Origin of the sequence: Halomonas marinisediminis (assembly GCF_004347715.1) — a bacterium.
Classification (GTDB): Bacteria; Pseudomonadota; Gammaproteobacteria; order Pseudomonadales; family Halomonadaceae; genus Halomonas; species Halomonas icarae.
In genome coordinates, this window is sequence record NZ_SLTR01000007.1 from 111826 (window position 1) to 152560 (window position 40735).

At 64.9% G+C, this 40735-nt stretch carries 37 protein-coding genes (1 of these 37 cut by a window edge); 22 read left to right on the forward strand and 15 right to left on the reverse strand.

Annotated elements, in window-relative coordinates:
- From E0702_RS07380 to lpxC, 4 genes are all read left to right on the forward strand, one after another.
- A protein-coding gene (locus E0702_RS07380) for a cell division protein FtsQ/DivIB (protein ID WP_132042378.1) crosses the window boundary here: on the forward strand, positions 1 to 631 show its 3' portion. The gene continues 95 nt to the left of window position 1, outside the view; 631 of the gene's 726 nt are visible here — the last part of the coding sequence; its start codon lies off the left edge, out of view; it ends in the stop codon at positions 629 to 631.
- 194 nt (positions 632 to 825) lie between these two features.
- Positions 826 to 2115 (forward strand): cell division protein FtsA, encoded by a 1290-nt coding sequence (gene ftsA / locus E0702_RS07385; protein WP_132042380.1) that lies wholly within the window; start codon positions 826 to 828, stop codon positions 2113 to 2115.
- A 35-nt stretch (positions 2116 to 2150) separates the two neighbouring features.
- Positions 2151 to 3326, forward strand: coding sequence for a cell division protein FtsZ (gene ftsZ, locus E0702_RS07390; RefSeq protein ID WP_132042382.1), 1176 nt, complete (start codon positions 2151 to 2153; stop codon positions 3324 to 3326).
- A 113-nt stretch (positions 3327 to 3439) separates the two neighbouring features.
- Positions 3440 to 4351: a UDP-3-O-acyl-N-acetylglucosamine deacetylase gene (lpxC, locus tag E0702_RS07395; protein WP_132042384.1), complete on the forward strand. Its 912-nt coding sequence runs from the start codon at positions 3440 to 3442 to the stop codon at positions 4349 to 4351.
- A gap of 158 nt (positions 4352 to 4509) precedes the next feature.
- On the opposite strand, the gene E0702_RS07400 is transcribed toward lpxC, so the two are convergent.
- The gene (locus tag E0702_RS07400) at positions 4510 to 4971 is read right to left on the reverse strand and encodes a DUF721 domain-containing protein (protein WP_132042386.1); all 462 of its coding nucleotides are present in this window, start codon (positions 4969 to 4971) and stop codon (positions 4510 to 4512) included.
- Between the two features lie 97 nt (positions 4972 to 5068).
- Here E0702_RS07400 and E0702_RS07405 point away from each other — a divergent pair, with 97 nt between their 5' ends.
- From E0702_RS07405 to E0702_RS07420, 4 genes are all read left to right on the forward strand, one after another.
- Positions 5069 to 5440 carry a hypothetical protein gene (locus tag E0702_RS07405; RefSeq protein ID WP_132042388.1) on the forward strand — a complete coding sequence of 124 codons (372 nt, stop codon included), beginning with the start codon at positions 5069 to 5071 and terminating at the stop codon, positions 5438 to 5440.
- A gap of 57 nt (positions 5441 to 5497) precedes the next feature.
- A complete protein-coding gene (secA, locus tag E0702_RS07410; protein ID WP_132042390.1) occupies positions 5498 to 8230 on the forward strand; it encodes a preprotein translocase subunit SecA in 2733 nt (910 codons plus the stop codon).
- 36 nt (positions 8231 to 8266) lie between these two features.
- Positions 8267 to 9484: a bifunctional glutamate N-acetyltransferase/amino-acid acetyltransferase ArgJ gene (gene argJ, locus E0702_RS07415; RefSeq protein WP_132042392.1), complete on the forward strand. Its 1218-nt coding sequence runs from the start codon at positions 8267 to 8269 to the stop codon at positions 9482 to 9484.
- An 88-nt stretch (positions 9485 to 9572) separates the two neighbouring features.
- Positions 9573 to 10520, forward strand: coding sequence for a Nudix family hydrolase (locus E0702_RS07420; RefSeq protein ID WP_132042458.1), 948 nt, complete (start codon positions 9573 to 9575; stop codon positions 10518 to 10520).
- Positions 10521 to 10599: 79 nt separating this feature from the next.
- Here the strand turns inward: E0702_RS07420 and E0702_RS07425 are convergent, their stop codons facing one another.
- The 5 genes from E0702_RS07425 to cfa all read right to left on the reverse strand — a co-directional run bounded on the left by E0702_RS07425 (position 10600) and on the right by cfa (position 17191).
- The gene (locus tag E0702_RS07425) at positions 10600 to 12120 is read right to left on the reverse strand and encodes an NCS2 family permease (protein ID WP_132042394.1); all 1521 of its coding nucleotides are present in this window, start codon (positions 12118 to 12120) and stop codon (positions 10600 to 10602) included.
- Positions 12121 to 12337: 217 nt separating this feature from the next.
- Positions 12338 to 13525, reverse strand: coding sequence for an amino acid aminotransferase (locus tag E0702_RS07430; RefSeq protein ID WP_132042396.1), 1188 nt, complete (start codon positions 13523 to 13525; stop codon positions 12338 to 12340).
- The gene (locus tag E0702_RS07435; RefSeq protein WP_132042398.1) at positions 13526 to 13864 is read right to left on the reverse strand and encodes a 4a-hydroxytetrahydrobiopterin dehydratase; all 339 of its coding nucleotides are present in this window, start codon (positions 13862 to 13864) and stop codon (positions 13526 to 13528) included.
- A gap of 58 nt (positions 13865 to 13922) precedes the next feature.
- A complete protein-coding gene (locus tag E0702_RS07440; RefSeq protein ID WP_132042400.1) occupies positions 13923 to 15896 on the reverse strand; it encodes a RecQ family ATP-dependent DNA helicase in 1974 nt (657 codons plus the stop codon).
- 143 nt (positions 15897 to 16039) lie between these two features.
- On the reverse strand, positions 16040 to 17191 hold the full coding sequence (gene cfa, locus E0702_RS07445; protein ID WP_132042402.1) for a cyclopropane fatty acyl phospholipid synthase: 1152 nt from the start codon (positions 17189 to 17191) through the stop codon (positions 16040 to 16042).
- Positions 17192 to 17327: 136 nt separating this feature from the next.
- On the opposite strand from cfa, the gene E0702_RS07450 reads away from it, so the two are divergent.
- Positions 17328 to 18785 (forward strand): sodium-dependent transporter, encoded by a 1458-nt coding sequence (locus E0702_RS07450; protein WP_132042404.1) that lies wholly within the window; start codon positions 17328 to 17330, stop codon positions 18783 to 18785.
- Between the two features lie 146 nt (positions 18786 to 18931).
- A complete protein-coding gene (gene cobA, locus E0702_RS07455; protein ID WP_132042406.1) occupies positions 18932 to 19759 on the forward strand; it encodes a uroporphyrinogen-III C-methyltransferase in 828 nt (275 codons plus the stop codon).
- A 23-nt stretch (positions 19760 to 19782) separates the two neighbouring features.
- Here the strand turns inward: cobA and E0702_RS07460 are convergent, their stop codons facing one another.
- The 4 genes from E0702_RS07460 to E0702_RS07475 are packed head-to-tail and all read right to left on the reverse strand — an operon-like array spanning position 19783 to position 23532.
- Positions 19783 to 20889 (reverse strand): ABC transporter substrate-binding protein, encoded by a 1107-nt coding sequence (locus E0702_RS07460; RefSeq protein WP_240721692.1) that lies wholly within the window; start codon positions 20887 to 20889, stop codon positions 19783 to 19785.
- Complete coding sequence (locus E0702_RS07465) at positions 20886 to 22259, reverse strand: sensor histidine kinase (RefSeq protein WP_132042408.1); 1374 nt, start codon at positions 22257 to 22259, stop codon at positions 20886 to 20888. The genes E0702_RS07460 and E0702_RS07465 overlap by 4 nt, the downstream gene beginning before the upstream one ends.
- Complete coding sequence (locus tag E0702_RS07470; RefSeq protein WP_132042410.1) at positions 22256 to 22921, reverse strand: response regulator transcription factor; 666 nt, start codon at positions 22919 to 22921, stop codon at positions 22256 to 22258. The genes E0702_RS07465 and E0702_RS07470 overlap by 4 nt, the downstream gene beginning before the upstream one ends.
- Positions 22918 to 23532, reverse strand: coding sequence for a helix-turn-helix domain-containing protein (locus tag E0702_RS07475; RefSeq protein ID WP_132042412.1), 615 nt, complete (start codon positions 23530 to 23532; stop codon positions 22918 to 22920). Before E0702_RS07475 ends, E0702_RS07470 begins: the two co-directional genes overlap by 4 nt.
- 250 nt (positions 23533 to 23782) lie before the next feature.
- Between E0702_RS07475 and E0702_RS07480 the strand changes: the two genes are divergently transcribed.
- The 4 genes from E0702_RS07480 (at position 23783) to E0702_RS07495 (ending at position 28353) form a co-directional block, all read left to right on the forward strand.
- Positions 23783 to 24769 carry a Bug family tripartite tricarboxylate transporter substrate binding protein gene (locus tag E0702_RS07480; protein ID WP_132042414.1) on the forward strand — a complete coding sequence of 329 codons (987 nt, stop codon included), beginning with the start codon at positions 23783 to 23785 and terminating at the stop codon, positions 24767 to 24769.
- A gap of 5 nt (positions 24770 to 24774) precedes the next feature.
- Positions 24775 to 25221: a tripartite tricarboxylate transporter TctB family protein gene (locus E0702_RS07485; protein WP_202597156.1), complete on the forward strand. Its 447-nt coding sequence runs from the start codon at positions 24775 to 24777 to the stop codon at positions 25219 to 25221.
- Positions 25221 to 26750 (forward strand): tripartite tricarboxylate transporter permease, encoded by a 1530-nt coding sequence (locus tag E0702_RS07490; protein WP_132042462.1) that lies wholly within the window; start codon positions 25221 to 25223, stop codon positions 26748 to 26750. Before E0702_RS07485 ends, E0702_RS07490 begins: the two co-directional genes overlap by 1 nt.
- A gap of 175 nt (positions 26751 to 26925) precedes the next feature.
- A complete protein-coding gene (locus E0702_RS07495; protein ID WP_132042418.1) occupies positions 26926 to 28353 on the forward strand; it encodes a phospholipase D family protein in 1428 nt (475 codons plus the stop codon).
- Positions 28354 to 28383: 30 nt separating this feature from the next.
- Here E0702_RS07495 and E0702_RS07500 read toward each other — a convergent pair whose 3' ends face one another.
- On the reverse strand, positions 28384 to 29310 hold the full coding sequence (locus tag E0702_RS07500; protein WP_132042420.1) for a YihY/virulence factor BrkB family protein: 927 nt from the start codon (positions 29308 to 29310) through the stop codon (positions 28384 to 28386).
- Positions 29311 to 29513: 203 nt separating this feature from the next.
- Between E0702_RS07500 and E0702_RS07505 the strand changes: the two genes are divergently transcribed.
- The 5 genes from E0702_RS07505 (at position 29514) to dcd (ending at position 34061) form a co-directional block, all read left to right on the forward strand.
- The gene (locus tag E0702_RS07505) at positions 29514 to 30188 is read left to right on the forward strand and encodes a spermidine synthase (protein WP_132042422.1); all 675 of its coding nucleotides are present in this window, start codon (positions 29514 to 29516) and stop codon (positions 30186 to 30188) included.
- Positions 30189 to 30275: 87 nt separating this feature from the next.
- Positions 30276 to 31007, forward strand: coding sequence for an RNA pseudouridine synthase (locus E0702_RS07510; protein ID WP_132042424.1), 732 nt, complete (start codon positions 30276 to 30278; stop codon positions 31005 to 31007).
- Between the two features lie 147 nt (positions 31008 to 31154).
- Entirely contained in the window at positions 31155 to 32432 is a 1278-nt protein-coding gene (locus tag E0702_RS07515; protein WP_132042426.1) for a hypothetical protein, read from the forward strand.
- A 157-nt stretch (positions 32433 to 32589) separates the two neighbouring features.
- On the forward strand, positions 32590 to 33390 hold the full coding sequence (gene apbC, locus E0702_RS07520; RefSeq protein ID WP_240721695.1) for an iron-sulfur cluster carrier protein ApbC: 801 nt from the start codon (positions 32590 to 32592) through the stop codon (positions 33388 to 33390).
- 104 nt (positions 33391 to 33494) lie between these two features.
- Positions 33495 to 34061, forward strand: coding sequence for a dCTP deaminase (gene dcd, locus E0702_RS07525; RefSeq protein ID WP_132042428.1), 567 nt, complete (start codon positions 33495 to 33497; stop codon positions 34059 to 34061).
- A 139-nt stretch (positions 34062 to 34200) separates the two neighbouring features.
- Here dcd and purN read toward each other — a convergent pair whose 3' ends face one another.
- Together purN and purM are read right to left on the reverse strand one after the other, a co-directional pair.
- Complete coding sequence (gene purN / locus E0702_RS07530) at positions 34201 to 34938, reverse strand: phosphoribosylglycinamide formyltransferase (protein ID WP_132042430.1); 738 nt, start codon at positions 34936 to 34938, stop codon at positions 34201 to 34203.
- A complete protein-coding gene (purM, locus tag E0702_RS07535; protein ID WP_132042432.1) occupies positions 34935 to 35999 on the reverse strand; it encodes a phosphoribosylformylglycinamidine cyclo-ligase in 1065 nt (354 codons plus the stop codon). Before purM ends, purN begins: the two co-directional genes overlap by 4 nt.
- 125 nt (positions 36000 to 36124) lie before the next feature.
- Here purM and E0702_RS07540 point away from each other — a divergent pair, with 125 nt between their 5' ends.
- Both E0702_RS07540 and hda read left to right on the forward strand, forming a co-directional pair.
- Positions 36125 to 37204: an AI-2E family transporter gene (locus E0702_RS07540; RefSeq protein WP_132042434.1), complete on the forward strand. Its 1080-nt coding sequence runs from the start codon at positions 36125 to 36127 to the stop codon at positions 37202 to 37204.
- Complete coding sequence (gene hda, locus E0702_RS07545; protein WP_132042436.1) at positions 37201 to 37902, forward strand: DnaA regulatory inactivator Hda; 702 nt, start codon at positions 37201 to 37203, stop codon at positions 37900 to 37902. Before E0702_RS07540 ends, hda begins: the two co-directional genes overlap by 4 nt.
- 13 nt (positions 37903 to 37915) lie before the next feature.
- On the opposite strand, the gene E0702_RS07550 is transcribed toward hda, so the two are convergent.
- Both E0702_RS07550 and E0702_RS07555 read right to left on the reverse strand, forming a co-directional pair.
- Positions 37916 to 38467, reverse strand: coding sequence for a carboxypeptidase-like regulatory domain-containing protein (locus E0702_RS07550; RefSeq protein WP_132042438.1), 552 nt, complete (start codon positions 38465 to 38467; stop codon positions 37916 to 37918).
- Positions 38468 to 38629: 162 nt separating this feature from the next.
- Positions 38630 to 39007, reverse strand: coding sequence for a phasin family protein (locus tag E0702_RS07555; protein ID WP_439952325.1), 378 nt, complete (start codon positions 39005 to 39007; stop codon positions 38630 to 38632).
- A gap of 204 nt (positions 39008 to 39211) precedes the next feature.
- On the opposite strand from E0702_RS07555, the gene E0702_RS07560 reads away from it, so the two are divergent.
- Positions 39212 to 40591, forward strand: coding sequence for a class II fumarate hydratase (locus E0702_RS07560; RefSeq protein ID WP_132042442.1), 1380 nt, complete (start codon positions 39212 to 39214; stop codon positions 40589 to 40591).
- Positions 40592 to 40735 lie beyond the last annotated feature (144 nt).

Sequence of the window (40735 nt, forward strand, 5' to 3'; positions counted from 1 at the left end):
CGAGCGGGTGTCGATCGGCGGCGATCTGGAGCATGTCAGTGCCGACTACCTGCGTGACAGGCTGTCGCCGCTGCTGCGCGGTCATACCTGGTTGTCGGTGAATGTCGCCGAGCTGCGCGAGCAGGCGCTGGCGGTCGATTGGATCGCCGAGGCGCGAGTCAGCCGGGAGTGGCCCAACGCCCTGACCCTGGAGTTGGTGGAGCAGGTGCCGGTGGCGCGCTGGAATGACGACTCGCTGCTCAACCCTCAAGGAGAGCCCTTCGCCATCGGCTCGGTCTCCCCCCCCGGCGGCCTCCCCGATCTCGCCGGCCCGAAGGGCAGTGGTGCCGAGGTGCTCGCCTACCATGAGCGCCTCGCCACACGCTTCGCCGAGATGGGGCTCGAGCTGACCCAGCTGCGTCTGGAGCCGCGAGGCGCCTGGCGCTTCCAGCTCGATGACGGTGTCTGGGTGATGCTGGGTCGTGGTGATCGGGAGGGGAGGCTGGCGCGTCTGACCGCTGCTTGGCAACGACAGCTCGAACGACAGGCGTCGCATATTCGTTATATCGATCTGCGATATCCGAACGGGGTCGCGGTGGCATGGCATGGTGAGGACGACCCCCTCATTCAGGATGGCACGGATGAGGGGTGATCCCTTTTTCCGGTGAAACACCCATGGCGAAGGGCATGCGCCTGTTTCATTTACGACAAAAGCGCCGTATCGTGGGAGGTCTACTTGGTCCCGGGGTGGAGGAAGGTGTTTGCTTTTTCCTATAATTGTCCCCAGGTTGAATTTCGTGTTTCAGGCCCATCGAGTGGGCCAGGTTCGAGGAGACTCCCCGACTCATGGCAGGTCCATCCAACGCGTCCAATATGGTAGTCGGGCTGGATATCGGAACGTCCAAGGTGGTGGCGATCGTGGGTCAGCCCACCGATGACGGCGGCATCGAGATCGCCGGTATCGGCTCACACCCCTCTCGCGGCATGAAGAAGGGAGTGGTGATAAACATCGAATCCACGGTGCAGTCCATCCAGCGTGCCGTGGAAGAGGCGGAGCTGATGGCCGGCTGCGACATTCATTCCGTCTATGTGGGGGTCGCCGGTAGTCACATCAGCTCCATGAACTCCGACGGTGTGGTCGCGATCAAGGAGCGTGAGGTTACCCCCTCGGACATCGACCGGGTCATCGACTCGGCCCGTGCGCGAGCCATTTCCGAGGGGCAGCGAGTCTTGCATGTACTGCCTCAGGAGTTCGCCATCGATGCCCAGGGTGGCATCCGCGAGCCGCTGGGCATGTCCGGTGTGCGCCTCGAGGCCCGCGTCCATCTGGTCACCGCCGCCCTCAACGCCGTCCAGAATATCGAAAAGTGCGTGCGCCGCTGCGGCCTGGAAGTCGACGCCATTATTCTGGAGCAGCTTGCCTCCAGCATGGCGGTGCTAACCGAGGATGAGCGTGAGCTTGGCGTTTGCATGGTTGACATCGGCGGTGGCACCACCGATATCGCCGTGTTTACCGAAGGTGCGATTCGCTACACCGCGGTGATTCCCATTGCCGGAGACCAGGTCACCAACGATATCGCCATGGCGCTGCGCACCCCGACCCAACATGCCGAAGAGATCAAGGTCAAGTACGCCTGTGCGCTAACCCAGCTGGCCGCCAGCGACGAGATGATCAAGGTGCCGAGCGTCGGTGATCGCCCGGCACGGGATCTCTCCCGTCAGGCCCTGGCCGAGGTGGTCGAGCCACGTTACGAGGAGCTGTTCACCTTGATTCGTGATGAACTGCGTCGTAGCGGCTACGAGGATCTGGTGGCAGCCGGCGTGGTCTTGACCGGAGGCACCGCACGCATGGAGGGCGTGGTGGAACTGGCCGAGGAGATCTTTCATATGCCGGTGCGCATTGCCTGCCCCCAGAATGTGCGAGGGCTGGCCGATGTGGTGCGCAATCCGATTTATTCGACCGGAGTCGGTTTGTTACATTACGCTCTACAAGAGACACGCCAAGGGCACGGTCGTGAGGCACAGGGCAGCATGATGTCCGCACAGCCCCGGCGCGAGGACGCTGCTCGTCGCGGTGACAGGCAAGGTCCCTCGGCGCTGGCGAGGCTAAAGGGCTGGTTGAAAGGAAATTTCTGACAGGATCGCCGGCGGCGGTTCAGGAGACGGGGCAAATGTTCGAACTGGTAGATAGCGCACCCTCAAGCAGCGCGGTCATCAAGGTGATCGGCGTGGGCGGCGGCGGTGGCAATGCCGTCAATCATATGGTCGAGAGTAGCATCGAAGGCGTCGAGTTCATCTGCGCCAACACCGATGCCCAGGCCCTCAAGCGGGTAGCAGCCAAGACCGTGCTGCAGCTCGGCAACGAGATCACCAAGGGGTTGGGTGCGGGAGCCAATCCGGAGGTCGGGCGTCAGGCGGCGATGGAGGATCGTGAACGCATCGCCGAGCTGCTTGAGGGCGCCGACATGGTATTCATCACCGCCGGCATGGGTGGTGGCACGGGTACCGGTGGGGCGCCGGTGGTCGCTCAGGTCGCCAAGGAGCTGGGTATTCTCACCGTGGCGGTGGTGACACGGCCCTTCCCCTTCGAGGGACCCAAGCGGATGCGTGCCGCCGAGGAGGGGATGCGTGAGCTCTCCGAGCATGTCGACTCCCTGATCACCATCCCCAACGAGAAGCTGCTATCGGTGCTGGGCAAGAGTGCCAGCCTGCTGACCGCCTTCAGTGCCGCCAATGACGTGCTGCTGGGCGCGGTGCAGGGGATCGCCGAGTTGATCACCAGCCCGGGGATCATCAACGTCGACTTTGCCGATGTGCGCACCGTGATGTCCGAGATGGGCATGGCGATGATGGGTACCGGCGGCGCCACCGGCGAGAACCGAGCCCGCGAGGCAGCCGAGAAGGCCATTCGCAGCCCGCTGCTTGAGGATATCGACCTGCATGGTGCTCGCGGTATCCTGGTCAACATCACGGCGGGCCCCGACCTCTCCATCGGTGAGTTCAACGACGTGGGGGCCACCGTTCAGGAGTTCGCCTCACAGGATGCCACCATCGTGGTCGGCACCTCCATCGATATGGAGATGACCGATGAGTTGCGTGTCACCGTGGTGGCTGCCGGCCTCGATGGTCAGCCGCAGAAGGCGGCGAGCCGCGAGGGTGCCAAGCGTGTCGAGACGGGCAGCGACTATCGCCGCAGTCAGCCGGGGATTGCCTCCCGCCAGGCCGCAGCATCAGCGCCGCGGGCCGAGTCCGAGGAGGCTTCCAAGCCGCGCCCCGAGAAGCGCCGTTCCCAGGAGTTGGATGACTATCTCGATATTCCGGCATTTCTGCGTCGCCAGGCCGATTGACACAGACTATCGGAGCCATGGCATCGAACCGAACGAGCTTTCTTTGTTGAAACGCTCGTTTGGTGCTATAGTGAACGGTGTTTGATAATCCGATAACCGCCTGGCAACTGCCCATGATCAGACAACGCACCCTGAAGAACGTCATCCGCGCCACCGGCGTCGGCCTGCACTCCGGCAAGAAGGTCTACATGACCCTGCGGCCGGCGCCCGTGGATACCGGTATCGTCTTCGTGCGCACCGACCTGGACCCCGAGGTGCAGATTCCGGCACGAGCGGCACTGGTGACCGACACCACTTTATGCACCGCCCTGACCCACGACGGGGCCAAGGTCGCCACCGTTGAACACCTGATGTCGGCACTCGCTGGTCTGGGCATCGATAACGCCTATGTGGACCTCAGCGCCGCCGAAGTGCCGATCATGGATGGCAGTGCCGGTCCCTTCGTGTTCCTGATCCAGTCGGCCGGTATCAGTGAACAGAATGCCGCCAAGAAGTTCATTCGCATCAAGCGTGAGCTCACGGTGAGAGATGGCGACAAGCAGGCGACCTTCCGACCCCACAAGGGCTTCAAGGTTGGCTTTTCCATCGACTTCGATCATCCGGTGTTCGAGAGCCAGACCCAGACCGCGATGGTGGACTTCTCCACCACCTCCTTCGTCAAGGAGGTGTCTCGAGCGCGGACCTTCGGCTTTATGCGCGATCTGGAGTACCTGCGCTCCAACAACCTCGCGCTGGGCGGCAGCCTGGACAACGCCATCGTCGTCGATGACTATCGAATCGTCAACGAAGGCGGGCTGCGTTATGACGATGAGTTCGTCAAGCACAAGGTGCTCGATGCCATCGGTGACCTCTACCAGCTGGGTTATAGCCTGATCGGCGAATTCCACGGTGTGAAGTCCGGGCATGCGTTAAACAATCAGCTGTGTCGTGCCCTGATGGCTCAGCCCGATGCCTACGAGATCGTTACCTTCGAGGAAGAGAGCGAGATCGCTCCGATCTCCTTTGCGGCACCCGCAATGGCCTGACCGCACGGACTGCGTCCAGCTGTAAGCCATAAGCTTTACGCGGTAAGAGAGACGCCCCCTTGGCCTAGCCATGGGGGCGTTTCTGTTGAGGCTGTTCGCGGCTTACGGCTTACGGCTTACGGCTTACGGCTTACGGCTTACGGCTTACGGCTTACGGCTTACGGCTCGCGCTCGGCATGGGAAGCCAGGCGCTCGAGAGCGTGTCGCAGTCTCGGGTCTTCGGTGTCGGCGGCGCAGCTGGAGATCTCGTCGGCGGCATGAGCTGGCAGGTGACGCACCTGGCGTAGTGGTCTCCTGGGCGGACGCACCGGTCTGACCTTCAGAGTGAATCCGCGCACCGCCTCGAAGCCCGGCAGCTGGTGCAGCAGCTCCAGGAGTCGCGGCTGCTCATAGCGAAGTCGCGTCAGCCAGGCGGCCCCGTCGGCGATCAAGGTCAGCCGGCCATCCCGAAAGCCCCCGACGTGCAGGTGTTCACCCAGCTCCTTGGGGAGATGGGCGCGCAGGTGGGACTGGGCGAGATCGATCATTCTTGCCATTCGCATCAATGAGCCGAGCTCGCCTCGTCCGCCCAGTAGCTGGGACATGGGCTGGGCGCGAAAGCGCTTAACCTTTATACTCATGGGCTTGACTCTCTCGTCCCGCATCAGGCGGGCCAGACGATAATGCAATGGGCCGGTAGCGCCCGTCAGACTAGCACGCCGGGAGCTCCTCGACAGCATGGCCGTGACCCTCAGCCACTCGCCTGCCGTATTCGCCAGGCCCGCTCCAGCGCGGCGTCACGCCCGCTGGTGGCTGGCGGGCCTGCTGGTGGGGTGTCTGTTGCCCGCGGGCCTTGCCCAGGGAGATCTGGCCCGTCAGGCCGAGCGACTGGTGCAGGTGTGCATTCTCGCGCCCGCCATGATTCGTGCCAGCTCGCGGCTCAAGGCGCGTCGACGCAGGCGAGGGTGGTGGCCCCTGGTGCGACAATCCACCCTTTTACCGGTTGGCTCCCCGGCGGCCACTCCCGTGACAGTGGCCCAGGCAACCGCTGACCACGATGTCCTGACCCGCCGCGGCCCCCCTTTCTGCGTGGACATGCTGAATTCTTGAATATGGCCGACCGCCCCGGCGGTTGGCGCCATGCCATACGCAGATGACGGACTCTCAATGATCAATTCCCTGTTACGCAAGGTCGTCGGCTCCAAGAACGACCGTGAAGTCAAGCGCATGAGCCGCCAGGTCGAGCGCGTCAATGTTCTCGAGAGCGAGCTCGGTGGGCTCGATGATGCGGCCTTGAAGGCGCGCACCGAAGCCTTCCGCGAGCGCCTCGCCGAAGGCGAGTCACTGGATGCCCTGCTGCCCGAGGCCTTCGCCACGGTGCGAGAGGCGGGCAAGCGCGTCATGGGCATGCGCCACTTCGATGTTCAGATGATAGGCGGCATGACGCTTCACAATGGGCGCATCGCGGAGATGAAGACCGGGGAGGGCAAGACCCTGGTGGCGACCCTGGCGGTCTATCTCAATGCCCTGCCCGGCAAGGGGGTGCATGTCGTCACCGTCAACGATTACCTGGCGCGACGTGATGCCCAGTGGATGCGTCCTCTCTATGAGTATCTCGGACTCAGCGTCGGCGTCATCTATGCCGGCCAGACCCCCGAAGAGAAGCGTGCCGCCTACGCCTGCGACATCACCTACGGCACCAATAACGAGTTCGGCTTCGACTATCTGCGGGACAACATGGCCTTCTCCCTGGAGGAGAAGGTCCAGCGCGGCCTGCACTACGCCATCGTCGATGAGGTGGACTCGATCCTGATCGATGAGGCGCGCACCCCGCTGATCATCTCGGGAGCGGTGGACGAGAACACCGAGCTCTACCGGGTGGTCGACCGGCTGTCGGTGCATCTGGTTCAGGGGGAAGTCTCGGAAGACACCGACGCCCCGGTCGACGGGGACTTCACCCTGGATGAGAAGCACAAGCAGGTCGAGATCACCGAGAATGGCCACCACAAGGTCGAGGGCCTGATGCGCGAGCAGGGGCTGCTGGGCGAGGAGGACTCCCTCTATGCCGCCCAGAACCTCAATCTGCTGCAGCATATGCACTCCGCCCTGCGCGCCCGCCACCTCTACCACCGCGACGTCGACTATATCGTCAGCGAGGGCCAGGTGGTGATCGTCGACGAGCATACCGGGCGCACCATGCCCGGCCGGCGCTGGTCCGAGGGGCTGCACCAGGCGGTGGAGGCCAAGGAGGGGGTCACGGTGCAGCGCGAGAGCCAGACCCTCGCCTCCACCACCTTCCAGAACTACTTCCGCCTCTACGAGAAGCTGGCGGGCATGACGGGCACCGCCGATACCGAGGCCTTCGAGTTTCGTCAGATCTACGGCCTCGACGTGGTGGTGATTCCCACCAACAAGCCACTGGTTCGCCGGGATCTCAACGATCTGGTCTATCTCACCGCCGAGGAGAAGTTCGAGGCGATCATCGAGGACGTCAAGACCGAGACCGAGGCGGGCCGGCCGGTGCTGGTGGGTACCGCTTCCATCGAGACCTCGGAGTACCTGGCCAACCTGATGAAGCGGGCTGGCCTCGCCTTCAATGTCCTCAACGCCAAGCAGCACCAGAGCGAAGCCGAGATCATCGCCCAGGCCGGGCGCCCCGGCGCCATCACCATCGCCACCAACATGGCCGGTCGTGGTACCGATATCGTGCTCGGTGGCAACTGGGAGGCGGAGGTGGCCAAGCTCGAGAGCCCCACTGCCGCGCAGGTCGAGCAGCTCAAGACCGAGTGGCAACAGCGCCATGAAGCCGTGCTGGCGGCCGGCGGCTTGCATGTGATCGGCTCCGAGCGCCACGAGTCGCGCCGCATCGACAACCAGCTGCGCGGGCGCGCCGGTCGACAGGGCGACCCGGGCTCGACCCGCTTCTTCCTGTCACTGGAAGACAGCCTGATGCGCCTGTTCGGCTCCGACCGGGTGCAGCGCATGATGAAGGCCCTCGGCCTGGAGCACGGTGAGGCGATCGAGCACAAGATGGTCTCCAATGCGGTGGAGCGCGCCCAGAAGAAGGTCGAGAGTCGCAACTTCGATATCCGCAAGCAGCTGCTCGAGTATGACGACGTGGCCAACGATCAGCGCAGCGTGATCTACGAGCAACGCAACGAAGTGCTCGCCGCCGAACAGGTCTCTGCCGCAGTAGCGGGTATTCGCGAGGAGGTCATGGATCTCGCGATCAGCGACTATGTGCCGCCCCAGAGTCTGCCCGAGCAGTGGGACCTGGCCGGGCTCCAGGAGTACCTCAAGTCCGAGTTCAACCTGGATGTCCCCGTGGTGCAGTGGTCCGAGGAGGATGAGCGCTTCCACGAGGAACAGCTGCGCGAGCGCCTGCAGGCCCTGCACCGTGAGGCCTACGAAGAGAAGGTGGAGCAGGCCGGTAGCGAGCTGATGCGCCGCTTCGAGAAGCAGGTGATGCTGCAGGTGCTGGATACCCGCTGGAAGGAGCACCTGCAGTCCATGGATCACCTGCGCCGGGGGATCCACCTGCGCGGCTATGCGCAGAAGAACCCCAAGCAGGAGTACAAGCGTGAGGCCTTCGAGCTGTTCCAGAACCTTCTGGCCAATATCAAGGCGGACGTGACACGGATCCTGAGTCATGTGCAGGTGCGGCGGCCCGAGGAGGTCGAGGAGCTGGAGCGTCAGCGCCGCGAGGCACTGGAGCGCGAGAAGGCGACCGCGGCGAGCCGTCATGACTCGCCCGACGCCGCCATGGGTGAGCAGGAGGCGGCGGCGCCGGCATCCGAGGGGCGTCCGGTACGCCGGGAAGGTCCCAAGGTGGGGCGCAACGATCCATGCCCCTGTGGATCCGGCAAGAAGTACAAGCAGTGCTGTGGCAAGCTGAGCTGATAGCTGCCTCCGACCAACGCAACAGGAGAGAAGACGATGGCAGTGGGTGATGCGAGCTTTCCCGCGATGCCGGCAATTTCCGGCCTTCGGCTGGGAACCGCCATGGCGGGGATCAAGAAGAGCGGTCGTCGGGATCTGGTGGTGATCGAGGCCCCCGAGGGTGCCCGGGTGGCGGGTGCCTTCACCCGTAATGCCTTCTGTGCGGCGCCGGTGACGGTGGCCCGGGAGCACCTGGCTAGCGGTGAGGTGCCTCGCTATCTGCTGGTCAATACCGGTAACGCCAATGCCGGCACCGGCGAGCCGGGTCTGCGTGACGCCCGTGACTGCTGCGCCGAACTGGCCCGGCTGACCGGGGTGAGTGCCCGGTGCGTGCTGCCCTTCTCTACCGGTGTGATCGGTGAGCCACTCCCCATGGAGAGGCTGCTTGCCGGCCTGCCGGGTGCGCTCGACAGCCTCGGCGACGACGCCGAGTCCTGGTTGCGGGCCGGCGAGGGCATCCTGACGACCGACACTCGTCCCAAGGGAGCCAGTGTCACCCTCGATATCGCGGGTGACAAGGTGGTCATCAACGGAATTGCCAAGGGCTCGGGGATGATCCAGCCCAACATGGCGACCATGCTGGCCTTCGTGGCCACCGATGCTAGCCTCGATCAGTCGCTGCTCGACAGCCTGCTGCGCGAGGCCGTGGACCGCTCCTTCAACTGCATCACCGTCGATGGGGATACCTCCACCAACGACGCCTGCGTACTGATCAGCACCCAGCAAGGCCCGGTGATTGAAGGGGAGAGCGCGCTCGCCACCTTCCGTACCGGCCTGCAACACGTGATGATCGAGCTGGCTCAGGCGATCGTGCGTGACGGTGAGGGTGCCACCAAGTTCGTCACCCTCCGGGTCGATGGTGCCACCAGTCGACAGGAAGCCCTCGATGTGGCCTTTACCGTGGCCAATTCGCCCCTGGTCAAGACCGCGCTGCATGCCTCCGATGCCAACTGGGGGCGCATCCTCGCGGCGGTAGGGCGCGCTCCGGTCGCCGACTTCGATGTCTCGCGGGTAAGCATCGATCTGGGCGACGTGCGGCTGGTGGAGGGCGGGGGGCGTGCCTCGAGCTATACCGAGCAGGCCGGTAGCGCGGTAATGGCGCGCGAGGAGATCCCGATCCGCATCGCCCTCGATCGCGGCGATGAGAGTGCCACGGTGTGGAGCACCGATCTCTCCCACGACTATGTCAGCATCAACGCCGACTACCGCAGCTAGGCTGGAACACGGTCAGTGCCGTGAGATCCGGTCAGACACAGACCCCGCGCCGCCGTGCGCGGATACGTTGGAAGAGCGAATGAACGCAATGGTAAAGAGACGGGTGCATGTGGCGGCGGCGGCCATCATCAGCGCCGATGGCAGCGAGGTGCTCATAGCGCGCCGCCCCAGCAATGTCGATCATGGTGGCCTCTGGGAGTTTCCCGGCGGCAAGCTGGCGCCCTATGAAACGGGCCTGGGTGGGCTCAAGCGCGAGCTTCACGAGGAGCTGGGCATCGAGATCCGGAGAGCTCAACCCTTGATCCGCATCCACCATGAGTATCCCGACAAGCATATCCTGCTGGATGTCTGGCAGGTCCATGACTTCTCCGGTGAACCCTTCGGTCGCGAGGGCCAGGCAGTGCGCTGGGTACCCATGGAGGAGCTGGTCAATTACCCCTTCCCGGCGGCCAATCTGCCGATCCTGCGCGCGGTAATGCTGCCCACCGAGTACCTTATCACCGGCGAGGAAGAGGATGAGGCGCTGTTCGACGAGCGTCTCGAACGCGCCCTGGTGGAGGATGGGGTACGCCTGGTGCAGCTGCGCGCCAAGCAGCTGGACAGGGCTGCCTACCTGGCTCGCGCGGAATCGGCGCTGGCACGCTGCCGGCAGTACGGTGCCCGTCTGATGCTCAATACAGACCCCGAGCTGCTCGAGGCGGTGGATGCCGACGGTGTCCACCTGACCAGTGAGCGCCTGATGCAGTTGGAGCGCCGCCCCATCGCCGAGGGCAAGTGGCTCTCTGCCTCCACTCATGATCGCGAACAGCTCGTTCAGGCTGGCCGGCTCGGCTGTGACTTCGTGACCCTCTCGCCGCTGCGTACCACGCCGTCGCACCCCGATGTGCCGCCCGTGGGCTGGCATGATTTTCAGGAGCTGGTGGAGCGTGCCACCATGCCCGTCTTCGCGCTGGGCGGCATGACACGTCATGATGCCAACCATGCGCGCGCTGTCGGGGCTCAGGGGGTCGCGTCGATTCGCGACTTCTGGAAGTGATATCGTCCCCGGAGCCTTTGCCATCATGAACGACTCGCCCCGCCATCTGGCGGGGCGAGTCGTTTGGGGGGGGGGACGCTCAGCGACCCGGGGTGGCGGGGCGGTTCGCCGCCTGGCGTTGCTCCTGCCAGGCGAAGTAGAGGAACAGGACGCCCATCACCAGGTAGCCGAGGGTATAGTCTCCCGCCGCATTGATGGCGAGCTTCGGCGCGTGCATCAGCCCCACGAAGGAGAAACCCGCGGCCACGGCGGCGAAGGCGGCGGCGCGGCGGAACTGGTGGTCGATCACCGACACGGTCATGGCACCGAGGAGGATTGCCGTGAACATGGCGCCCTGGCCCAGGGGAACCACCCCACTGGAGATACCGGACACGGTTTCCTCGGCGGCGCGGTTGAAACGAGTCATCACGTAGTTGGCAAAGTAGGGCAGCATGGCCAGCGCCACCGCCGGATAGTAGCGGGTGTCGTTGGACTGGAAGGCGGTGGCGATCATCGACATGCCGACGAATACCAGGATGGGGGCGACCACCGATACCGGAATGATGGCGGCGAGGGCGGCGATCAGGCCGAACATGGTAGCCAAGGCGTAGACGGCACCGTTGAGGATGCTGTAGCCGCGGCCGGCGCCCATCCACTTGGCGCCCACCGTGGCGATATAGACGGTGGTGGGAAAGACGCCACCGAACAGGGCGCCGAACATGGTGCCCACGCCATCCACTGCCTGACATTCGCGCACATCATACTTGTCGCCGGCGGCCTCCATGGCCTCGACGTTATTCATGGTCTCGATGGCGTTGTACAGGGTGATGGGCAGCACCACGGTGAGCACCGCCAGCATGCCGGTGAACAGTAGCCCCAGTCCCTCCAGCCAGGCCAGGTTGGGCAGTAGCGGATAGAAGCCAAGATGGGTGAAGGCATCGCTGAAGCGCTCGCCACCCGCATCCCCGATCAGATAGGCCATGGCGGTCCCCACCACGATGGCGAACAGTGAGGTGGGCAGTCGCAGAGGCATCGCCACCCTGGCCACCAGGCCTACAATGATGATCGCCAGCACCAGCAGGCCGATCACCGGCATCTCCAGGGTCTTGAACAGCATCTCGCCGGCGATGAAGGTCAGCGCCACCCCCGCCACGGCGCCCAGCATGGCGGCTCGGGGTAGATGGTGCTGGACCCAGCGGCCGATCAGGCTGATGATCGCCTCGATCGCCCCGCTGATGAAGCAGGCGGCCACCGCCACCTTCCAGGCCAGTTCGGCATCGCCGGTGAGCTGCTTGGCGGGCAGCAGCACGCCGAACAAAAAGACGAACATCACCGGGGTGGAGATACCGTAGGAGAGCGCGGTGACATCGGCACGGTTCTCCTTGCGCGCCAGGCGGGCAGCGCTCCAGGCGTAGTAGAAGTTGCCGACCATCACCGCCACGGCGGCACCGGGCAGTACCTGGCCGAAGACGATCGACGCCGGGAAGTCCATGCCGAGCATGGTGATGGCGATGATCACGAAGTTGGCGATATTGTTCTGGAACAGGGCGAAGAAGGCGTCGGTGTCCTCCTTCTTGTACCAGGGGTAATGGACCGAGTGATGCACGGGGGGAGCCGCCATGGGGAAGCCTCTGGGTTATCAGATTGTTGGAACAGGGCCGAAGAGCAGTCTCGTCTGTAACTGACTGACTGGTCAAGTTCGGTCGTTCCACGGACGCCACGCGGCGCCCCGGGCCCCGGCGGCTATCGAGTCGAAGGATATCGAAGGCGCGAAGTCTACCCGAAATGCAGACGCCCGGGCAGGGCCCGGGCGTCTAGACTGGCTGAGGCGGTGTCGATCAGTTGACCGCCGCGATCGCCTTGGTCAGGTAGGGCAGGTTCTCATGGGAGAAGCCGGCCACGTTGGCGCGGCCGGAGCGCACCATGTAGATGCCGAACTCGTCGCGCAGACGGTCGACCTGTTCCGGCGTCAGGCCGGTGTAGCTGAACATGCCGCGCTGTTCGGCCACACAGGCGTACTTCTCGTCCAGGCCGTAGGGTTTGAGGGCCTCGACGAAATCCCGGCGCAGGGTATTGATGCGATCACGCATCTCGGTGAGCTCCTCACGCCAGAGTGCGGCGAGCTCTGCGGAGTGCAGGATCTCACTGACGATGGCGCCGCCATGGGACGGCGGGTTGGAGTAGTTCTCGCGGGCCACGATGGCGACCTGTGAGCGCACGTTCTCCATCTGCTCGGCGTTCCTGGCGACCATGATAAGGCAGCCGGTACGCTCGCAGTAGATGCCGAAGTTCTTGGAGCAGGAGCTGGTGATGATCACCTCATCGAGGTTCTCGGCCAGCAGGCGAACGCCGTAGGCATCCTCGTCCAGGCCCTCGCCGAAGCCCTGGTAGGCGAAGTCGATCAGTGGCAGCAGATTGCGCTCGCGAACGACTTCCAGCACCTGCTGCCACTGGTCCCGGGACAGGTCGAAACCGGTGGGGTTGTGGCAGCAGGCGTGCAGCAGCACCACGTCGCCATCCGGAATCTGCTTGAGCGCGCCGAGCATGCCGTCGAAGTCCAGCCGGTTCTCGGCATCCACATAGGGGTACTTGTGCAGCGTCAGGCCGGCGGCCGGGAAGATGCCCAGGTGGTTCGGCCAGGTCGGATCGCTGACCCAGACGTCCTTGCCGGGCAGCTGGTTGGCGATAAAGTCCGCCGCCAGCCGCAGGGCGCCGGTGCCGCCGGGCGACTGGGTCGCGCTGGCACGACCGGCCTCGAGTACCGGCGACCCCTCGCCCAGCACCATGGGCAGCACCGCCTGGCCGTACGCCGGCGCGCCGTGCGAGCCGATGTAGGTCTTGGTGGTCTCGTTCTTGAGCAGCAGGGCCTCGGCTTCCTTGACGGCGCGCATCACCGGGGTCGTGCCCTGGGCATCCTTGTAGACGCCGACGCCGAGATCGACCTTCTGAGGGTTGGTGTCCTTCTTGAAGGCCTCGATCAGACCGAGGATGGCATCCCCGGGAACCCGCTCAATGTGTTCGAACATTTATTTCGCTACCTCGTCGGTTCTGGCGGCAAGAATGAAGTCGTTGCGGTGCAGGCCCTTGATCTTGTGTGACCACCAGGTCACGGTGACCCGGCCCCATTCGGTCAGCAGGGCCGGGTGATGATTCGCCTGTTCGGCGAGCTCGCCGACACGCTGGGTGAAGGCCAGTGCCTGCTGGAAATCGGAAAAGGTAAAGACCCGCTCGAGCTTCATGATGCCATCGCGCTCGACGATCCGCCACTCGGGCAGCTCGGCGCCGAGCCTCTCGATCTCCTCTTCGGTAACCCGTGGCGCGTCGCTGCGGCAGGCCTCGCAGGCCTGTTGAGAAAGCTGGCTCATGGCGTCTCCTCCAGGAACGATGGTTCACTTCGCAAGGTCGTGCACCAGCGCCAGGCCGTCAAGCCGCGCGGTGCGAGACCCAGTCGCGCACATCGGCATAGGGGTAGCCCTCGAGGGCGCCGAATCCCGGCAGCTGCCTGGCCTTGATCCGGGTGAAAAGAGGGGTGGTGATGCCGCATAGAAAGCGTGCCAGCAGGTCCGGCGTCACGGGGTGATCGTCCCCCTGATCGACCAGGCGTTGACGGAGCTCGCCGAGCAGCGCGTCTGGCTGGCGGGTCGACAGCGGTTCACGCTCGGGCCCCTGGGGGAGTCGCGCGGGTTGGCCACGGCATGCCGAACAGTGGCCGCAATGCTCGGGGGTCCGGCCATCGCCGAACCACTCGGCCAGGCGACGGCTCAGGCAGCGCTCGCTCTCGAAGAGTTCGAGCATGGCATGCAGGCGGGCGATCTCGGTGGTTTCCTTGTCGCGAAAGTCGTCATGGAGCTCGTTGGTCAGCGCCTGGGGGTCTATATCGGGACTCAGTACCTCGAAGACCTCGGTAAGCTGGCGGCTCTGCAGCTCGAGCCAGCCCTTGTCGACGAAGTAGTCAAGCGCGGTGATGACCCGGCTGCGGGTGGTATCCAGGTCGCGCTCCCGGCCCAGCGCCTCCAGGCGGGTGAAGTCCAGGTCGTGCCAGGTGCGGGCCTTGTGGGAAGCATCGAGGATCGCCTGTACGAAGGCCTGGCGCTCGCCCTGGAAGCGGGCCACCAGGTTCTCGGGCTCGCACAGCAGCTTGAAACGGTAGTCGGCGAAATAGGCGTGTCGTGGGCGAATGATGCCACGCAGTTCAAGTTGTACCAGCAGGGTCTTGAGCGGTAGCGGTCGTATATTGGCGTGTTGGGAGAGGGTGTTGAGCGTCAGCTCCCAGCAAGGCCCCGCACCCTGCAGCTCATCGATGACGCGGCGGATGCCGTGATGCTCCGGGGTGTCTCCGTAAACGAAGGTCTCCAGCACCCCCAGGGTGTCGTGACCGGCCAGCATCAGGCAGCTGGAGGGCCTGCCGTCGCGTCCGGCTCGGCCGATCTCCTGACTGTAGTTCTCGATCGACTTGGGCAGGTCGAAGTGCACGACCGCACGGATGTCGGCCTTGTCGATGCCCATGCCGAAGGCGATGGTGGCGACGATGCAGTCATTGTGGCCGGACATGAAGTCGCGCTGGATCGCCTGGCGTTTCTCGGCATCCAGGCCGGCGTGGTAGGCGGTGGCGCTGATGCCGGCCTTGCCCAGATAGGCGGCCAGGCGCTCGGCGGTCTGTTGCAGGGTGACGTAGATGATGGTGGGGAAGGGCGAGCCGTCGCCGCGTTGTTGCTGCACGCGTTGTTGCTGCAGCCAGCTCGCCAGCGCCCGAGGGCGCGAATCCGCGGGGACCGGGGCCACCGTCAGGTCCAGGTTCTCGCGATAGAAGCCGGTTGCGGTGACGTCGCCTGCCGCGATGGCGAAGCGTTCGCACATGTCATCGATCACCCTGGGGGTGGCCGTGGCAGTGAGCAGCAGTGCCTGGGGAATCGCGAACTCCCGCTGGTAGTCGGGCAGCTTGAGGTAGTCGGGACGAAAGTTGTGGCCCCATTCGGAGATACAGTGCGCCTCGTCGACCACCATCAACGATATCGGCACTCGGCGAATGAAGGCGCGGAAGCGTTCGTTCTTGAGGCGCTCCACCGAGATCATCAGGATGCGTATCTCGCCACGCTCGACTGCTGCCATCACCGCCGCGGCCTCATCGCGGCTCTGCCCCGAGTCGATGCTGGCAGCGGCAATGCCATAACGGTTCAGGAAGGCAAGCTGGTCCTGCATCAGTGCCAGCAGTGGCGAGATCACCAGGGTAAGATGGGGCAGGTGCAGAGCGGGAAGCTGATAGCAGAGCGACTTTCCCGAGCCGGTGGGGAAGATGGCCGCCGCCGATCGGCCGCCCAACACGGCCTCGATCACTGGCCGCTGGCCGGGACGAAAATCGTCGTAGCCGAAGACTTGCCGGAGTGTTTGCTGGACCATTGAGTGCCACTCCCTGCGAGTGCTGACGGGCCGCCAAGTATAGCCTCCCGGCAGGCGCTTCGTCCCCTCGACCACTGCGGAAAGCTTCTCAGGAATCCGATGGTAGGGAGGAACTAGGAGACACGCCTGGCAAGGCTGGTGAATCACCTCGGGGCGTCATAGCGTGCCATGCGGTCCCGGGAGAAGGCGACCTGCCAGAGCTGCAGATGGCGTGCCCGGAAAGCGCCGGCACAAACCGCAAGATAGTAGCGGAACATTCGTCGGGTACGCTCGCTGTAGCGGTTGGCAATCTCGTGCCAGTGGTCGTCGACATTGGCCAGCCAGGCCATCAGGGTGCGGTCGTAGTCGGGGCCGAAGTTTTGCCAGTCCTCCATCAGCAGGTGCGGCTCGCTGGCACTGGCGATGTGCATCGCCGAGGGTAGCACGCCATTGGGAAAGATATATCTGTTGACCCAGGGGTCGGCACTGATCTCGGAGTGATTGGAGCCGATAGTGTGCAGCAGGAAGAGACCTTCTACCTTCAGCAGCCTCTCCACGGTGGCGAAGTAGGTGGGATAGTTGCGATGGCCTACATGCTCGAACATGCCGATAGAGACGATGCGGTCGAAACGTCCTGTCAGATCGCGATAGTCCATCAGCTCGATGTTCACGGGAAGGCCAGAGCAGCGCTCCTCGGCCAGACTTGCCTGTTCCCGGGAGATGGTAATGCCGGTGACTTCGACGCCGTGGTGGCGTGCGGCATGCTCGGCGAAGCTACCCCAGCCACAGCCAATATCGAGCACCCGCATGCCGGGAGCCAGTTCGAGCTTGCGGCAGGCTAGCTCAAGCTTGGCGCGCTGTGCCTCGTACAGTGAGTCTGCCGCCTTCCAGTAGCCGCAGGAGTAGCACATGGTGGGGTCGAGCATGCGTTCAAACAGGTCGTTGCCGAGGTCGTAGTGAGTCTCGCCGACGATATAGGCGCGAGCCTTGCTCTGCAGATTGAGGAATCCCGACTGGAGGCGATACATCAGGCGCTCCGACGGGGTGTGGGCGCGTTCGCCCAGGCCATGGCGCAACAGTCGGCAGGCCATCTCGTCGATGCGTTCACACTCCCACCAGCCATCCATATAGGCCTCACCGAGACCCAGGGTGCCTTGGTGCAGTACCCGAGAGAAGAAGCCCGGGTGATAGATCCGCAGATCCTGAGGCGCGCCACCGTTGAGGGTGACGCCCGAGCCGTCGAGTAGCTGTTCGATGACTCGGCGGGCACGGGTATCGGGGAGGGCGGTGGGTCTGATTCGAGGGTCACTGGTCATGGCTGGCTCCGCATCCCATGGTCTCGCGTATAGAGCATAGTCGAGCCTGTTAGCGAGGGAAAAATCCGGCACAATAACCGGCTTTGCCACAGCCTTGGGGCGTGGTGGCGACACCTTATTAAGCGATGGGCATGATATGACGACGACGCAACCCCGGATTCAGTGGCTGGGCCGCTGGGGCTTCGTGCTGGCGGCTACCGGTTCCGCGGTGGGCCTGGGCAATATCTGGAAATTCCCCTACATGACCGGCGAGTATGGTGGCGGTGCCTTCGTGCTGGTCTACCTGGCCTGCATTCTGGCGGTCGGAGTGCCCGTGATGATGGCCGAGATTGCGCTGGGTCGCCGGGGGCGAGGCAGCCCGGTCGATGCGATACGCCGGACGGCCGCCGAATCGGGGCGGTCGAGCAGCTGGTCGCTGCTGGGCTGGATGGCGATGCTTTGCGGCTTCCTGATCCTCTGCTTCTATGTGGTCGTGGCCGGCTGGTCATTCGCCTATCTCTGGAAGATGCTCAGCGGTGGCTTGGCCGCCGGCAGCGTCGACGATATGGTGGCCATCTTCGCGGCCAACAATGCCAGTCCCTGGAGTCTCGGCCTGTGGAGCACCCTGGTGACGGTGATCACCATGGTCATCGTCGGCAAGGGGGTCCAGGGTGGCATCGAGAAGAGCGTCGGCTGGATGATGCCCGGCATGGTGGTGATGTTGCTGGTGCTGATCGTCTACGGCGTCTTCTCCGGCGGCTTTACCGACGCCCTGCGCTTCCTGTTTGTCTTCGACGCCGGTTCGCTCTCGAGTGAAGGATTGCTGGCGGCGCTGGGCCATGCCTTCTTTACCCTGTCACTGGCCTCCGGTGCCATTCTTACCTACGGCAGCTACCTGCCGGCAGAGGCTTCCATTGCACGTACCACGCTGACGGTGGCGGTGGCCGACACCCTGGTGGCGCTGATGGCAGGGCTCGCGATCTTCCCGGCGATCTTCGCCAATGGCATGGATCCCGGCGAGGGTCCCGGACTGATCTTCATGAGCCTGCCCCTGGCATTTCAGTCCATGCCGTTGGGCACCCTGTTCGGGGTGCTGTTCTTCGTTATGCTCTCCATGGCGGCCTTGACCTCGTCGATCTCCATGGTGGAGGCCACCGTTTCCTGGCTCTGCGACCGTCATGGGCTTTCGCGGCGAGCCGCGGCCTGGGGGGCGGGCATCGTGCTCTGGGTCATCAGCACACTGGCGATGTTGTCCTTCAATGTTGGAGCGGACTGGACGCTGGCGGGCCGCCACCTATTCGACTGGCTCGACTACCTGACCTCGCGCTGGCTGATGCCGCTGGGCGGCCTGGGCACGGCACTGCTGGCGGGTTTCGTTCTGCGTGCCGCGCCCATGCGGGAGGAGCTGGGGCTGGCGTCGCCCGGGTATGTCCTGTGGCTGTTCATGGTGCGCTACGTCAGCCCGCTTGGCATCCTGATGATCTTCGTCGATGCCCTGGGCATCGTCAGCGTGGAATTCGCGGTTCACTGGCCCTGGCTGCTGGCTATGCTGCTGGTGCTCGCCCTGGTCGGGGAGCTGGTCAGCCCTCGGCTCAGGCGCTCGCTTAATAACTGATACAGGGCTCCCGGTCGCCTGGCCGTCGGCTCCGGGGGCTCTTCTCCTTGCGGTTATATGCTTGTGTCGAACGATAAGTAGAAAATGCCTGCCTCATAAATTACTTTGTGGAATAAAATACGGTTAATTTATGGGTGTTAAGGAATATGAAGCAAGAGCCGCCGCTAACCTCCGACCGGGCTCCCCGGCCCGACGGTCGTGTCAGCCTGGTGGGTGCCGGACCCGGCGACCCGGAGCTGTTGACGATCAAGGCGCTCCGGCGCCTCGAGGCGGCCGAGGTGATCCTCCATGACCGCCTGGTGAGTGCTGAAGTGCTGGCCATGGCCAACCCCTTGGCACGGCGGCTGTATGTGGGCAAGGCACGCTCCAATCATAGTCTTCCCCAGTCCGGGATCAACCAGGCACTGGTGGAGTGGGCGCGCCAGGGCAAGCGAGTGGTGCGACTCAAGGGCGGTGATCCTTTCATCTTCGGGCGTGGCGGCGAGGAGCTCGAGAGTCTGGCGGCGGCCGGCATCGACTTCGAGGTGATACCCGGCATCACCGCGGCCTCGGGATGTGCAGCCTATGCGGGTATTCCGCTGACCCACCGCGACCACGCCCAGTCGGTACGTTTCATCACCGGTCATCTGAAGAACGGGAGTGCCGAGCTGGACTGGCCGGCACTGGCGAGTCCCGGGCAGACCCTGGTGTTCTATATGGGGCTGCATAGCCTGCCCGAGATCTGTCATCAACTGGTCGTCCATGGCCTGCCCGAGGAGACGCCGGTGGCCTTGATCGAGCAGGGCTCCACCGCCCGCCAGCGCGTGCACCGGGGAAGTCTTGCGGGGCTGCCGGAAGTCCTTGCCGCTGGTGGCCTGCAGCCACCCACCCTGATCATCGTCGGCGGCGTGGTGGCTCTGCATGATCGCCTTGACTGGTTCGAGCCCACGATGGCCGTTACCGCCGGATGGGAGACCGCTCGGCGGCGTCCCTGATCGAGAATCGTGCGCTCCTTGGCCTATTCGTCATTTTTGGGGTTTTCGGCATTGCCGAGGGTTCGCCGAAATTCGCGTTGCCATCGAGCCAGCAGGGCCTGGCGCTTGAGCCTGTCGAGGCCGGCGAGCAGGCCGGGCCCCAGATCGGGAGGGCGCAGGGCATCACCGAAACGCTCCCGCAACTGGGTGGCGGTTCCCGGGCCGCTCATGGCGGGGTGGAGGGCGCCTAAGGTGGTGGCGTCTGCCAGGGTGCGCTGCCCCTCCAGGCTGAGCAGAAAGCTCATGAACAGGCTGGCGCTGGCCGGATTCGGGGCCTGGCGTGGAACGAAGGCCAGTCGCTGGGTTACCAGGGTGTAGTCATCGGGGATGATCAGCATGAGGTCAGGGTCATCCTCGACGACGGGAGTGGCGTAGCTGCCCAGGAGGTTGTAGCCGATCAGGAAGCGGCCATCCTGAAGACCATCGAGCATCTGCGAGGTGGTCTCGACCAGCTGGGCGTCGACGTTGCCCAGGGCAGCCACCAGGTCCCAGTAGCGCGGCGAGAGTCGCGACTCTTCCATGGCGTAGGCATAGCCTGCGCCGCTGCTTGTCGGGTCATAGGTGGCCACCCGGCCCGCCAGTGCCTCGGGATGTGTGTCCAGCAGCTCCAGCAGGTCGGCATGATTGCGCGGCGTGGCACCGATCTGCGCCAGTTCACGGTGCACGACCATGACGATGGGCTCGAAGGTGAAGGCGACCAGCTCGCGACGCCAGTGTGCCCACGTCGGCCAGTCGCCGGGAATATGGGCGCGTAGAGGGCGGGCATGGCCGGCGTTGGCCAGCGCGAACTGCCAGGGCATGGCCGAGGAGATCATCACATCGGCCTCACCGGGATGTGACAGGAAGCGTTCATTCAGCGCCAGGGTCGTCAGGTTTCGATAGGTGATATCGACCTCTGGGTGGCGTCGCTGGAAGGCGTCCAGCAGCGGTCGCGCCTGGGGCAGGTCGAGGGCAGCGTGAATCACCAGCGGCTGTCGTGGTGCGGCGTCGTCGCTTGCGGTCAGGTGCAGGGTCTGGGCGGCGTGAGCATGAAATGGCAGCAGGTAAAGCAGAGCAAGGAACAAGCCTCGGACGAGTAAATGACGGTTCACGATGCTGTCTCCGGAAAGTCCAGCTCCACCCGCAGGCCGCGGCCCGCTTCACCCTCGCTTAGCGAGAGTCTCGCGCCATGCTTGTGGGCAATGCCGTCGACGATGGCGAGTCCCAGCCCCGAGCCCTCACCGTCGTCGCGGCCACGATGGAAGGGGCGCAATACCGCCAGTCGCTGCTCGGCCGAAATGCCCGGGCCGTCATCCTCGATGAAGAGCCGGGGAGGGTGGCTCAGTACGCCGAGGGTGATACGACGAGCGCCATAGCGGCGGGAGTTGTCGATAAGATTGGTCAGGGCTTCCTGCAGCTGCCAGTCGCTCGCCGCAACCAAGACCGGTGACGCGGAGCAGTCGGCACCGAGGTCGACACCCGCCTGGTGGCAGGCTACCCAGTGCGCGCGTACCGCCTGGCGTACGCAGTCGTTGAGGTCCAGGGGAGTGAGCTCGGGGCGCTGTTCGGGGTTGTCGAGGCGGGTCAGCGACAAGAGTTGCATGGCGAGCCGTGCGCTCCGTTCGCCGGCGGCGTGGATCGCTTCCAGGGCGGTGTGCCACTGCTCGGGTTGCGTCTGGCGCAGGGCCAGCTCCGCACGCGCCGAGATGCCGGCCAGGGGGGTGCGCAGCTGGTGTGACGCATCACCGATGAAACGCTCCTGGTTGGCGCGCACCCGCCGCATCCGCGCCAGCAGGTCATTGAGTGCCTCGCGCAGCTCGGCGAGCTCCCGGGGCAGCTCCAGCTCCAGTGGGGCCAGCGTGCGGGGGTCCCGAGTACGGATCGCCTTGCGCAGGCGCGTCAGCGGCTTCAGCGCTCCGCGCACGGCCATCAGCAGGGTCGCTATCGCCAGTGCCCCCATGCCCAGGATGCCCGCCAGGTTGCCGCGCAGCAGCTCGAGGCGCAGGGCGACACGTCCTTCGCGGGTGTGGGCAACCCTGACCTCGAACCGCTCCTTGCTGCGCCAGCCCTCGAGGTGCGATTGACGAATCCCCAGGCGCAGACGCAGCTCCTGCCAGGTGATATCACGATAGAACAGGGGGGCGTCATCGGTGTCGTGGGTGTCGGTGATGGCAGGCAGCTTGGCATTGCCGGTGATGTGCCGGCCCTGCTGGTCGACCAGGCTGTAGAAGACACGCTCCTGGGCATCACCCGCGAGCATCTCCAGGGCCGCGGGGGGCAGGTCGAGCCAGAGCCGCCCATCCTGCCACTGCACCTGCTCGGCGATGGCCAGGCTGGAGGCGTCGAGCAGACGGTCATAGGCACGGTCGGCGGTGGCCCTGGCCTCCAGCCAGGCCTGCAGCAGCAGCAGGGCGCCCAGTGTCAGCAGCGGCAGGGCCAGCCAGGCGAGCAGGCGTCCATACAGGCTGTGGGCGAGCGTCACGACCCGGCTTCCAGAAGGTAGCCCAGGCCGCGTACCGTTCTGAGGGAGAGCTGCCCGGTGGGGAGGCGTTTTCGCAGGCGGTGCACATAGACCTCGATGGCGTTGTCACCCATCGACTCACCGCCGAAGGCCTCCTCGGCGAGTCGGGACTTCTCCACCGGTTCACCGGCATGGCGAAGCAGGCAGGCCAGCAGCCGCTGTTCCCTGGGCGGCAGCGGAAAGGGCTCGCCGCCTAGGGTGAAGCCCAGGGTGGTGGCGTCGAGCTCGAGCGGCCCCAGCGTCAGGCGAGTGGTGCGGGCATGGCGACGCAGCAGGGCCCGTACTCGAGCCTCCAGCTCATCCAGGGCAAAGGGTTTTCCCAGATAGTCATCGGCGCCCAGATCGAGGCCGCGGACACGATCGGCCACGGCGCCGCGAGCGGTCAATATCAGCACCGGTGTCTGCCGGTCATGGCGGCGCAGTGCCTCCAGCACCTCGAGGCCTCCTGCGCCGGGCAGATTGAGGTCGAGCAGCACCAGATCGAGGCCGTGGCCGACGGTCGCTAGACGCGCCAGTGCCGCATTGCCATCGCTCAGGTGATCGACCCGGTGACCCTCGCCACGCAGCAGCTCCAACAGGGAGTCGGCCAGCAGGGTATCGTCCTCCACCAGCAGCAGCTTCATGACATCTCCTCGGCGTCGACCCCTCGCGGTCGACACTCCAGGCTATTGGCGGCCCGAGCCAGGGCCTGGGAGGCCTCGTTGCTGTTCAGGCGCCCCGTCGGCCCCGAGAGGGCCAGCCAGCGCCGGGGTACGCCCGGTAGTTCGGGCAGTGGTTGAGTGACCATGACGCCGCCGGCGAAGGCGAGGCAGGGCGGCATGCTGGGGTCCAGGGGCCACCCCATGCCCGGATGCAGGTCATGACGCAGCGGAGTGGCGGGCAGGGAGGCGAGGCGGCACTCGACCGTCTCTCCGACCTGCTCCAGCAGCGAGGCCGTCTCGCCGAGCTCCCTGGCCATCTCATCGAGGAGTGGCTGGACCCGGGCGGCGAGTCGTTGGGCGGGCGCCTGTCGGCGTGCCAGCCGCCCGGGGCTGTCGCCCAGTTGCCAGAGGCCATCGCTACCGCGGCGCACGTAGTCGAAGCGGGCCAACGAGCCGAGTAGGCGCAGCAGGGTGCTCTTGTAGAAGCCGGTGGCCTGGGCCAGTTCGGCGAGGCTCATGGTGGTGCGCTCTCCGTCGAAGGCCTCCAGTACCGTCAAGGCGCGCTCGACGGCTTCCACGCGATCCTGCGCCATTCTCGAAATCTCCTTGAGGGACGGCATCGCCATGCGGGGTGTTGGGGGGCAGCGCCTGGCGGCGTCGTACTTTGGTCGCAATCCACCCGAGCGGTGTTGACGCCTCGTGTGGTGCCCACTAGGTTTCTACTCTGAAGAATGAAGTTCTTCCTTACAGAATTGTAAGCCAGATGACTGAACCCGGCAAGTGGCAGTACCCAGCAAGACGCCTGCTCTTGCTTTCACCCGACACAATAAAGGGGACACCTTCATGTTGATCAAGACGTCGCTCAGCCTCGCCGCCGTCGCCGCACTGACCGTCGGCGCCGGAAGTGCCATGGCGTTCGAACCCGAGGGCAAGGTGGAGTGCATCGCGCCCGCGGATCCCGGTGGCGGCTGGGACTTCACCTGCCGCAGCGTGGGCAATGTCCTGCAGGACCTGGACCTGGTGCCCGGTAACGTTCAGACCATCAATATGGCGGGGGCCGGCGGTGGTGTGGCCTATGCCCATGTGGTGAGCAAGCGTGCCGGTGACGAGCAGCTGCTGGTGGCGGCCTCGACCGCCACCACGACCCGCCTGGCCCAGGGCCAGTTTCCGGGCATGGACGCCGACATGGTCAACTGGATCGGGGCGCTGGGCGCCGACTACGGCGTGATCGCGGTGGCGGCGGACTCCGAGTACCAGGATCTGCCGGCCCTGATGGCGGCGATCGACGAGGATCCCCGCAGCGTCAAGTTCGCCGGGGGCAGCGCCAAGGGCGGCTGGGACCATCTGAAGGTGCTGATCGCCGCCGATGCCGCCGGTGTCGATGAGCTTCCCCGAATTCCCTACCTCTCCTACAACAATGGGGGAGAGGCGATGACCCAGGTGGTCGGCGGCCACGTCGATGCCTTTACCGGCGATATCTCCGAGGCTCAGGGCTTTATGGAATCCGGTGACCTGCGCGTGCTGGCCGTGCTCGCCGAGGAACGTCTGCCCGGCGAGTTCAGCGGCATCCCCACCGCCCGGGAGCAGGGCATCGACGCCCTTGGCCCTAACTGGCGCGGCTTCTACATGCCCGCCGATATCTCCGACGCGTCCCGTGAGTACTGGCTCGAGGCCATGGATACCATCTATGAGAGCGAGCAGTGGAAGGAGCTGATGGTCAGCAATGGCCTGATGCCGTTCCATATGACCGCCGAGGAGTTCGAGACCTTCGTCAAGGAGCAGGTCGCCGATATCGAGCAGCTCTCCAAGGACATCGGGCTGATCCAGTGAGTACCATGAACGATCGCATCTTCGGCATTCTGCTGATCACCCTGGCCGTCGCGTACGGCTGGGGTGCCACTCAGCTTCCGGCGCCCTTCGGCGGCAGCGAGGCGGTGGGGCCCGAAACCTTCCCGCTGCTGCTCTCGGTGGTGCTGGTTCTCTCCAGCCTCTATCTCATCGTGCGTCCCGATCCCGACAACGCCTGGCCCTGGAGTCGCACCGGCCTGGAGCTGGTGATTGCGGTGGTGGTGCTGGTGCTCTATGCGGCGCTGCTGCAGCCACTGGGCTTTATCCTCAGCACCACCCTGGCGGTGGGTACCCTGTGCTGGCGGATGGGCAGCGCCCCGCTGCGCGCCTTCATCACCGGGGCGGCCTCCGGGGTGGGCGTGTTTCTGCTGTTCAACTTTGCCCTCGACCTGGCCTTGCCGTTGGGGCTGCTCTCTTTCCTGGAGGTGAGTTGATGGAGACCCTCGGCTATCTGATCGACGGCTTCGGGGTAGCCCTGGCGCCGCATAATCTGATGTTCGCACTGCTCGGCGCCTTCCTGGGCACCCTGATCGGTGCCCTGCCGGGCCTGGGGCCAGCCAACGGGGTCGCGATTCTGATCCCGCTGGCCTTCAGCCTGGGGCTGGCGCCCGAAACGGCACTTATCATGCTGACCGCGGTCTACGCCGGGGCCATGTATGGTGGACGGATCTCCTCGATCCTGCTCAATATCCCCGGCGACGAACCGGCGATGATGACCTGCCTGGATGGCTACCCCATGGCCCGTCAGGGCAAGGCCGCCGAGGCGCTGGCGATCTCTGCGGTGGCGTCGTTCATCGGTAGCCTGGTCGCCACCATCGGCCTGATCCTGCTGGCGCCGCTGCTGGCGCGGTTTGCCTTGACCTTCGGCCCCGCGGAGTATTTCGCGCTGTTTCTGCTGGCGTTTGCCACCCTGGGGGGGATCACCGGCAAGAACCCCATGAAGACAGTGGTGGCGGCCTGCATCGGCCTGATGATCGCGACGGTGGGCATCGATAACACCGGCGTGCAGCGCTATACCTTCGGTGTGCTGGAACTCTACGAAGGGGTGGACTTCATCATCGCCATCGTCGGCCTGTTTGCCATCTCCGAGTTGCTGTTCTTCATCGAGGAGAAGGCCGGCGGCGGCAAGGAGAAGATGGTCGTCAACAAGCTCTCGCTGAAGTGGGCCGATATCCGCAATATCCTCCCGTCGAGCCTCAGGGGCGGTGTGCTGGGGTTTATCGCGGGGGTGCTCCCGGGGGCTGGGGCGTCGCTGGGCAGCTTTATCGGCTATACCCTCGAGAAGAAGGTGGTCGGCAAGAAGGGCTATTTCGGCCAGGGTGACCCGCGCGGCGTGGCCGGCCCCGAAGCCGGCAACAACGGGGCCTCCAGCGGTGCGCTGGTGCCCATGCTGACGCTGGGGGTGCCGGGAAGCGGTACCACGGCGGTACTGCTGGCGCTGCTGATCTCGCTGAACATCACTCCCGGTCCGTTGATGTTCACCCAGAACGCCGACATCGTCTGGGGGGTGATCGCGGCGCTGCTTATCGGCAACTTCCTTCTGCTGCTGTTGAACATTCCGCTGGTGGGTATCTTCGTGAAGCTGCTCTCGGTGCCGCCGATGTTCCTGCTGCCGGTGGTGACCATGATCGCCTTCGTGGGCATCTACTCGATCAGCAACACCACCTTCGATCTCTACTTCATGGTGGCCTTCGGCGTCGCCGGCTACCTCTTCCGCAAGCTGGAGATCCCGCTGGTGCCAATCATCCTCGGCCTGCTGCTGGGGCCGGAGATGGAGAAGAACCTGCGCCACGCCATGGATATCTCCGACGGTGACTGGGCCGTGCTGTGGGACAGCGGCCTGGCCATCGGCCTATGGGCGTTCGCCGGTCTGGGGCTGATTCTTCCCTATATCGTTGGCCCTCTGCTGCGTCGGCGCATGAGGGTCGCATCGGCATCTTCCGGCAACCCCGAAGGGGACTGAGCCTTCTCGAGAATGGCGAAGTGGGGCGTCGACTCGGTCGGCGCCCCGCTCTGTCATGCGAGGGGCATGGCTCGCGCACTGCGCTTTTCCTTGTACACGGGTATGTTGGTCCGAGCATCAGCAGAGAGTGATTCATCGATGGGGACGGTAGATGGTCAGGACGAGGGCGCGACGCATGGGGCTATGGTTTCTGGCGGTGCTGGTGCTGGCGTGGGGCGGCATGGGAGTCTGGCAGCGCGCCAAGCCACTCCCCGAAGGTGTTGGCATGGCATTTCCCGAGCGCCCCGCCGAACAGGTACGTTTTCTGGCCGACCGCACCTGGTATGACGCCCAAGGCAGGCGCCATCTCGACCAGGCCATCTTCGATGAGGCGCTGGCGTTGATCGGGCAGGCACGTCGGCTGGTGGTGGCAGACATGTTCCTGTTCAATGACTTCGCCGGGAGTGCCTCCGGCGCGACGTTCCGCCCCCTCTCGGCGCAATTGACCCAGGCGCTGATCGAGCAGAAACGTGACTACCCCGAGCTCGATGCCGTGGTGATCACCGACCCGCTCAACACCCTCTACGGCGGCCTCGCGCTCGATCACTTCGAGCGCCTGCGTCAGGCAGGGGTGCAGGTGGTCGAGACCGATCTGGCCCGACTGCGTGCTTCCAATCCGCTCTGGTCCGGGCTCTGGCACCTGGGTCCGCGTTGGTTTGGCAATCGTGTCGATGACGGCTGGCTGCCCAATGTGCTGGGGCCCGGGCGCGTCACCCTGCGCAGCTATCTGGCCCTGCTCAACTTCAATGCCAATCATCGCAAGACGCTGGTGGTGGATCGTGGCGAAGAGTGGGCGGGGCTGGTGACCTCGGCCAATCCCCATGATGCCAGCAGCCTGCACGGCAATGTGGCGCTGGCCTTCCAGGGGGCGGCAGCACTGGATCTGCTGTCCAGTGAGCGGAGCGTGGCGTCCTGGTCGGGTGTCACCCTGGCCGACCCCGCACCCGGCCCGGCATCCCCGTCGCCGGCGGCCGGGGCTGGAGTGCAGTTGCTGACCGAGGGGGCGATTCGCGATGCCCTGCTGGCCGCCATTTCGGCCAGTGACCCCGATGACCGCCTCGACGTGGCGGTGTTCTATCTGGCCCACCGCGGGGTGATCGAGGCACTGGTGCAGGCGAAAAGCCGTGGCGTGCGGGTGAGGGTGCTGCTCGATCCCAATCGCGACGCCTTCGGCATCGAGAAGGGGGGGATTCCCAATCGGCCGGTGGCCCTCGAGCTGCATCGGCAGGGGGTGGAGGTGCGCTGGTGCGTGACGCATGGCGAGCAGTGTCACACCAAGTTACTGCTGCGTCGTCCGGCCGGCGGCGGTCAGGGCGAGCTGATTCTGGGCTCGGCAAACTTTACTCGACGCAACCTGGATAATCTCAACCTCGAGACCAGTGTACGCCTGGTGGGGCCGGCCGATACGTCGGCTCTCCAGGATGCCGGAACCTTCTTCGATGAGCGCTGGAACAGTTCGCCCGAGCGTACCACCAGTGAGCCGTTTGGCGCCTTCGAGAAGGCGTCGCTCTGGCAGCGTCTGCGCTACCGTGCCATGGAGGCGACGGGGCTATCCACCTTCTAGCACCGGCGGCAGGCATCGCCTCGCTGGTCATCAGTCCACATGGGTGACGGCCTGGCGACGAGCATCCAGGTGCCAGGGCAGGCCGAGACGGGCATTGCGCTCCAGCTCGGCGATCACCTGGGCACCCAGCAGCAGGATGATCGCGCCGACCTCCAGGCTCAGCAGCACCACGATCAGGGTGGCCAGGGAGCCGTAAACGGCGTTGACGAACGAGAGGTTGGCGAAGTAGTAGACCAGCAACAGGCGAACCCCCTCCCATAGCAGGGCGGCCACGAAGCCCCCTATCAGGGCACGACGCAGGGCGATCCTGACGACCGGGAGCACCTTGTAGATGGCGCTGAACAGCAGGAATACCCCGACGAAGCTGGTCAGGTTGAGTAACGGCTCGGAGAGCCCGGCCAGGGGCAGACCGTGTCCCGTCAATGCCAGTGTCAGGGTGTTGAGGCCGCTGACCAGGCTGACCACCAGGGTGAGTGCCAGCAGGCCCGCCCCCAGTACCACCATAAAGGCGTAGGGGAGCAGTACCGAGACCCAGACGCTCCTTCCCTGATGCTGGGAGTCGGGGGCGTGGAAGATGATCGCCAGGGCATCCTCGAGCATGCGGAAGGCGAAGGAGCTGAACAGCAGCAGGACAGGAAAGCCCAGCAGGCCGATTACCTCGCGCGACTCGAGCAGGGCGCGTACCGCTTCCAGCAGTACCTCGGCGTGGGCCGGTGCCAGGTGGCGAGCCTGGATCGAGAGCACCTCCAGCAGGTGCGCCCTGTCGACCACCTCGGCCAGCAGCACCACCAGCAGGGCAAACAGCGGCACGATGGAGAGCAGGATGTTATAGCCCACCCCGCCAGCGAGCAGCACGCCGCGGTTGCGCAGAAAGGCACAGAGTACCCGCCACAGGAAACGTGTGACTCGTGGAAGCAGAGTGAGGGCAGGGGAGTGTGCAGGAGAGGAGGGTGTCATCGGCATGGCGATCCGCGGCAGTTACCTCATCATACGCCCGCTCGGCCATCTGTCGTCAACGCGACACTTCGGTGTCGATCCTGCATCCCATGCGGAGAATGCGCATGGCGGCGTGTTACCGGAGCCCGCATAATGCGGTGGAACCTTTACCGGTGACTCCCCCTAATACTCTGTTACCCACCTTCTTTCGACACTGAGACTCCATGGCAAAATTCGAAGAGATCGGCACCGCTTCCATTCCCGGTCAGGGCACCAGGCTGCGCCTGCTAAAGCGTAATGATGAGTTCTCCATTCGCATCGCAGGCTCTCCCGGTGAGCTGATGAACACCCGCCTGCACGGCTCCGAGGATGCCCTGGCAGAGCTGGCGTGTCAGCGAGTTACCGAGCGTCCCGGTGCCCGGGTACTGGTGGGCGGGCTGGGAATGGGCTTTACCCTGGCGGCGGCCCTCGCCGGCCTGGGTGAGGATGCCGAGGTCGTGGTGGCCGAGCTGGTGCCCGGCGTGGTGGAGTGGAATCGAGGGCCGCTGGGTGCTGCCGCTGGCCATCCGTTGGACGATGCGAGAACGCGGGTCGTGGTGGGAGATGTCGGAGAGCTGCTGCGGGACGAGCCCGGCGGCTTCGATGCCATCCTGCTCGATGTCGACAACGGCCCCGAGGGTCTGACACGCCGCGAGAATGACTGGCTTTACTCGCCTGAGGGGCTGGCCGCCGCTCAGCGGGCGCTGCGTCCCAACGGGGTGCTGGCGGTGTGGTCAGCGGGCGAGGATTCGGCCTTCACCGAGCGCCTGCGGCGGGTCGGGCTGCTGGTCGAGACGGTCACGGTCCGGGCCCAGCGCTCGGGCAAGGGGGCCAGGCACTGCATCTGGCTGGCTTGCTGAAATGTCGGACAGGCGAGTCGTAGTGGTGCTTCCTTGCCTGACCCGGCAGCTTGCGAACAGGATCTTATTCCCAGGGAGAACCCCACGATGAATGAAACGGTTGGCGGGGAGCGACTCTCCAAGCGGCTGGCTCGTGAGCTGCCCTGCTCACGCCGCGAGGCCGAGCTCTATATTGCCGGAGGCTGGGTGAGCGTCGACGGCCGGGTCGTCGAGGAGCCCCAGTTCAAGGTCGTCGACCAGGCGGTCACGCTGCTGCCGGGAGCCACGCCCCGGGAGATTTCGCCGGCGACGCTGCTCTACCACTGTCCTGCCGATATGGACGCTAGCGAGGGAGAGGATCTGGCAAGACGCGTGATTCGCAAGGCCACCCACTGGTCGGAGGACCCTGCCGGAAAGGGGGTGTTGAAGGCGCACTTTCGGGGCCTGGTTACCTGCCTGCCGCTGGGGCCCGCGGAAGCGGGCTTGCTGGTGTTCACTCAGGATCGTGGTGTTATCCGATGCTTCGAGGAGAAGCGCTCGCGGCTTGAGGAGGAGTGGTTGGTGGATGTGACCGGCAGCCTGGACGAGCATGGCTTAGCGGCACTGAGAGATGGCCCAGGGCTACCGGGCCAGCGCATGGCAGCGTGCAAGGTCAGCTGGCAAAGCGAGAATCGGCTACGCTTCGCCGTGAAGGGGGCGACCCCGGGTCAGTTCGAGTCGATGTGTCGGGCCGTGGGGCTAGGCGTGGTGGCTAGCCGGCGCCTGCGCATTGGTGGCGTGTCACTGGGTGCGGTGCCGGCCGGGCGATGGCGCTACCTGCGTCGCGACGAGCGCTTCTAAGGCCCGGCGGCGGCACACGGAGGCTCTTTCCCCGGTGGGTGCCGCTCTGTATGCTGATTCTGAGAACTGGTCACAGCTTGACTTCGGCCATCGCTTGCCGAGTGGGTGTCGACCCCTGGCTGAATCGATAACGAAAAGGATGCATCCATGTCGGAAACCAATCAGACATCACCGTTCAAGGACAACCGCGTGCGTGGCCTCGCCGGGGTGGCAGCCGTCGGCATCGTCTGGGCGATCATCGCCCAGTCCAGTGCTGGCAGCCACAAGGACGCACGGGAAGCGTTGGAAGAAGAGATGGCGGTGCTCGAGTCGCGCAACCAGGCATTGAGCACGCAACTGGAGGAGCGCAGGCAGGCCGGCGAGGAGGTCGAGGCGCTGGAGGCCGAGATCGCCGAGCTCGAGCAGCGTCGCCAGGCCCTGGAAGACGATGTTCAGGCGCGTGAGGCCGAGGCACAGGAGCGCCTGGAAGCCGTTCAGGCCGAGATCAGCAGCGCCGAGAGCCGGCTTGAGGAGCTGCAGGAGTCCCAGAAGGCCCTGGAGACCAGTATCGCGACCCTCGAAGAGGAGCAGGCGACGCTCGAGCAGGCCCTGACGGAGCTGCAGCAGGAGCGCGATGCCGTGGCGCAGGCGCGCAGCGATGCCGAAGAGGCACGTGAATCCGCCGAGAGCGCCCGCCAGGAGGCCGAGGCCCAGCGCCAAGAGGCCGAACAGGCGCGCCAGACCGCGGTGGAGGAGCGTCAGGCGGCCGAGGAGGCACGTCAGCAGGCGGAGTCCAGCCTGGATGGCCTGAAGGAAGAGATCGCCTCTCTGGAGGAGAACAAGGCGACGCTCAAGGAGGAGGTCGAGTCCAGCAAGGCCGAGCTCGATGAGCTGCAGACTCGGTTGACCGAGTTTGGTGAAGAGCGTGATGCCCTGATCCAGGAGCTTGATTCACTGGGCAAGGAGCGTGATGCGGCCCAGCAGGCGGTCAAGGATGCCCAGCGTCAGCTCGAGGATACCCAGCTTGCCATCGACATCGGTCGTGATGAGCTTGCCGACGTGGAGAGCAAGGTCGAGAGCCGAGAGACGCAGCTTCAGGAGCTGGAGTCCCAGCTGGCCTCCTGGCGTCGCAAGCTCGAGTCGCTGGAGATGGGTAGCGAGGCGTCAAGCGCCGCGAGCGGCGAGGCGGCATCGTCTTCGGCCAACCAGAGTGAAAACGGCAAGGACACCGAAGCCGCAAGTGCGCAGCAGGGCGATGGTAACGCTCCGAACCGGGATGGCGAGGGGGCATCGTCCCCCACCGAGACCGATCTCGGCCTCGATGCCGAGGCCGGTAGTGCGCCACAGGGCGATGGCGAAACCCCGAGCCAGGGCAGCGAGGGTGAAGTCACAGACTCGGCGGCGAGCGCCGAGTCGGACTCCGAGGCCTCTACCCGGCAGGAGTAAGACAGGGCGATATCGCGTCGCGAGAACGGCGGCGGGCCAGCAAGGCCCGCCGTTCGTTTATGGCGAGTTCGGTCGCCTTGCCCCAGGGCGTATAATGGTACTTAGCCTGTCGGCCGCGAGCCGGCCCGATGAATCTAAAGAGAAGGAGCAGGACGTGATCGAAGGGGTCAAGCATATTGTCGCCGTGGCATCCGGCAAGGGCGGCGTCGGCAAGTCCACCGTCACCGTGAACCTGGCCCTGGCCATGGCCGCGGAAGGCTATCGCGTGGGCATTCTGGATGCCGATATCCACGGCCCCAGCCAGGCCCAGATGCTTGGCGTGGGCGAAGGCGTGCGCCCTCAGGGCGCCGGCGAGAATGCCATGCACCCGCTCCAGGCCCATGGCATCCAGGCCATGTCCATGGCCTTCATGGTGGATATCCGTGAGCCCATGGTGTGGCGCGGGCCGATGGTGGCGGGTGCCTTCCAGCAGCTCATGAATCAGACCGTCTGGGACGATCTGGACTACCTGTTCATCGACATGCCGCCGGGTACCGGCGACATTCAGTTGACCCTGGCCCAGAAGGTGCCGGTGGATGGAGCCGTGATCGTCACCACCCCCCAGGATATCGCGCTGCTGGACGCTCGCAAGGGCATCGAGATGTTCCGCAAGGTCAATGTGCCGGTGCTCGGGGTGGTGGAGAACATGTCGCTGCATACCTGCTCGAACTGCGGTCATGCGGAGCCGATCTTCGGCGAGGGGGGCGGCGAACGTATCGCCCATGAGTACGAAACCCGTGTGCTCGGGCGTCTGCCACTCGCGCTCTCCATCCGCGAGCAGGTCGATGGTGGCCGGCCCACTGTGGTGGCCGAGCCGGAGGGCGAGGTGACCGGCACCTTCCGGGACATGGCGCGCCAAGTAGTTGCACAGCTGCAGGGCAAGACCAGCGACGGACCGAGCATCTCGTTCAGCGACTGAGCCTTGAACTAGCGGGACGGCGTGACGCCCGTGCCCGGGGCCGTTATCATGGCGGCCTCGGGCACTGTCTGCCCCCGACTTTCACAGCCGCAGGATAGGTTTCGATGAGCATCAAGTCCGACAACTGGATTCGCCGCATGGCCGAGCAGGAGGGGATGATTGAACCCTTCGAGGCCGATCAGGTTCGCTATGTGAACGAGCGTCGGGTGATCTCCTACGGAACGTCCAGCTACGGGTACGATGTGCGTTGTGCCGACGAGTTCAAGGTGTTCACCAATATTCACTCGGCGGTCGTGGATCCCAAGGCCTTCGACGACAAGAGTTTCGTCGATGTGAAGGGAGACGTCTGCGTGATCCCGCCGAACTCCTTTGCCCTGGCGCGCACCGTGGAGTACTTCCGCATCCCGCGCAGTGTGTTGACCATCTGCCTGGGCAAGTCCACCTATGCTCGTTGTGGCATCATCGTCAACGTGACCCCGCTGGAGCCTGAGTGGGAGGGGCATGTCACCCTGGAGTTTTCCAATACCACCAACCTGCCGGCCAAGATCTACGCCAACGAGGGCGTGGCCCAGATGCTGTTCCTGGAGTCCGACGAGGTGTGTGCGACCTCCTACAAGGACCGTGGCGGAAAATATATGGGCCAGCGGGGTGTGACGTTGCCTCGTACTTGAGGCCCGCGCTGCACTCGGGTGCCGTAAGCCAGAAGCTGTAAGAAAAAGCGAACCCCACCAGCCTTGCGGCGGTGGGGTTCGCTTTTGACTATCTGGCTTTCAGCTTTCAGCTTTCAGCTTTCAGCTTTCAGCTTTCAGCTTACGGCTCCAGGTCCTCGTCCAGCTCCTCGGCGGCATCGGCATGGGACATGCGCAGGCCCTGAGGCGGCAGCGACGTGCCATCCAGGGTCGCCCCCTGGCCCGTGAACAGCAGGCGTCCCTCGAGGCACCACTTCACGGCGATGGGGTAGATCAGGTGCTCCCGGGCATGCACCTTATCCTTCAGCGTTTCCTCGCTTTCCCCTTCGGCGAGTTCGACCACGGCCTGCATAAGGACCGGTCCGCCGTCGAGCTCCTCGGTAACGAAGTGCACACTGCAGCCGTGCTGGGTGACGCCGTCGGCCAGTGCCCGAGCATGGGTGTTGAGGCCCTGGTAGTCGGGCAGCAGGGACGGGTGGATATTGATCAGCCGTCCCATGAAGCGCTGCACGAAACGCGGGGTGAGAATACGCATGAAGCCGGCGAGGACGACCAGGTCTGGCTCGTGGCGCTCGATCACCTTGATCAGGGCGCCGTCGTAGGCGTCGCGGCTCTCGTACTCGCGGTGGGGCAGCACCACGGCATCGATACCCGCCTCCCGAGCACGAGTCAGCCCGTAGGCATCGGGCTCGTTGGAGATGACCGCGACGATCTCTCCACCCAGTTCGTCGTGGGTTTGGGCATCGATCAACGCCTGAAGGTTGCTGCCGTTGCCGGAGATCAGCACCACCACCCGACGGATATCGGCGGGTTCGGGGGTGAAGTCCTGCAAGGTGTCGCTCTCGTAACGCTCGCTCATCCTGCCAGGTTCTCCAGGATCACCTGTTCACCATCGGCCCCGCCGGCGACGATCTCACCGATACGGTAAACCGTCTCGCCCTGCGCCTGAAGGTGGGCACGCGCTTCGTCGGCCTTCTCGGCCGGCACCACGATGACCATGCCGATGCCGCAGTTCAGTACCCGGTACATCTCCTCCTCGGCCACATTGCCCTGCTCGCGCAGCCACTCGAAGACCGCCGGTCGCTCCCAGGCGGTGACATCGACCCGGGCGGCGAGGCCTTCGGGCAGTACCCGGGGCAGGTTCTCGGTGAGGCCACCGCCGGTGATATGGGAGAGGGCATGCACCGGAACGGCACTCTCCTTGATCAACGACAGCAGCGGTTTCACGTAGATGCGTGTCGGTGCCATCAGCGCATCGCCCAGTGACTCGCCGTCGAGTTCGGTATCCAGCGAAGCACCGGAGACCTCCAGGATCTTGCGAATCAGCGAGTAGCCGTTGGAGTGAGGGCCGGATGAGGCCATGCCCAGCAGCACGTCCCCCTCGGCGACTCGCTTGCCGTCGAGGATCTCGGACTTCTCCACGATGCCGACGCAGAAACCGGCCAGGTCATAGTCGCTGCCGGCGTACATGCCAGGCATCTCGGCGGTCTCGCCGCCGACCAGGGCGCAGCCGGCCTTCTCGCACCCGACGCCGATGCCTTCGACCACATCGGCGGCGATCTCCACATCGAGCTTGCCCGTGGCATAGTAGTCGAGGAACTGCAGCGGCTCGGCACCGGCCACGACCAGGTCGTTGACACACATCGCGACCAGATCGATGCCGATGGTGTCGTGGCGGCCCAGATCCATGGCCAGGCGCAGCTTGGTGCCAACGCCATCGGTGCCCGAGACCAGCACCGGCTCGCGGTAGCCCTTGGGCAGTTCACAGAGGGCGCCGAAGCCACCTAGTCCACCCATCACTTCCGGCCGGGTGGTACGCTTGGCGACCCCCTTGATGCGGTCGACCAATGCGTTGCCGGCGTCAATATCGACACCGGCGTCCTTGTAGCTGAGCGAGGGGCGTTTGGAGGAGTCGGTCATCGGGAGTCCTGTCGGGTAGTCGATGCAGCGAGAGTCGCCGCATGGTAGGCAAATCAGGGCCAGAATTGTAGCATCACCGCGAACGGCTGGCAGCCCGTCGGCGGTCGCGAAACAAGGAGGTAGCAATGCGCAGGCAATGGTGGGTTGCAGCCGGGGTGGCAGCGCTGGCGTTGTGGTTCCTTATCAGTATCGAGCCGGTGTTGATGCCGTTCTTCGTCAGCATGGTGCTGGCCTATCTCGGTGACCCCCTGGCCGACCGCCTGGAGGCACTGGGCCTGTCCCGCCGGCTCTCCGTATCGCTGGTGTTCCTGCTGCTGACACTGGTCATCGTGGTCGCCCTGCTGCTGGTCGTGCCGGTGCTGGGACGTCAGCTCGGCCAGCTGGTAGAGTCGCTGCCGGCGGTACTCAACTGGGTGCAGCAGACGATGGTGCCGAGGGTCCAGTCGCTGACCGGTCTGGACCTCACCACCGATATCGACGCCCTGCGTCAGGCGGTGGTGGACAACTGGAAGGAGACCGGCACCTTCGCGGCGACCCTGCTCTCGGGGGTGTCGCGCTCGGGTCTGGCGCTGGTCGGCTGGATCGGCAATCTGGCGCTGATACCTGTCGTCACCTTCTACCTGCTGCTCGACTGGGACGTCCTGGTGGCCAAGGTGCGAGACTGGCTGCCGAGACGCTGGGAAGATACCGCGAAGCGCCTGGCCGGCCAGTGTGACGAGGTGCTGTCATCGTTCCTGCGCGGTCAGCTGATCGTGATGCTGTGCCTGGGCATCATCTATGCCATCGGTCTGACGCTGCTGGGCGTGCGTTTCGGTCTGTTGATCGGTCTGCTGTCGGGGCTGGCCAGCATTGTGCCCTATCTGGGCGTCATCGTCGGCATCAGCGTGGCGGGGGTGGTGGCCTTCTTCCAGAGCGGTGAGTGGTGGATGTTGCTGGGCGTGGCCGCCGTGTTCGGTTTCGGCCAGGTGGTCGAAAGCGTGGTGCTGCAGCCCAAGCTGCTGGGCGACAAGATAGGTTTGCATCCGGTGGCGGTGATCTTCGCGGTACTGGCCGGTGGCAACCTGTTCGGCTTTACCGGAGTGCTGCTGGCGCTGCCGGCCGCGGCCGTGATCATGGTACTCTTGCGGGAACTCAATACCCGTTACAAGAGCAGTGCCTTGTACGACGAGACCCACAATCATCGCCACGACAAGGAGTCACCATGAGCCGCGCGCCCGCGCAGCTGCCACTGGGCGTGGGGTTGCGTGACGATGCCACCTTCGCCAACTTTCACGCCGGCCCCAATGCCACCCTGGTGGGGCGCCTGACCCAGCAGCTGGAACAGGAAGGGGAGCCCTTTCTCTACCTGTGGGGCGCGCCGGGCGTGGGGCGCAGCCACCTTCTTCAGGCGGCCTGCCATGGGGCCTCGGATCAGGATCGGCGTGCGCTGTATCTGCCGCTGGAGGAGCTTGGCCACTTCCCCCCGCTGATGCTCGAGGATATCGAGCGTCTGGATCTGGTGGCCATCGATGATCTGGAGCGGGTGGTGGGCCGGCCGCGCTGGGAGGAGGCGCTGTTTCACGCCTATAACCGCCTGCGTGATGCCGGCAAGCGACTGATAGTGGCCGCCGAGGCGCCACCACGCCAGCTCCCCGTGAAGCTGCCCGACCTGGCCTCGCGCCTGACCTGGGGCGTGACCTTTCATGTCCAGGGGCTGGATGATGCGGGACGCCTGGCTGCCCTCCAGCTACGCGCCCGGGTGCGTGGCATGCTGCTCACCGATGATGTGGCTCGCTACATCCTGCACCGCGGCCCACGCCGGCTCGACGAGCTGTTCCGCCTGCTGGAGGAGCTGGATCGGGCCTCGCTCTCCGCCCAGCGCAAGCTGACCATTCCCTTCGTCAAGCAGGCGCTGGGCTGGTAGAACCACTGTGGTATCAGCGTGAGAGTGGCACCTCTCGCTGCTGGCCGTTACTCAGCGATATCTGGCGGATTACCACCCGGGGCTTGCCGGTCCGGGGGTCGGGGCCGGCGCCCGAGACGTAGAACTCGCCGGCCGGCAGACCAGCGATCCGGAAATAGCCATTGCCATCGGTGCGCGTGGTGTGGGTGTACTCCCTCGCCCTGGGGTCGGCGGGCTCCACGGCGATGCCGGCCAGGGCCTTCTCGGCAGCTTCCGCCGAGTAGCTGGTGACCGGTGCCACCGAGACGCCGGCATTGGGGATGGGATGTCCGCTCAGCGTCAGCCGACCGGATACCACCGCGCTGCCCTGCTTATCGAGCCTGGCATACTCGCTCTCCGGGAAGGCGACCTCCCTGGTGGCGCGTGGGGGAGTGCCTTCATGTTGATCCTGGTGGGCCTCCTGGGGAGTGTCTTGCTGGGTTTCACCTCGCTCGATGACTTCGATGCGCTCGGTGGGGGCCGGGGGCACGACCTCGCAGCCAGCCAGCACCAGTGCCGCCAGGGCCAAGAGTAAATAGCGTTTCATGCCGATCTCCCTATCCAGTTCCGTGTCGATGGGCGCCCCGTGCCTCGGCCAAGGGTAGCGTAAAAGGCGCGCCGAAGGGAGCTCGTCACCAACGAAAACCGCCGCCCTGATGGGGGCGGCGGTTCAGGCTCTCGGGGAGGGCACCCCCCCTGATGTCAGCGCTTACTGGGTGGCCTTGGTGCTGGCCGCCTGAGCCTGCTTGACACTCTCCTCGGTCAGCTTCTGGCTCTGCTGGACAAAGTCCTGCTGCAGGGAAGCGACCTTTTCGGCATCACCCTTGAGGCGCTCGGCGAGGTCCTTGGCGACCTTCTGCTGACCCTCCATGTAGGAGCGCAGGCCTTCGGCATCCTTGACGCTCATCAGGCTGCGAAGCTGGGCCAGACCGGTGTCGGTGTAGGCCTTGGTGGCGTCCAGCTGGGCGTGGGCCAGCTTCTCGCTGTAGTCCACCGCCAGGTTGGCATAGGCGCGTGCCGGGGCGAAGAAGATGGACTCGAACTGCTTGGTGTCGAAGGCCTTGGTGTCGAAGTTGAAGGCGTTCATCATGGTGGAACCTCCTGGTTTCACTGTGCACATGGGAGCGATTTCTGCTCTGTTGCAATGCACAATAGCAGAGCGTCTTGTGCAGCGCAACATCGATATCGCCGATTATCTCGACGAGCGCAGGGAGGGGCGGGCCTTGCCGAATTCGTCCGGCGGCACCATGGTGGGAGGGAGTCATTCACTACCCACATCAGGAGGCGAGAGATGAGCGCGACGCGTAGCGAACGTGACAGCATGGGGACACTGGAGGTGCCGGCGGAGGCGCTCTATGGGGCTCAGACCCAGCGTGCGGTCAATAACTTCCCGGTCTCGGGTCAGGCGATGCCGCCCCCCTTCATCCATGCCATCGCCCGTATCAAGCTGGCCGCTGCGCGGGTAAATGCCGAGCTGGGCCTGCTCGATGCCGAACGCGCGGAGGCGATCGTCACCGCCGCCGAGGAGGTGATTCGTGGTGAGCATGATGATCACTTCCCGGTGGACGTCTTTCAGACAGGCTCCGGCACCTCCAGCAACATGAATGTCAACGAGGTGCTGGCCAACCTTGCCAGCCGTGAGGGGGTGGAGGTGGGCCCCAATGACCATGTCAATATGGGACAGTCCAGCAACGACGTGATCCCCACCGCCATTCATGTCGCGGCGGCGCTGGAGGTAACCAACCGGTTACGGCCGGCCCTGGTACATCTGCGGGAGACCATCGACCATCGTGCCACTGAACTCGACGATGTGGTCAAGACCGGTCGCACCCATCTGATGGACGCCATGCCCTTGCGCATGAGCCAGGAGCTGGGTGGCTGGTCGAGCCAGCTGGGGCAGGCCATCGAGCGTTTCGACAGCGCCCTGGTCAGGCTCTGTCGGCTGGCGCAGGGAGGCACGGCGGTAGGAACGGGGATCAATGCCCATCCGGAATTTGCCACTCGTATGGCCGCGGAGCTCTCCGCCCAGACCGGTCTCGCCTTTACCCCCAATGACAGCTTCTTCGCCAGCCTGGGCTCCCAGGATGCGGCGGTGGAGCTCTCCGGCCAGCTCAGGGGCCTGGCCTGCGTGATCATGAAGATCGCCAATGACCTGCGCTGGATGAACTCCGGTCCTCTGGCGGGCCTCGGCGAGATCGAGCTGGAGGCACTGCAGCCGGGCAGCTCGATCATGCCGGGCAAGGTCAACCCGGTCATTCCGGAGTCGGCGGCCCAGGCGGCCGCTCAGGTGATCGGGCTCGATACCGCGATTACCGTTGCCGGGCAAAGCGGCAATTTCCAGCTCAATGTGATGCTGCCGCTGGTGGCTCACAACCTGCTGAGCTCGATCACACTGATGAGCAACACCGCCTGGCTGCTCGGCAACCGGACCATCGCCACCTTCCGGGTACGTGAGGATAATCTCGCCGAACCGCTGTCACGCAATCCCATTCTGGTCACGGCGCTGAACTCGGTGATCGGGTACAACGCTGCGGCGGCCATCGCCAAGCAGGCCTATCAGGCCGGCAGGCCGATCATCGAGGTGGCAGAGGAGCAGACCGATCTCTCCCGCGAGGAGCTGGAACGTCTGCTGGACCCCGTGGCACTGACGCGAGGGGGGATTCCGGAATAGCCGGGCTCTGCCCGCAGCGGTAAGCCATACGCTTTACGCTGTACGTAAACCCCTTGCCGCGAGTTTCGGTGGCGATATTCTGGCTTACGGCTTACGGCTTACGGCTTACGGCTTACGGCTTACGGCTTACGGCTTACGGCTTAC

What these genes read in the sequence shown, in the direction of transcription:
- ftsA (WP_132042380.1), top strand. Translation starts at nt 826, where the DNA reads ATGGCAGGTCCATCCAACGCGTCCAATATGGTAGTCGGGCTGGATATC.
- ftsZ (WP_132042382.1), top strand. Translation starts at nt 2,151, where the DNA reads ATGTTCGAACTGGTAGATAGCGCACCCTCAAGCAGCGCGGTCATCAAG.
- lpxC (WP_132042384.1), top strand. Translation starts at nt 3,440, where the DNA reads ATGATCAGACAACGCACCCTGAAGAACGTCATCCGCGCCACCGGCGTC.
- E0702_RS07400 (WP_132042386.1), bottom strand. Translation starts at nt 4,971, where the DNA reads ATGAGTATAAAGGTTAAGCGCTTTCGCGCCCAGCCCATGTCCCAGCTA.
- E0702_RS07405 (WP_132042388.1), top strand. Translation starts at nt 5,069, where the DNA reads ATGGCCGTGACCCTCAGCCACTCGCCTGCCGTATTCGCCAGGCCCGCT.
- secA (WP_132042390.1), top strand. Translation starts at nt 5,498, where the DNA reads ATGATCAATTCCCTGTTACGCAAGGTCGTCGGCTCCAAGAACGACCGT.
- argJ (WP_132042392.1), top strand. Translation starts at nt 8,267, where the DNA reads ATGGCAGTGGGTGATGCGAGCTTTCCCGCGATGCCGGCAATTTCCGGC.
- E0702_RS07420 (WP_132042458.1), top strand. Translation starts at nt 9,573, where the DNA reads ATGGTAAAGAGACGGGTGCATGTGGCGGCGGCGGCCATCATCAGCGCC.
- E0702_RS07425 (WP_132042394.1), bottom strand. Translation starts at nt 12,120, where the DNA reads ATGGCGGCTCCCCCCGTGCATCACTCGGTCCATTACCCCTGGTACAAG.
- E0702_RS07430 (WP_132042396.1), bottom strand. Translation starts at nt 13,525, where the DNA reads ATGTTCGAACACATTGAGCGGGTTCCCGGGGATGCCATCCTCGGTCTG.
- E0702_RS07435 (WP_132042398.1), bottom strand. Translation starts at nt 13,864, where the DNA reads ATGAGCCAGCTTTCTCAACAGGCCTGCGAGGCCTGCCGCAGCGACGCG.
- E0702_RS07440 (WP_132042400.1), bottom strand. Translation starts at nt 15,896, where the DNA reads ATGGTCCAGCAAACACTCCGGCAAGTCTTCGGCTACGACGATTTTCGT.
- cfa (WP_132042402.1), bottom strand. Translation starts at nt 17,191, where the DNA reads ATGACCAGTGACCCTCGAATCAGACCCACCGCCCTCCCCGATACCCGT.
- E0702_RS07450 (WP_132042404.1), top strand. Translation starts at nt 17,328, where the DNA reads ATGACGACGACGCAACCCCGGATTCAGTGGCTGGGCCGCTGGGGCTTC.
- cobA (WP_132042406.1), top strand. Translation starts at nt 18,932, where the DNA reads ATGAAGCAAGAGCCGCCGCTAACCTCCGACCGGGCTCCCCGGCCCGAC.
- E0702_RS07470 (WP_132042410.1), bottom strand. Translation starts at nt 22,921, where the DNA reads ATGAAGCTGCTGCTGGTGGAGGACGATACCCTGCTGGCCGACTCCCTG.
- E0702_RS07475 (WP_132042412.1), bottom strand. Translation starts at nt 23,532, where the DNA reads ATGGCGCAGGATCGCGTGGAAGCCGTCGAGCGCGCCTTGACGGTACTG.
- E0702_RS07480 (WP_132042414.1), top strand. Translation starts at nt 23,783, where the DNA reads ATGTTGATCAAGACGTCGCTCAGCCTCGCCGCCGTCGCCGCACTGACC.
- E0702_RS07485 (WP_202597156.1), top strand. Translation starts at nt 24,775, where the DNA reads ATGAACGATCGCATCTTCGGCATTCTGCTGATCACCCTGGCCGTCGCG.
- E0702_RS07490 (WP_132042462.1), top strand. Translation starts at nt 25,221, where the DNA reads ATGGAGACCCTCGGCTATCTGATCGACGGCTTCGGGGTAGCCCTGGCG.
- E0702_RS07495 (WP_132042418.1), top strand. Translation starts at nt 26,926, where the DNA reads ATGGGGCTATGGTTTCTGGCGGTGCTGGTGCTGGCGTGGGGCGGCATG.
- E0702_RS07500 (WP_132042420.1), bottom strand. Translation starts at nt 29,310, where the DNA reads ATGACACCCTCCTCTCCTGCACACTCCCCTGCCCTCACTCTGCTTCCA.
- E0702_RS07505 (WP_132042422.1), top strand. Translation starts at nt 29,514, where the DNA reads ATGGCAAAATTCGAAGAGATCGGCACCGCTTCCATTCCCGGTCAGGGC.
- E0702_RS07510 (WP_132042424.1), top strand. Translation starts at nt 30,276, where the DNA reads ATGAATGAAACGGTTGGCGGGGAGCGACTCTCCAAGCGGCTGGCTCGT.
- E0702_RS07515 (WP_132042426.1), top strand. Translation starts at nt 31,155, where the DNA reads ATGTCGGAAACCAATCAGACATCACCGTTCAAGGACAACCGCGTGCGT.
- dcd (WP_132042428.1), top strand. Translation starts at nt 33,495, where the DNA reads ATGAGCATCAAGTCCGACAACTGGATTCGCCGCATGGCCGAGCAGGAG.
- purN (WP_132042430.1), bottom strand. Translation starts at nt 34,938, where the DNA reads ATGAGCGAGCGTTACGAGAGCGACACCTTGCAGGACTTCACCCCCGAA.
- purM (WP_132042432.1), bottom strand. Translation starts at nt 35,999, where the DNA reads ATGACCGACTCCTCCAAACGCCCCTCGCTCAGCTACAAGGACGCCGGT.
- E0702_RS07540 (WP_132042434.1), top strand. Translation starts at nt 36,125, where the DNA reads ATGCGCAGGCAATGGTGGGTTGCAGCCGGGGTGGCAGCGCTGGCGTTG.
- hda (WP_132042436.1), top strand. Translation starts at nt 37,201, where the DNA reads ATGAGCCGCGCGCCCGCGCAGCTGCCACTGGGCGTGGGGTTGCGTGAC.
- E0702_RS07550 (WP_132042438.1), bottom strand. Translation starts at nt 38,467, where the DNA reads ATGAAACGCTATTTACTCTTGGCCCTGGCGGCACTGGTGCTGGCTGGC.
- E0702_RS07555 (WP_439952325.1), bottom strand. Translation starts at nt 39,007, where the DNA reads ATGAACGCCTTCAACTTCGACACCAAGGCCTTCGACACCAAGCAGTTC.
- E0702_RS07560 (WP_132042442.1), top strand. Translation starts at nt 39,212, where the DNA reads ATGAGCGCGACGCGTAGCGAACGTGACAGCATGGGGACACTGGAGGTG.